This is a genomic window from Xanthomonas floridensis, from assembly GCF_001642575.1.
In the GTDB taxonomy this organism is placed as follows: Bacteria; Pseudomonadota; Gammaproteobacteria; order Xanthomonadales; family Xanthomonadaceae; genus Xanthomonas; species Xanthomonas floridensis.
In genome coordinates, this window is record NZ_LXNG01000019.1 from 1 (window position 1) to 56,672 (window position 56,672).

Consider the following 56,672-nt stretch of genomic DNA (forward strand, 5'->3'; position numbering starts at 1 on the left):
TGCCGTGGGGAAGGTGTGCCTGTAGCAGGGGCAACACCGCGCACATGCGCCGGAAACGGCCAAAAACCGCAGGCCTGAGCGTCATTGGCGCGACCGATGCGGCTTACCTCATCCTCCGATGGCGTTGTTCAGACCTTCCCTAATGCCCTATCGAGTGGGCGCGCCTTGAGTCGGTTCGCTCATCCCGCGTGCCAGTTCTTGCTGTTGGGCAACTGCGCGTTCCTGGGCGATGGTTTGATTGGCGGCCAGCAGCTTCTGGTCCGACTGTTCAACCGGCGTACGGATCGCCTGATCGATGTCCACATGCACCCGCTTGTGTGCAGGGTCATCCAGCCGTCCCTCCACTGCAAACACGTTGCCGGTCTTGCCCATCACCACATGGTCCACGCGGCTCAGCGCGTTGTCTGCCAGCGACCGGTCGCCTGCACCCGGATAGGCATCGCGGTTGTCCTTGCACACCGCCAAGAGACTGCGGCTGACACGCTCGCTCATCGCGTCGTAGGGCTTGCCCACGCTTTCATCGATCTTGCGCACGCCACTGCGGATCTGCTCCAGCATGGTGTGGTCGGGGTGCGCGGGATCGTCAGGGCCACGCAGCGCGGTTGACGCAGGCGCGCTGGGCACCACCGGCACATGGGTATGGTCCTGCGCCGGACTCACGCTGCCATCTTGGGTGTGATCGAAATGGTGCAGGGTGGGCGGCGCGGTGCTGCTGTCGTGGTACGGAAACGGCGTCTTGTTGGCGCCCCGGTCCAGGCCTTCGTTCTCGATTAGGCGCTCCTTCAAGCCCAACGCCGCCATATCGATGGTCACCTTTGGCCGGGAGCCCTGATACAACACGTTCGCCTTGTCTTCGGCCTGCACGATCTGCTCCACAGCCCAAACCCCGTAGTAGTTGGGGTAGTCCGCAGTTGGCTGCAGTTGCCCGGCCTGATTGCGGTGCTCGCCAAGCCCCACCGGGCGTTGACCTGGCTGCGCGTAAAGCGGTGAAGGCCGATCAAAATAATGCTGCCCCATCGCCGCGATGTTTCCCGGCGTCTGTGAAAGGCTGCCGTCTTGGTTGAAGGCAAGATTCGGCTTCGCTATCGCCCCGGCGGGATTTGCAGGGTCCCTTGATATGAAGTCCATCTGCCTTGTGGTTCGGGCGGCCATCATCAAGTCCAAGCCGTTCGCAGCGGGGTTAAGCTGCTTCTCGCGGCTCAGCAAAGCGTTCCAACCCGCAATCTCTGCCTTCGCCTCGTCTTCCCATCCCGCCTGAATATAGGCCGCCAGTTCATCTGTATAGTCATGTACCGGGCCGGCGACCTTGGCTTGACGATCAACATCAGCTAAGAATTGTGCTGTTGCTTGAGTCTTGGCCTTGTGGTTAAAACTGTGCTGTATTTCATGGCCTAAGACGAATGTGAGATCTTGTGGGTTGAAGCGCCCGCCCGGTGTGGAGGGTGATGCCGACTGCAGTCCAATCGTGGGCAGGTTCATGACCTTTTGATTTCCGTCATACGTCCCTCCGGCAGCAACGCTAGGCCCAACGAAACCAAATCCTTCAAGTTGAGCTCTTTGCGGATGGCTCTTATCGGATGTATCGATAGTCGTAGCAGCTTTCTTGATCTCGTCCGCAAGGTAGGGTGACTTGTTGATGCTCGACTGAAGGTTGTCGAGCATGTCTTGCGTGACCGGATGATGGTTCCTGGCTGAGTCCTGATACGTGCTGTGAGCGAACGACACCGACATCTGCTGAACCTGCAATACAGCTTTCAAATCGGCTGTTGCCGCAGTGCTAGATGGCTGCAGGCTTGCTGCAGGTAGCGTAACGACCCCGCTCTGCTTATCGTAGGTTCCTGTCAAATTTGGCTGCGGGTCATTCGCAGCTTGCACAGCGAAACCTCGAAGCTGCCCGGCCTGCGCTTGCTGTTCAAACTGAGCGAGCAACTTGGAATCGGAAGCTAGCGCATTGCGGACCTGTGCTACTTGGTCGCCACTGACGCCTTGCCCAGCAGACAACTGTGAGAGCGCGGCTTCCAGCTGTGGGCTTGGCTTGGCCATGTCTTATTCTCCTGAGTGACCTAGCGCCCGTTCAATGTGCCAATCGACTTGACACAAAGCTGCGTTGGTTCGCGGTCATTCAAATTCTGAGTGATCACCGATATGACGATGTTTCCCCCAGCACCATTGTTAGCGAGCTTTGTATAACGCCAGTCTTCTATCTGACCAATCGGGCCATAGGTGGGGGCAGCATCAAAGCCCATCGCTCGGAGTGCTTTGTCAAAGTGATTGAAATCCAGCGAACATATCGCGAACATGCTCGCCCCATCATCTGCGCTGTTCTGAAATGTCAGGTCGACGCCTTTCAACAAAGAAGGAGACTCTGGCACGTACGTGAAAGCATATCGCCAACCATCAGCCAGATCCGCGCTCCAGTATCCCACCGCCAGTCGTCCTGCTTCTGGCTTTTTCAACGTGATTCCCATTACGTCCCGAATGCGCTCAGGACTTAGGTCATCACGAGACTTCAGCCCCTCGATCAGCTTTAAGAACCGATTGCCGATTTCCTCAACGCTTAGCGTAATTCTGTCGGCCGTGACGGCCTCCGGCAAGGTCATGTCAGCGTGCTCCTTCGCAAGCGGCTTCGAGGGTTGGGACACTGTATGAGCACAAGCGCCCAGTGCAGGAACATTGAGTGCGGTTAGGAAGAGCAGGGCGGCTCGGGAGAAGCGCATCAGCAGATCCTGAGAGATGAGGTGTGAAGCATACAGTGTGTCATTAGACGGTTCGTTCATAGGTCGCCTCAAGCTGCCCTACAACAGTCAGTTGAAGCAAAGCTATTATGTCCGCTACTTTTACCGCGACAAAGCTATTTTTCACACAGCAGGATGCATCCCGGGAGAACCTAAGCATGATGCTTGAAAGAATCAAATTTCCCTTCATTTACATACTTGAGCTGCTGATCTGGTTGCCATTGCTCATCTCTTTTGACGTCGTCACCCAGTTTCTTTCATCCAAGCCCGTCGCCGATCTCGACCTTCAAGGTAAGTCCCTGCCAGCCACTTGGGAAGCTGCGGTTCCCAGCCACGGCAAGTTCTTGCAGGGCTATCTCATCTCCCATCATCCCGTTGCATTCGCATGTGGCGCAGCGGCAATGATCGGCTTGGGGTCCCTGCTATACCGTGTTAATCGGGCACAGGTGGCGCAGCGCGCCGCGGCTGGCACTGATGGGCGCAGGCATCATGCCATTGCGAATGGACTTGTTTTCGCTACGCTGGCGCTTATCGGCTATGTCTTCCTGACACGGTTCTGGGTCGGTACCAGCGCGGTCTAACGATGCCTGACGGGATCGTGTCTGATCTGCGTTCGGCACTTCAACAGGGACTGGCCATCACATCGAGGCCGAAAGACACCGGGTAGTTTCCTTGGCAAATTCACGTCGTTGCGGTGCTCCCAATCACCGGCGCCATCGAATGAGCGTCGATGACAGGGTCTCGTTTTCCGCAGTGGTACTCTTTGCGCCAGCCCAGTCCGGGACTGCGGCAGCAAGCTCTTCCACGCGACAGTCAAGTCAACCTTGCTTCGCACTTGGCCGATCCTCGGAGTCAGGCGCCATGTCAGACATGCTCGTCAACATCGACGTCAATGATCTTGAAGCTGCCGAGCGCTTCTACTGCGCGGCGTTTGCACTTCGCCCCGCACGCCGGTTCGGTGCAGATGCGGTTGAACTCATTGGCGGCTCCTCCACGCTGTATCTTCTGGCCAAGCAGGAAGGAACCCCGGCATTTCCAGGCGCGCAGCTAGCGCGCTCTTATGCGCGACACTGGACGCCGGTCCACTTGGACTTCGTTGTAGACAACCTTGAGCAGGCGGTTGAGCAGTCGATCGCCGCCGGCGCTACGCAAGAGACAGTGATTCGCGACAACGCATGGGGGCGCATTGCGCTGATGGCAGATCCGTTCGGGCATGGCTATTGCCTGCTTGAATTCAGTGCTGCTGGCTATGACGCGATAGCGTCTTGACGGTCGTGTGTCGAATCATCCGCCCAAGTTGGGCCCATCGTGCGGGCGTGGGCCATGTGCAAAGCCGCAGGCGCGCCCCGCCAATCGCTCAAGCCGCACCCGCCTGGCGGGTACGCTCACCTGGTGTTTGACTGCATGGACACAATCGCGCGCTCTTCGGCACCGCATGACCTGGGCGATCGCATCCTCAAGGTGAATCACGCCGGCGAGCATGGCGCCATCAGCATCTATAGCGGGCAGATCTTCATGGCGCGCTTGACCGCACCCGGCCTGGTCGATGAACTCAAGGCGTTCCGTTCGCACGAGCAGCGCCATCGTTCCATCTTTTGGGCGGAGTTGCGCCGTCGTCACCGCCCACGCTGTCGCAGCTATTGGCTTTGCGGCTTCGGTGGCCTGGTCCTTGGCCTCATCACGGGTCTTATGGGATCCGGCGCCATCGCGGCCACGACGGTGGCGGTGGAGAGCGTCGTACTCCGGCACCTGCAACAGCAGCTGGTGGCGTTGCAGCGGAGTGACCACGCCGCTGTCGCTGCGATCTCTTCCATCGTTGCGGAGGAGCAGCAGCACCACGATCACTCCGCCAGCCACGTCCAGGCGGGCACGTTCTGGCCCTGGCTGCTGTCGCCCATCGTGTCCGCCTCCACGGAGGCCGTCATCTGGTTGGGTATGCGGCGATGACCTTGCCGACGAAAAGGGCCGAACCCGCCCGTACGTGCTGTGTCCCTCCGATTGCCTGGTATGCAGGCCGCAGATGAGCGACACCCGCTGCAAGGAACTTTGGTACACCGGTCCAAACGATGAGCAACTCTGTGCGCTCATCAACGATAGGAGGGGCTGGCTGATGTATCTGCGCGACCCCGAGGGTGTAGGCTTTAGTTCTCGCAACCCAGATTATGACGGCCCGGCTGATGCGACCATCGACTACGTTCTTTCCAATGGCCAGGTAGATAGCTATCCGGCGGCGTGGGCCTACCCAACCGAGATCGTCATGAAGGCCGTCGAGCACTTCATCCTGACGGGCCTCGCTGCCCCCTTCGTGCGGTGGCACAACGACGCTGGCGACGGCCAGGATCCGCCCTTGGAGTCCACCAGACAACGTGGTCAAACGCGCTCACCCACCCTGACACCGCTGCCACCCACCCGCGGCAGCCGACACCTGCTCCCATCCATTGCGCAGCCGCTTCATCGCTTGCCCGCCCACGCAGGCGTAACCCAGTTGTTTGGCCTCTGCCGTGCCCAGGCCCGGCAGCGCGATGATGGAGTCCGACGGAGCGGGGCGCCCCTGGCTGCGCGCCTCGTGACGCAGCATCATGTTTTCGATGCCCTGGCAGTAACCCACCATGCCCGGATGCGGGTGCGCGCGGTATTTTTCGCAATTGAACGGCGTGGTGTCGCGCGCCATCGCGTTGTACGGTTGCCGCGTTGGCGGGATGTATTTGCTCGTGGCCTTGCCCGTGGCCGAGCGCATGCTCTGCGCCGGCGCGACCTGTACGCACGCGAGAATGCACAGCGCCGTCAGCGTCAGCGCGACACGGCGCGCAATGGTGATCCTGTCCATGGTGTTCCCCCTTGTCCGCACCGATCCTAGCCCACGCGTTGGCGATGCGGGTGGTTCAGTCCGCTTGGTGCTCAGGGCCGTCTCTGACGTCTGTCGCCGCTACGACACAACGATGTCGCGACGCAAGGTCGCCCAACGCAATCGTGTGCGCGGCAACCACATGCGGACATCGTCCTGCGGCGCAGCAAGTACAGCGATCAGCGCAGCCGATGACGCATATCGACGCGCCGCATGGGGCGAGGCGGGTACCACGGCGTGTTCTCCACGACAAAACGTCTATGCCATCATCGGCACCGGCATCGCCGCCCACAAACACGCACGCAAAGGTCAGTCACGCACCCATGGGAAAGCCGCACACTCCGGACACCGCTGCATGCGATGTCGAAGCGCTGATCAAACTGATCGAAGGACGCTGGAAACTGGTGTTGCTGTTCCACTTGTTCGACGGGCAGGTGCAGCGTTACTCCGATCTGGAACGCCTGGTCCCCGGCATCTCGCAAAAGATGCTGGCCCAGCAACTGCGCCAGCTCGAACGCGACGGCCTGGTGCTACGCACCGTGTATGCGCAAGTGCCGCCGCAGGTGGATTACCGCCTCACCGCATGGGGCCAGGCACTGTGCCCCGCACTGGAGGCCATGCTCACCTGGGGCGAGGCGCGCAACGCGACGGGTTGAGCGTTGGGCCGCTCTACCGGTATGGGCGAGGTGCATCGCATCAGTTGGGTTATGCCCACCGCGCATGGTTTGCCGATTGCGATCATCCCTGCCGGGTAGGGCGCTATGCCACCGCGCATGGCATGCATTTCCCACCTCACATCACGCCGAGGTTGCTGGCCGCTTGCGCCACAACGGCATCAGCGCGACCAACCCAAGCACTGGGCCAGGCAGCAGCACCCACGCGATATGCAGCCCCAATGCGTCCACATACCGCGTGGTCACGCCGATCGCCATCACCGTGATCGCAAAGCCAATCGCGTTCTGCATCGACAACGCGCTGCCCACGATGGCAGGCGGGCATGCACGTGCAGCCAGTGCGGAAAACTGCGGTGAGTCCGCCACCACGCTGGCGCCCCACACCAGCATCAACGCCAGTGCCGCATGGCCCGACTGCGCACCCAGCCACGGAAACGCCAGGCAACACAGTGCCGACATCAGCAACGCCAGTGCTGCCACGCGCGCGCTGCCGATGCGCGCACTCAACTGCCCGCCCAGCACGCAGCCCACCGCCCCTGCGGCAATCACTGCAAACGCCAACGTGGCCGTGCTCACCCCAAGCGCCTGCGCCAATCCGGCGCGCGCGATCAGCAGCGGCGTCAGCGTCCACATCGCATACAACTCCCACATATGGCCGAAGTAACCGAACGTGGCCGCGCGAAAGTCCTTCAACGAAAACGCCTGCAATACCGCGCCGAACGCCAGCGTGCCGCCCACCCGAGCCGGTGCAGCCGCGCCTTGCCCCAGGCGCAGGATCATTACCGCCGCAATCACTGCCAGGAGCGATGCCACCACCATCGGCGTCTGCCACGGCAACGCGCCACCCGCCGCCTTGATGCCTTGCGGCAATGCCGTGCCCAACGTCAGCATGCCGACCAGCCACGCCAGCGCCTTGCCCGCATGCTGCGGCGCCCACTGCACGACCAGCTTCATCCCGATGGGGTAAATGCCGGACAGGCATAGCCCCACCGCAAAACGCCACACCATTCCGGTGGCGACATCGCTGGCAACTAGCGCAAAACCCAGATTGCACGCCGCCCCGGCGACAGCGCAGCTGGCAAAGATGCGGCTGGCCGCAAACCGGTCGGCCAACCCGCTCAGCGCAAAGCTCAACGTGCCCAGGATGAAGCCCACCTGCGTGGCCATGGTCAGCCACCCGATTGCCGCTGCACCCACGCCCCATTGCCGCATCAAGTCGTCGGCCGCGCTATTGGCCGAAAACCATAACGAAGTGCCCAGCAACTGCGCCACGATAATCACCAGCAGCGCAGTGCTGGATCGCATGGGTGCTGGCACTGCGTACGTCATCGAATGGGCCTTATGGGTGCGCATCGCCATCTTGGTCGCGGACGCCGAGCTGAAGGTACGTCATGCCTGGTGTCTACGGCTGCCGGCATGGCGCGGGACCCCATCAGACGCGGTCGTGTCGTGGCGATGAGCTTACTGCAGGTGCCTGCCCGCCGCTCTCGCTCGCGAGCCGATGAGGTGTGCCTGGACCTATGAGGCTGCAGCACCCCGAAAAGATGCCGGCGAAGCTCCCTCGATCGTCAGAGGCGGGAACGAAGGCTCTCCCGGCCCTGCCGCGCCCGCCGCCGGACGGTCCACATGGCGGCAGGCAGTCAGTGCACGCGCATGTCCAATTCCGTACAGTCCGTTCGTCGTTGTTGCAAGGCTGTCTTCCTGCCCACCACGTATCGCTCCTGCCGGGGCGCACAAGGAAACTGCAATGCGCGAGCTGAAATTGATGATGTCGGTATCGTTGGACAGCTTTGTCAGCGGGCCGGATGGCGAGGTGGACTGGATATTCAGCGGCGACCAGGAGGCGATTGCCTGGAAGGTCGCCACTGCGTGGGAGGCCAGCCTGCACATCATGGGCAGCCGTGTGTTCGCAGGAATGGCCTCGTTCTGGCCGACCGCCGACTCGCCGTTTGCGCCGCCGATGAACCAGATCCCCAAGGCGGTATTTTCTGCGCAGGGCGCGGGAGTGCTGGAAGCGGCCGTCTCCGTGCTCGCGGCGGCGCAGGCACAGGCCGCTGCTACCGGCGTGCCATTGCAGGCTGGCGCCCGGAGTTGGTCGCAGGCCTATGTGGCCAGTGGCGATCTTGCCGAGGAGGTGGCCAGGCTCAAGGCACAGGGCGACAAACCGATCATCGCCCATGGCGGTGCGGCGTTTGCGCGCAGTTTGATTGCGCACAATCTTGTGGATGAGTATGTCTTGGGCGTGTACCCGATCGTGCTGGGCAAGGGCTTGCCGATCTTCGATGGCCTGCCCACCCCACGTCCGCTGACGCTGGTCGGTACCAAGACCTTCCCCAGCGGATTCATGGCGCAAACGTATCGGCCGGTGTGAGCAAGTGCGTCAGCGTCAGTGCTGGTACGTCGCGGCTGGCAGCGAGCGCACAGCGGGGACGGCGTCTGCCGCGCGATGAGGGTTGCCGCGATGACAGCCCTGCTTAGAGCGTGTTATGTACTTTGAGGTGAGTGCGAAGCGTCCTGTGGCGCGTCGAGACAAGGCGCGCAACGCGGTATCGGCGCGCCACAGGGCGCTTCCCGGAGGGTTGGCCGTCAGCGGCACGGAGCCGGCGCCGCGCGGCTTGCCTTGGCGCCAGCCAAGCCGGCGCCACGCAGCACCCGCTCCGCACCGCTGACGGCCAACGCATCTCATCTCAAAGTGCATAACACGCTCTAGAGCGGTGCGGCGTCTGATGGAGAAAGCAAGGCGTGCAGCTCGGCGGCGGCAGGCGCATAGGGCGACGATGGTTGGCGTGCGGCGTTTTGCGTGCCGAACGAAGCGGCCAGAAACACCAGGCCCAACGCCGCCGGCAGTGCGCCCTTGGGCTTGCGCACGCCAAGGTGAGCCATGCCGGACAACAGCAGGTGATACAGGATGCCGGCATAGGCCAGGTCACTGAGCGCCAGGTTGAAGCGCGACAGGATGATGAGCGGGCCCAGCAGCTTGATTGCGATAATGAAAGGCACCAGCAGCGGTGCCGAATAGCCCAGCTCTGCCTGTGCCTTGCGCACGAACTCGCCTTTGGCGATGTACAGCCCGGCAGAGGTCAGATAGAGCAACGAAAGCAAGGCGGTACTGATCCAGTAAACAGAAATGGCGGTCATGGGGGTTTTGTGTGCGACAGGCGGTTGCCAAGTGCACGCAGAATGTCGTCTAAGATGACTATTGAAAAGTAGGATGAATATCTGGTGCTTAGTATGAAAAAGCAGACCATTGCCGCGGGCGGAAGCACATGCACGAGGAAATGCGGCGCGCATTTTCGCTGCTGTCGGGCAAGTGGAAACTGGAAATCATGTGGCTGCTCAATCAACGCATGTATCGCTTCGGCGAGCTGCGCAAGGCGATCCCCGGCATCACCCAGCACATGCTGACCGCGCAGTTGCGCGAGCTGGAAGCGGATGGGTTGATCACCCGCACGGTGTTTGCAGAAGTGCCGCCGCGCGTTGAATACGCAATCACGGCCAAGGCACGCGGACTTGGTCCGACGATGGAGGCATTGACCGCGTGGTGGCAGCAGCACGGAGACACCGTCGCGAAACGGCCTGCGTCGCGCGGGCGCAAGCCGGGGGCTTGACTGCGAAGTTGACTCGCCGTTTCGCAAGTACAGACCGGCGTTGGGGCATCAAACAACGTTCGATACCGCTGCCTTCAAAGCGGAAGCCGCCGCACGATGTAGTTCACCACGTTCTCCATCGCACCGGGATCGGTGTTGCTCAAACCCACCACTACGTAGCCCTTGGAGGGCACTACCACGAATGCAGTATTCGCGCCCGGCGCTCCGCCCTCGTGTCCGTACTGTCTTTCTTCCCCTTGTCCGCTGACCATGAAGCCATAGCCGTACCAGTGTTTATGGTTCTGCGGCAAGGTGGCCGCTTCCAGCAATGCAGGCGACAGCAGTTTGCCCGTACGCAGTGCTTCGCCGAATCTGAGCATGTCCGCTACTGTGCTGTAGCCGCCACCGGCCGCCATTCCGCGCCATGGTAGCGATGCGGTTTCCGCCTGCCAGGTGCCGTCTCGCTTGGTATATGCGATCGCCCTGCCCGCCACTGGCGTCGACTCCGGCTCCGACCCTGTCGATGCCATACCTGCCACGCGGTAGATGTGTTGCTCGACGTAGTCGTAGTAGGACTGGCCACTGACCGCCTCGACGATCGCGCCAAGTACGATGTAGCCGAAGTTGGAATAGCCATCCTGACTGCCGGGTATCTGTTCTGGAGGCGTCGCGCCGAATCGCTTGATGTAATCGGTGTGCGTTTTCAGGGTTTGCGAATAGCTGCTGAAATCGTCGCCGAAAATCTCGCCGAGTCCGCTGGTGTGGTTGAGCAGTTGGCGCACCGTGATGGAACCGGCGATGGCCTGGTCGGGGTAAGCAGGCAGGTAGCGGTCGATGGTGCCATCGAGCGATAGCTTGCCGGCATCCACTAATTGCAACACTGCCACGGCGGTGAACATCTTGTTCAACGATGCAAGCCTGAACCGTGTTTCCGGCGAGACCGCCAGTGCGGCCGATCGATTTGCCAATCCGCCCTGCCACTGCAACAGCGGCTTGCCGTCTTTGGTTACCGCCAGCGCGCCGGACAGGCTGTCTGCGACGGCCAGTGCCTCCAATTGCTGGGTTGCCATTTGCGCAAGCGCTGGAATCTGCATGCGTTTGGGACGGTATGCTGCAGGTAATTCCACACCTTCAATCTGGAAAAGACGCACATCGACGGGATCGGTCTGATCCAGCTCGACGGTCACCAACAGGGCACGTTCGCTCGGTTGTACCTGCACGATCACTTCGACTTTGCTGGGGCTGCTGGATTTCACGGTCAGCACGTTGAAATCGCCCATGGATGCATGCAGGTCGGCATCGTGCTGTGCGTTACGGTCGATCTTGTACGTGGTGATGACCGCCTGCAGCTGCTGCGTGCTGCCCTGATTGAAGGCGGTGAGCCAGCGATGGAAGATCTTCTCGGGTGTCGGGGCCGGCGAGACTGGCTTGGACCAGCCAGTGGCAGTCCAGAGCAGAAGGGCGGCAGCAAGCAGCGTGAGACGCGTCATCCGGTTCGCCTACTGTGGCAGCTAGTGGGTTCGCGGATCATCACAGGAACCATAGCTCAGCACAAAGCGGTGGCGCTGATCGTGCTGGCCAGGCAGTTGGCAAAGCAGGCGTTGGTGGTCGGAAGGGCCCTGGTTGTTCCGGTCGCGTGGTCCCGTCTGGCAGAGCTTGCACGCTGCGCGACGCAGTGGATGGCGCAGCTGCTGGCGAGCGCAGGCCGCGCTGGAGACGCCCTCATCGCATTCAGGCCGATGGAGCGAGATGCTCCAGACCCCACAAACGCCGACGCCCCGATCAAGTCGGGGCGCCGGTGCGATCTCTCGTACAAGTCAGCAAATCCATCTGCGTCGCGACGCGTTACCCGTAACAGTTGATTACTGCTGTCGCGGCGCGGCCTCGATGCGGGCCAATACGCCACGCGACACGGAGGTTGCTTTTTACTTGGATGCGTCGCGGACCTTGTCGGCAACCTGGCCGGCCTTGGCCTGGACCTTGCCGATATTCTTTTCGGCGGCGCCTTCCAGCTCGGTGCTCTTGTCGCCGGTGACGCGACCGATGGCTTCCTTGACCGAGCCCTTGACCTGCTTGGCGGTACCTTCGATACGGTTCTTATCCATGGGACGTTTCTCGTAGTTTGGGAACCCGGCCAGTCTGTCTGGGCCGGTGTGAGCATGATGTGCGCTCGCGTTCGGCCGGCCCAGTTGCCAATGCACTAACCGCGTTAGTGCATTCGCTCCAACGTGTGCAGTTACTTCTTGCGCGCTGCCGGTTTGCTGCTACGGCCGGCAAAGCCGCGCTCGCGTGCCCACACGATGGCCTCACCGCGGCTATGCACGTCGATCTTTGAATACAACGCCGCCACGTGATTGCGCACCGTGTTGGGCGAGACGCCCAGTTCCTGCGCGATCTGTTTGTCGGCCAGGCCCTCGGCGATGTGCCCGAGCACGTCGCGTTCGCGGTCGGTAAGCTCGGCGATGCCGCAGCCGTTGGCCTGGCTGGGACGGTTGGCGCGCCGCACGTTGGCCAGTTTCTCCAGCAGGCTCTGACTGAACCACGACGCGTCCTGCATCACCGCTTCGATGGCGGTCACCAGCTCCATCTCGGTGCGTTTGCGGTCGGTGATGTCCATCAGCGACAGCAGATAGCACTGCACGCCGTGGATGCTGACGGTTTCTGCGGAGACCAGGCAGTCCAGCTGCTCGCCGTCCTTGCGCGCAATGGCGTATTCGACATTGAGCATGCTGCCGGTTTCGGCCAGTGCGCGATGAAACTGCTGGTAGGCCTGGCGGCTGGGAAACAGGCCGATTTCCTCGATGGGCTTGCCGACGATGTCTTCAGTGGCGTACTGGGTGATCTGCGACACGGCATCGTTGATTTCCACGATCTGCAAGGTCTCTGCATTGCACATCAAGGTAGGTACCGGGGTGATGCGGAACGCCTTGGCAAAGCGTTCCTCGCTTTGACGCAACGCCACCTCGGCGCGGCGGCGCGGCTCCAGGTCCATGAAGGTGAACAGCATGCAGGCTTCTTCGCCGATCTCGATCGGCTGGCCGGCCACCACCACCAGTTTGGTGGTGCCATCGGGCAGGCTGAGTTCGGCCTGCATCTGCGGGATGGTGGCGCCCTCGTTGAGCCGTTCCAGCCCCAGCTCACGGCGGTCGGCCATCTCCATCACGTCCACTTCGAACACGCTCTTGCCCACCACCGCTTCGCGCGTGTAGCCGGTCATTTCCAGAAAGCCCTGGTTGGCCTTGATATAGCGCTTGTCCTCGAGCCGGCAGATGCAGGCCGGCGCGGGATTGGCATTGAAGGTGCGTTCGAAGCGCTGTTCGGCGCTGGCCCAGTCGCTGGCATCGGCCACGATCAGCACCAGGCAATCCGGCTCGCCTTGCGCGTCGGTGAGCACCAGGCTGCGCACGCGATGCACCCACTGCGCATCGGTGCCTTCGCGGAACACTTCCACCACCACGTCGTTGAACACTTCGCCGGCAATCACGCGGTCGATGGGGTAGTTGCCGGCGTTCAAGCGATGGTTGTTGCGATAGCGCAGCTGGAAGCGAGCGCGGTAGTCGCTGACGGTGGCGCCCAGCTCGGCGAGTTCGCTGGCGCCATGCATGGCCAGCGCGGCCTCGTTGGCCCAGGTAATGGTCTGATCCGGCTCGATCAGGATCACCCCTTCGCTCAAGCCGGTGATGATCTGCTGCAACTGGCGGCGATTGGTGGAACTGGGCGGGCTGCTGGGAAGTGTGGCTTCACTGCCTGACGACATGGGTGACCCTCGGGCAAACAACGGCGGTAGAGAGCAACAGTGGGCGCTCACGGTAGCGGCTGCCTGACGCGAATGCACTAGCTGCACTGGTGCATCCGGCTCAGGCGTCAAGCCGGCGCCGCTTCCACACTGGCCCCACTTTCACTGCAATGAGGCCACTCCATGGCACAGGTTGTCCGTCCTTCCTACGCCCCCAAGATGTCGTGGGGCGCCGTGCTCGCCGGCTGCACCATCGCGCTGGTGACGTATCTGACCCTGAGCGTGCTGGGCACCGCGATCGGCGCGTCCACCATCGACCCGCTGCGCGAGGCCAACCCGGTCAGCGGGCTGGGCACCGGCGCCGGCATCTGGCTGGGGCTCAGCACGCTGGTGTCGGTGGCGCTGGGCGCGTTCGTCGCCGGCCGCCTGGCCACCGCGCGTGGCGGCACCCACGGCTTGCTCAGCTGGGCAGTCACGTCGCTGGTCACCACCTGGTTGGTGGCCGGGCTGGCCAGCAGTGCGGTCGGTACCGTGTCGGGCGTGGTCGGCAAGGGCTTGTCGCTGACCGGCCAGGGCATCGCCGCAGCCGCGCCGAGCCTGGGTAACGGGGTGCAGGATGCGCTCAAACAGCAGGGCATCGACCTGGATTGGGGCGACCTGCGCGGCCAGCTGGACACGCTGCTGCGCCAGACCGGCAAGGCCGAACTTGACCCCGAACGTCTGAAGGCCCAGGCCGAGGATGTGCGCGATGACGGCAAGGCCGCCGCTGGCGATGCGGCGCAGACCCCGCAGCAGGCCTCCGACGCCTTCGCCGCCTGGTTCGACCGGGTACGTGCCCAGGCCAAGCCGGCCATCGATGCCGCCGACCGCGATGCGCTGGTCAACCTGATCATGGCCCGCAGCGGCAAGCCGCGCGCGCAGGCCGAGCAGATTGCCGACAACTACGCGCAGACCTATCAGCAGGCCATGGCGCAGTACGCCGCGCTCAAGCGCAGCGCCGAGCAGAAGGCGCGCCAGGCCGGTGACGTGGCCGCACGCGGTATCTCCCGCGCGGCCTGGACCACGTTGGTGCTGCTGATCCTGGGCGCAGGCATCGCGTTTGGCGCCGGCCGTGCGGGACGCCGTACCGACCCGATCGTCGTGGTGTAGGCCCTGCAGGCTCCGGGCATGCGCTGGCATGCCGCTGCCCGCAGCAAGGCGCCGCGGCGGGAGACGGCGCCACGTTCCAGGGAGTGGACCTGAGCAAGGCACCGGGGTAACCCTTCGCGGCGACGGATGCCGCGGCTCGCTCGACACCGGGCCCTCTAGGGATGGCCCGGTGTTTTTTCATCCACAGCGCGGCCGCCACACCTGCGCCGTCCGCAGCACGGGAGTGGCGCCAACCGCCATGCGGTGCACCACGCCAGCGGCTGGCTGCGGCGTGCCTAAACACGTTGGCCGCAGCGCATGTCGCTCGCCGCTGCAGCCCGCGTCCTGCCCGGCCTGCGTGCCACAATGCCGCCACTTCCTACCAGGCACGGCCGCCACGTGAGTACAGCCCACCCCGTCGTTGCGCCGAGCGGTCTGGAGTTTCTGTCTGGCGGTGGGTTCATGGGCGCGACCATCCGCGCGCACGACTGGGCCGCCACGCCGCTGGGCGACCCGCACACCTGGCCGCAGTCGCTGCGCTCGGCATTGTCGATCATGCTCAATGCGCGGTTGCTGGGCGCGGTGCTGTGGGGGCCACAGCTGCGCATGTTTTACAACGACGTCTACCTGCAGTCGTTGGGCGACCGCCACCCGCATGCGCTGGGCCAGCCGGTGGCCGAGGTGTGGGGCGAAACCTATGCACCGATCGCCGACGATTTCGCACGGGTGATGCGCACCGGCGATGGGTACGCCCAGGCAGCCATCGCCCTGCCGATGCTGCGCAATGGCGTCTACGAAACCACCTACTGGAATACCACCGCATCCCCCATCCGCGGCGAGGACGGCAGCATCGTGGGGCTGCTCAACATCGCCATCGAAACCACCGCCCAAGTCGCGGCCGAGCGGCATCGCGACATCCAGAACGCGATGCTGAGCAACCAGAACACGCATCTGGTGCACGAGGTGGTCAACCGCACCACCGAACGCGATCGGGCGCTGGAAGCGGAAACCGCCGCGCGCCGCAACGCCGAGCGCGTGCAGCTGGCGCTGGCGGCCGGGGCCATCATCGGCACCTGGATCTGGGACCTGCCCAACGATGCGTTTTCGGTGGACGAGGCGTTTGCCGAGAACTTCGGCTTCGACCCATCCAGCAGCCGTACCGGCTTGCCGTTGGAACTGGTGATAGCCAACGTGCATCCCGACGATCGCGACGGCCTGCGCGCAGCGATCAACGAGGTACTGGCACGCGGTGGTGCGTATGCGCACCAGTACCGGGTCAGGCGCCGCGACGGCAAGTACTACTGGCTGGAAGCCAACGGCCGGGTGGAACATGCGCCGGACGGTACGCCGCTGCGGTTTCCCGGCGTGTTGCTGGATATCGATGCGCGCCACGCCTTGTCCGAAGAACGCGACCGCGCCCTGGCCGCGTTGCGCGAACTGAGCGAGACGCTGGAACAGCGTGTCACCGCACGGACCAGCGAGCTGATGGTGGTGGAAGAGGCGCTGCGACAATCGCAGAAGATGGAAGCGGTGGGCCAGCTCACCGGCGGCCTGGCGCACGACTTCAACAACCTGCTGGCCGGTATTTCCGGCGCGCTGGAACTCATGACCTTGCGCATGGAGCAGCAGCGTTTTGCCGAGCTACCGCGTTACCTCGGCATCGCGCAAAGCGCCACTACGCGCGCGGCATCGCTGACGCACCGGCTGCTGGCGTTCGCGCGGCGGCAGACGCTGCTGCCCAAGCCGACCGATGTCAGCCAGCTGATCGTCGACATCCTGGAGCTGGTGCAGCGCACCGTAGGGCCGGGCATCCGGGTGGAGAGCGTGCCCAACCCGGTGCTGTGGCCGGCACTGGTGGATGCCTCGCAGCTGGAAAACGCGCTGCTCAACCTGTGCATCAACGCGCGCGATGCCATGCCCGATGGCGGGCAGCTGCGCATCGACACCAGCAACCACTGGATCGACCACGGCCTGGCGCGGCAACTGGGCATGCGCCAGGGCCCGTACCTGTCGCTGTGCGTCAGCGATACCGGCACCGGCATGCCACCGGATGTGGTGGCGCGCGCGTTCGACCCGTTCTTCACCACCAAGCCGCTGGGCGAGGGCACCGGGCTGGGGCTGTCGATGATCTACGGCTTTGCCAAGCAGTCCGGCGGCCAGGTGCGCATCCAGTCGGAAGTGGGCAAGGGTTCGCGGGTGAGCATCTATCTGCCGCGGCATCTGGGCGCTACGGCGCAAACCGACGCACACGAGCAGCCGTTGCAACTCACCCCCACCGATGCCGGCGAGACGGTGCTGATCGTCGACGACGAACCGTCCATCCGTTTGCTGCTGGGCGAAATACTGCAGGAGCTCGGCTACACCGTGATCGAAGCCGGCGACAGCGTGGCCGGCCTGGGCATCCTGCAGTCGGAGGTGCGCATCGACCTGTTGATCAGCGACGTCGGCCTGCCCGGCGGCATGAACGGCCGCCAGATGGCCGACGCCAGCCGTGCGCATCGCCCCGGTCTCAAAGTGCTGTTCATCACCGGCTTTGCCGAGAACGCGCTACTGGACGACCACCACCTGGAACCGCGCATGGCAGTGCTGACCAAACCCTTCAGCGTGAGCGTGCTGACCGCGCGGGTGAAGGAGCTGATCGCCGCGCAGGCGTGAGTGCACAGGCACACGCACTGACCTGCGCTGCGACATCCTGCACCGCGACCACTGCAGCGTGCGTCCATGGCACGCTGCGTTGGTTGCCGGTTGCAGCGGTCTGCTTCACTTGTCGCGGCGTCGATCGCGCAAGTACGCCTCGACATCCTGCAGCGTGACGCGCCCACTGCCGCTGCGATCGATCTGCTCGAAGTGCGTGGCGACAAACCCGAGCCCGCGCGCTTGAGCCTGCTGCTTGGTGAGTGCATCGCCATGCGCCAATGCACCGTCGACGCCGAGCGTGCTGGCGATGCGCTGTTGCGCCTGATCTTCCAGGGTGTCGCCGGTGCTGTCCGTGCGTACCGTTTCCACGCCGACGTGACCGGTAGGCATGAAGGGGCCGTCGATCCCTCCGTGGCGGGCGGTGGTGGTTGTGATGGACGCGACGCGTTGCGGTGGCAACGCTTGTGCCCCGACGGTGGTTGCCACCACGCCGAGCATGCCAGTGGAGTAACGGACGCAGCGGAGCAGGCGCATCAGAAGTTCCTCACGATGGATGAGCGGAGCGATCATGGCGTTGCCGTCGCAGGAGCGGCATCGACATTGCGATTGTCCGGCCCTGGCGAATCCAGCAAGGCCAGCGGCACCGCATCGGCGATCGGCGCGTTGGCGTAGTAGGCGGTCAGGTCGGCTTGCAGCTTCGGGCGCGAGGTGTCGTCGAGATAGGTCATGTGGCCGCCCGCGTAAGTGGCCACCTGCACATCGGCATCGAGATTGCGGATGGTGCGCAACCGCGCGAGTTGCTTTTCGGTGCTGTAGAACGGCGTTGCAAGATCGTGATAACCGCTGACCGCAAACACCTTGAGCGCCGGATTCAGGCGCAGCGCCCCCAGCAGGTCTGGCAGGGTATCGGGCAGGAGCGCAGGCATCCCACGCCCGCTTCAAACACTGGATTGCAAGCCGATGCCAATGCGATCGCTGCGCAAAGGAAGCTCATGCGCTGCGCCAACGCGTCATATTTGTCTGCTGCATTTCATTTTCGCAGCCCTGTGCAGATGCAGACCTGCGAGCGACGACGCCTCGACGCGATCGACGACAAGGTCTGCGACGGCTGAAAAAGCCGATCGGACTGCGTCAGCGACCAGACACTCTCGCCGCTAGACGCGTTGCGCCTTGAGCTGCTCATCCTGTTGCTGCGTGGCAGCTTGCCGACTTTGCACATCAGGCGTGCGCTGTTCCAGAAGCGCCAGTTCGCTGAACGAAGTTTCGACGGGAGTTGAGGCCGCTTGAGCTGCGGGCATCTGCGCCCGCAAATGAGCGGGGTTGCCGGGATCACCCTGGACGATGAAGACTTGCTGTGCCTGATTGGCGTATTTGCCTTGATCGCTCAACATCACATGGTCAACGCGCTCAAGGCCATTGGCCACGGCGAGATTGGTCAGGCTCGCGGTCATACAAGCGCTCTTCTCGTCGCGCTCGTGTCCTATCTGCTGGCCCAGCGCTGCGACGCCTGCTTGGCACTGTTGATGCAGCGCGTGACGCGGATGGCCGGGCTGGTCCGGTGTCAGCGAAGTGTCTGTCGGGCCAGCAGCGCTGAACAAACCAGACGTACGCGGCGCTGCAGGCACAACCGCTGGTGTGGGGAGAAATGGTTGGATTGCGTCCTCGGGTGACAGGCCATGCTGCCCTACCTTGACCTGGTCACTCCAGGCAAGCTTTCCCTGGTGATCCATAAGGATCAACTTGCCTTCCTTCATGGCCTCGCCTACCAGCTGCGCGAGCTGCTCTTTGGACGCACCGGGATGGGCTGCGGCGATGCCTCTTCCAACTTGGTTGTTGTACAAGTCCATCGCCTCGCGGTTTGCAGGATTGCCCGGCCTTCCCTCGTGCGCGGTGGCGAATGCCTGCGCCCATTCGTTGCCGAATTCCTTGGCAAGCAGCGCATTCCAGTAGGTATGACGAAAGGCATCGCGATGCCCGTCATTGAGTTGCCACTCCTCAGCCTGCTCTTTTGGAATCCCTTCGGGAACTGGCTGGTCCGGGACGTGCCGCTTGCTCTCGCGAAACGCCAGATCATGTGTTTCCTTGAGTTCGAGCAGGCCTTGCAGGCCCCGACTCCAGGTCATCTCGTCCATGAGCTTTCCCTCAGTCCTGGTGACCTCGATCGAGGGCGTAAATGGGATGTTTACCATCCCCGCAAACCGTGGGTGATACTGGATCATCTGATCGTCCTGCACCTGAAACTGGTTACGGATTTGATCCAAATCAGATTTGTCGGACATCCTTGTTTCCCTCATTAACCCTGTACGGTGTGGTGACTGATCACTTTCCCGTCTTTATATTCGATATCGTATTTCTGTGTATCAACTGCATAGGGTGAAACGCCGAGGTAGTACACGTCCCTGGAAGTCGTTTCACCAATTCTTGTGTAATCGGGCGGGCCTAATAGCGAGATGACGTCATCCCTGCGCATTCCCACATGAATAGCCTGTTTCAGCGCTCCCACCATGTAAATTCGCTTGTTTTCTTCAAGGCCGACGCCGCGTTGCGATTTCCATACGGTTGCATCGAAGTCTTGTGTGGTTTGCATGGTACACGCGGCCAATGGAGTGAAAAATAAAAGAACCGCGAGCGCAATGACCTGCGCTGATGGAATATGCGTGTGCAGTGCCGGCATTTTACATCCTAGATGTTTAGCGAATGCCAGCCCGTGAGGGTTGCTAGCCGCACCGTCAGGATCCCATTCGCGCATTCCAATGACTCGCAGGGCGTGCATCGAAGCATAGTATGAAATCTTCCAGCGCGGTTAGTCGACATGGTCATCGGCTGACTGGCGCTGGATGGTGAGTTCAAGCAATCGCCATTGCATTACAGCAACTCACTCCACGCTTGCCGCCACCAGCCGTTGCCACAACGCGGCGTTGGCCGCGTCGTCCGGTTCCAGCGTCGCGAGCACGCCGAGCGCGTGGTCTTGCTGCTCGGCACCATGGCGGGCGAGCATCGCCAGCGCGGCGGCCAGGCGACCGTAACGCAATGCGCGGCCCAGGGTGGTGGCCAGCAGAGTGGTGTCGTGCTCGGGGCGCTGTTCGTCCAGCGCGGTGCCCAGCACCGGCGGCAGGTCCCAGGTGGTGGCGATCGTCTTGGCCACTGCGGCGGTGTGGCGTTCGACCAGCGCGGCGGCTACCTCCAGGCTGTAGGGCAGGCCGGGGCGTTCGGCGTAGGCATCGCGCAGCACCCGCAGGATCACCACCGCGCCCAGACCCTGCAGCAGGCCGGCCAGCTGGGCCGACAAGGTGTCGCCGCCGCGCTCGCGCATGTAGGCCGCCGCCGCCGTGGCGGTGCGCAGGGCGTAGTCCCACACCGCGGCCGGCAGGCGCGAATACAGGCCGCCGTCCAGGCTCAGCACCGGCTGCATCACTGCTGCAGCAACGATCTGGCGCACGCCCTCGGTGCCGATATGCACCACCGCCCGTTCCAGGCTTTCCAGCGGAGCGCCTTGCGGGCGATACAGGGCACTGTTGGCGATGCGCAGCAGGTTGGCGGCCAGCGCCGGGTCCTGCGCAATGATCGCGGCGATGCCGCGCCCGGAGGCGTCCGGGTCGTTGACCGCGCGCATCAGCTGCGGCAACAGGTGCGGGCGGCGCGGCAACAATTGCGGACGCAGGTCGACATGCGCCAGTGCACCGCCCACTGCCTCCAGCACCGCCAGCTGTGCCGGGTCGGTGGGCAGGCTGTCATCGGCCAATGACGGGGTGTCCATCACCACCGCGTACATGCGTCGCAGCAACGGGCGCATCGGCGGTGGCGCGTCCTGCAGGGGGGCGGCCACTGGCTGGGACGACGGTGGTTGCGGTTCGACCTGTTGTGCTTGGACCACGACCGGCTCCGTTGCGGGCGCCGGTACCGAGGCGATGGGGGCCGCGCTGCCGGTCGCCGCCGGCGTGGCAGGGTCCTGCGCGCGCTGGCGCATCCGCATCCAGACGACGGCGCCGACGATCATCGCGACAGCGAGAAGGCCGGCAACAAGCAGCAACACAGTGGCGAGGATCATGGGTAATTGTCTGACTCAGTGCCGCGACTATCGGTGATGGCGGGCGCGGCGGCAATGTGGAGCGCGCGCGCAGGCGCGCCGCCAGGTCGCGAACGCTTGGCCGGTGTCATGCCTGCGCGACCCGGCATACCGCGGGTCCGCGTCGCGCAGGCGAGGCGAGCGGCGAGGCGAGCGGCGAGGCGAGCGGCGAGGCGAGCGGCGAGGCGAGCAGGTGCTGGCGAGAAGCGTTGCGTCCGGTCGCCCCGCAGGGCCAGTCGCCCCCCCACATGCGCGCTGTCACCATTGCCCGGTAGCATGCGCAACGTCCACTGCCAGCCGAGCGAGTGCCTATGTCCACCGTTACGCTACACCGTGTGTTGCGCGCCAGCCCCGAGCTGGTCTACCGCGCTTTCCTGGATGCCGATGCGATGGTCAAGTGGCTGCCGCCGGCCGGCTTCACCGGCAGCATCGAGCACCTGCATGCGCACGTTGGCGGTACCTTCCGCATGGCCTTCACCCATTTCGCCAGCGGGCAGCGCCATGCCTTCGGCGGCACTTACCTGGAGCTGCAGCCTGGCGCCTTGCTGCGCTACAACGATGTGTTCGACGACCCGTCCCTGCCGGGCACCATGCTGACCACCGTGCGGCTGCAGGCGCTGCCATGCGGCACCGATCTGCACGTGGTGCAGGAAGGCATTCCCGAACAGATTCCGCTGCACGCCTGTTATCTCGGTTGGCAGGATTCGCTGACCTTGCTGGCGCATCTGCTGGAAGCGCAGCCGCAAGCCTGACCCGGGCTTGTCCGGGTTAATGTGGTTCGCACCACGTCTGGCAGTCGAGGTACCAGTTTCAGTTCCCGTGCCGCCGCCGTGCCATCGCCGGCGGCGCGAGTGAACAGGCGATTGCTGCGCGCGGCACCGTAGTGATTGGATGCGGCGTGTTTCCCCAGAGGCTGTGGGCACCGTTGCTGGCGACGGCGCGCCCTGTGGCGTATCGACGCAGTGCGGAAAACGAGATCGCAAGTGCGCACCCACGACAAGCTGCAACGCAGCAATGAGCGGGGTGTCGTCAAGCTGACCACTGCGCTGCACGTCACGCTAACGCACCGGCCCTCACTATGCGTTACCAGCTGTGCAGTTCTAGAGCATCTAGGCAGCTTAAAGGGTGCAGGCATCCGCAGTTGGACCACTTTCAACGGACATCACGCCAGGCGTGGTGTCCGTTTTGCCATGCGCGCCGGGAAATGCTGCCACGGTACGCAGGCAGCTTGTTGCGAGGAGGTTGAAGTCACCCAGGGCACGCGGGGCAATGCGCTCACCGTCGATAGGTCCTGACAGTGCGACGCGGTGCATTCGAGTGGGGCAACCTTCGCGTGCGACGGACACGACGCCACGTATGACGCCCGCTTTGTTATAGACGCTAGACCTTGCCTCGGCACGCAGGCAGATCGTGCCGGGCAACTGTCATCGACCAGCACGCGAGGCCAGGCGATCAACGTTGGTGTGGCCTGGTGACGCCACAGGCACGGGGTACTGTAGTGCAGGGACTTCGGCACGGATCAGACACAGCCCAGCGCTCGCGTTGCACGGCCAGTGACAGAAACACCAGTGGCACCAGGCGCCGGGTAGCGCGCTGGAGCATCAACCGAACAACCACGCCGCCAACCGCAGAGACCGACCAGGCAACCGGATATCGCGCGAGTACATCCGCCGCTACAGCGTGCCCTGTTTCCATAGCCGTACGATTTCGGCCGGCGCGTGTTCTTCGGGGATACGCAACGGTTCGCTGGCACCCTCCCAGGCGATGCTGAAGTAGCGGCGGTCGCCACCGCCGGCCTGCGGCGGCGGCAAGGCATGCGCCAGGCACTGGTCCAGCAGGCTGCGCAGTTGCAGGCGCTGCGCATCGTCCAGGTCGTCCATCACCAGCTGGCGTTCGCGGCGCATGGCCGGGAACGCGGCCACACCGCCCTCGCGGGCCAGGCGCAGGGTCACGCCGGCCTCCACGGGCGGCCGCTGCGCGCTCATACGCGCACACCCACGTCGCGCCACGCCTGCTGAACGGCACGTGTCTCGGCGCTGTCCGCACCGTAGTCGGCGCTGGCCACGCTGACGGTGAGCGCTGCAAAGGTGGCGAAGTCTGCCTTGGCGGTCAGCGCGCCGCCGGTGAGGGTGCGATACCAGATGCGGCCGGCCTTCTCCCAGGCTGCGCCGCCGATCGCCACCGCCGCGCGATAGAACGCGTGGTTGGGAATGCCGGAGTTGTAGTGCACCCCGCCATCGTCTTCCTGCGTGTCGACATACCCGGCCATGGTGGCCGGTTGCGGGTCCTTGCCCAGGGCCGGGTCATCGTAGGCGGTGCCGGGTGCGCGCATCGAGCGCAGGCCCGCGCCCTGGATGCCCGGCATCAACAAGCCCGCGCCGATGATCCAGTCCGCTTCCTGCGCGCTCTGGCGCAAGCTGTACTGCTTGATCAAGATGCCGAACACGTCCGACACCGACTCGTTCAACGCGCCGGACTGCCCCTGGTAGATCAGATTGGCGGTGCGTTCGGTAACGCCATGTGTGAGTTCGTGGCCGATCACATCCAGCGCAATGGTGAAACGGTTGAAGACCTCGCCGTCGCCATCGCCGAACACCATCTGCTCGCCATTCCAGAATGCGTTGTCGTAACCGCGTTCGTAATGCACGGTACCGATCAGCGGCATGTCGGCATCGTCGATGGAATTGCGCCCGTAGACCGTCTGGTAGAAGTCATGGGTGGCGCCCAGATATTCATAGGCTTCAGTGACGGCGACATCGTCGGTGGCGGCGGCACCCTCGTCGCGCACCAGCGTGCCGGGCAGGGTGGTGCCTTGCCTGGCGTCGTAGATCCTGCGCTGTACCGCGTGCGCGGCCTGTGCGGCTGGCGCTGACGCGTCATCGGCTTGCGCCAGCAGGCCCAGCGCACGCTGCTGGCGCAACTGCGCGGTGACCTGGCGCGACAACAGCGCGCAGCGACGGGCATGTTCGGGTGCTGCCTGGGCAACATGGTCCAGCAGGTAGGGCGGCAGGATCCCGGCACGGCGCGGCGAAACGAACGCAGACATCAGCGACCTCCACAAGAGCGGCACGGGCGACTATGCCGATGCCGGCTTTAGGAAATCGTTAGACCGCAGCGCCACTGCGCACCGGATACCGCCTGCCGTTCAGTCCAGCTGCGCGAGTGCCTGCTGGATCGGGGTCTGACCATCGATGAAGCCAATGGTCTTGCCGATGCTGGCCGGCGTCGCCAGCGTGGCGGCAATCACCTGGGCCACGTTGGCGCGCGAGACGCTGCCTTCGGTGTCGCTGCCGGGGTCGCGGGTGATGCGGCCGGTGGGCGCATCCAGGGTCAGGCGGCCGGGGCCGAGCACGGTCCAGTCCAGCGCGGTGCCGCGCAGATGCGCGTCGGCCGCGGCCTTGGCCTGGGCATAGGCAAAGAAGGGATCGTCCGGCCCGATGCCGTGCTCCAGCCCGGCGCCGAGATAGGACACCATCACGTAGCGGCGCACGCGCGCCTGTTCGGCGGCCTGCATCGAACGGATCGCCGCGTCGCGGTCCACCGCATAGGTGCGTGCGGCATCGCCGCCGCCGGCACCGGCCAACCACACCACCGCATCGTGGCCTGCCAGCTGCGCGGCAATGGCATCGGTATCGGCGTGCTCGATGTCGAACGCCAACGGCGTGGCGCCATCGGCAATCACATCGCCTTCGTGCTCGGGATTGCGGAACAGCGCGGTGACGTGATGACCGCCGTTCAACAGGAGTGGAGTGAGCAACCGCGCCACTTTGCCGTGGCCGCCGATGACGAGGATACGAGACATGCACAACTCCAACCGATGCGCGCCGACACAGCGCCGAGGATGATCATCCTCGCCAATGCGACGCTAAGACGATGTCAGCGCACGCGCGTGCAAGTGGTGGGCTGGCCAGCGCGTTCTTCGATGAAGCGAGCGGGCAACGCGTGCTGGCGCGAAGCACCCTGTCAGCGACCGGAGGCAGGGTGCAGCGTGCACCATTGCGAAGACACGACATCCTCTATCTGCGCTGAGGGCCGCCCGCCCTGTGCTGTTACCGCTCAGTGAGGGCGTGGCGGACGATGCATGCGCTACCGCACCGGGATAGCGCCAGGCACGGCCTATCCAGCGCTGTTGTGATCCCAAAGCTGCAGCACCTGTGCGATCGCTGCATCCATGAGCTTGAAGCCCACGCCATCCCTGGCGAGCGTGGACAGCCCAAGCAGGAAGCTGTCGAAGACGCAGGCCAAGGCGGCTGCATCCAGGCCGGAGACCAACTCTCCGCTGGCAATGGCGCGCTCCACGCAGGTGCGGATGCCCGCACGTGTCCGCGCGCGCGATCGCGTCAGCGGGGTCGAGATCGCAGCCAGTTCCGGAGAGGGCGCGCTCATGACCCCCAAGGCAACCATGCAACCCTTTGGGTGTCCGCGTTCGCATTGCATCTTGGCCGAGCGCCGCAACGCAAGCTCCAGCGCCTGTCTAGGCGCAAGCGACGTATCCCACAAGCACTGGGTGACCTGCGCGTAGGTCGCCAGATAGCGCTCCATGCACTCGGTATAGAGCGCTTCCTTGGAGCCGAACGCTGCATAAAAGCTGGGCGCGGTGATCCCGCCGCCGATTGCCGCCTTGAGCTGGCTCAGCGAAGTCGACTCGTAACCCTGCTCCCAGAACAGGTGCAGTGCCTGTTCGACCGCCACATCCCGGTCGAAGGTTCGTGGTCTACCCATCTGTGCCATAACGCGCTCCGCCGCCTAGATCGATACTATTCGATACATATGTCATTGACAACCGGATGCTGCCGGCCTAGATTTATATCTATCGGTATATATCTCGCGGCACTGCGAGAAGGAAATGGCGACAAACCCGCGCAGCGGGTTATTTTTTTCTCCAGATATGTACCGTTCGATACATAAAAGTAAAGACCTAATTGCTCATGACCAAGGACATCTTGTGACCGCTTCCAAGGCCTCGCCGGTACCCGCGCCTGCTGCTCCATTACCCATTGCCGCCCTGCTGGCATTGGCCATGACCGGCTTCATCTGCATCGTGACCGAAACGCTGCCGGCCGGCCTGCTGCCGCAGATCTCCGAAGGCTTGGGGGTGAGCCCCGCGCTTGCAGGGCAGACCGTGACCGCCTATGCAGTGGGCTCGCTGCTGGCGGCGATCCCGTTGACCATCGCCACCCAGCACTGGCGTCGTCGTCGCGTCCTGTTGCTCACCATCGTCGGCTTCCTGGTGTTCAACTCCGTCACCGCCCTGTCCACCCACTATGGTCTGACCCTGGTGGCGCGATTCTTCGCTGGCGCAGCGGCGGGCCTGGCGTGGAGCCTGCTTGCCGGGTATGCGCGGCGCATGGTGCAACCCGAACAGCAGGGCAAGGCCATGGCGATTGCGATGGTAGGCACGCCGATCGCGCTGTCGCTCGGCGTGCCGCTGGGAACCTGGATGGGTGGGCTGATCGGTTGGCGCACCGCGTTCGCGGCGATGTCGGCACTGACGGTCGCACTGATCGCCTGGGTGTTGCTCAAGGTGCCGGACTATCCCGGCCAGGCGGCAACGCAGCGGGTGCCGTTGCGCAAGGTGCTTGGCACGCCCGGCGTACGCCCGGTGCTCGCCACGGTGATGGCCTGGATGCTGGCGCACAACATCCTCTACACCTACGTGGCACCGTTCGCCGCGCGCGCAGGGCTGGGCCAGCGTGTGGACGTGTTGCTGCTCACCTTCGGCACGGCAGCACTGGTGGGCATCGGTGTCGCCGGCAAGCTGGTGGAACAGCATTTGCGCAGCACCGTGCTGGTTTCGTTGGCGACGTTCTTCGGGGTATCGGTGGTCCTGGCGCTGCTGCAGGGCGTGCAGCCGGTCGTGTATGCGTGCGTCGCGATCTGGGGGCTGACCTTCGGCGGTGCAGCGACGCTGTTGCAAACCGCCCTTGCCGATAGCGCAGGCGATGGCGCCGATGTGGCGCTGTCGCTCAATGTCGTGGCCTGGAACAGCGTCATCGCCGGCGGTGGCGTGTTGGGCGGGGTGCTGCTGGAGCATTGGGGAGCGCAGAGCTTCCCGACCGCCATGGCCGTGTTGCTGGCCATCGGGTGGGCGATTGCGTGGTCTGCCCGAACCCACGGATTTGCGGCCGGCGCGCGTGCAGCGGTTCCTGGCCATTAGCGCGTGCGAGGGCCGTAGCGCGCGGTGCCAGGACGTGGTGGCGGTTCGCCTCAAGGCAGGTGCCGACACCCCGGCATGGCGCCAGTGAGCTGCACCCGGATGAGGTCAGGGGGGCAGAGACGCCATCCACGCCGGAACAGTGCCAGCCCGCGCGTGGCCGAGTTGCTCCTAGGGCCACATCTGTGACAATTGCCAGCCCGTTCACGAGACAGCTCATGCCTACTTCCGATCTGCGCGCGCGCGTTGGCTGCGGCGCCTTCATCCAACGGGCCGATGGCCACCTGTTGCTGGTGTTGCGCGGACGTGCGCCCGAGCAGGGGCATTGGGGCCTGCCCGGTGGCAAGGTGGACTGGATGGAAACGGTGGAAGCCACCGTGGTACGCGAAGTGCTGGAAGAAACCGGCCTGCAGGTGCATCCGCAACGGGTGCTGTGCGTGGTCAGTCATTTCGAACCGGACATGGACCCGCCGCAGCACTGGGTGGCGCCGGTGTATCTGGCCCGCATCGAAGGCAGCGAACAGGCGCAGCTGCGCGAGCCGCACGTCTTGCACGACATCGGCTGGTTCGCACTGGACGCCTTGCCCACGCCGCTGACCCGCTCGGCGTTGCAGGCGGTGCAACAGCTGCAGGCCGAGCGCGGCACGGCCGGCTGACAGGCCGGCGGTGGCGCCAGGCGGTGATCACCGCATCGGGTCGGTGCCCGGCGTACCTTGCGCGCCCGACTCCGACCCGCCACGACGTGCGCCGCCGCTACCGGTCGCCGGTGATCGCGCCCTGCGGCAGCACATGGCTTTTGCCGCGCCGCTCGGCTAACGTCGCACTGCCGCGGCCAGGGGAGCTGGCCTGCGGATGTCGAACCACACGTGTCGAATCACTCGGCCGGGACGCCGATGACGGCTGAGCGCCCGGTCACTCATCAAGGAACGAAGAATGGAATCGCTCTATCCGCAAGGGCCGGCGGTGGTGCCGGAACGGCTGACCGCGCCCAGCAGCAGGTATCGCCGGCATGCGTGGCTGGCCATGCTGGGGCTGGGCGGTTTCATCGCGGTGTATCTGGGACTGCTGGGCTGGTTCGGCTGGACCGCCTACCGGCTGGTGTCCGGGCTGGTGCAGGGCTCGGGCGGCGAGCAGGCGGTATGGCTCTGGCTGGTGGCGATCGGCGCGGCGTTCCTGGCGGTGTTCATGACCAAGGCGCTGATCTTCAACAAGCGCGCCGAACGCGATACGCGCGCGCTGGAGCTCAGCCCCGCCGAGCAACCGGAGTTGTTCGCCTTCCTGCATCGGCTGGCCGACGAGGCCGGCGCGCCGCGTCCGCACAAGGTCTACCTGTCGGCGCAGGTCAACGCCGGGGTGTTCTACGACCTGTCGCTGCTCAATCTGTTGCTGCCGTCGCGCAAGAACCTGGATATCGGCCTGGGCCTGGTCAATGTGCTCAACCTGGGCGAATTGAAGGCCGTGCTGGCGCACGAGTTCGGCCATTTCGCCCAACGCACCATGGCGGTCGGCCGCTGGGTCTACATCGCCCAGCAGATCGCCGCGCATATCGTCGGCAAGCGCGATGCGCTGGACAAGCTGCTGGCCACGCTGTCGCGGATCGACCTGCGCGTGGCGTGGATCGGCTGGGGGCTGTCGTTGATCGTGTGGTCGATCCGCTCGCTGGTGGAAATCGCCTTCCGCGGCGTGGTGCTGGCGCAGCGTGCGCTCTCGCGCGAGATGGAATACCAGGCCGACCTGGTGGCCGCCTCGCTCACCGGCAGCGATGCGCTGGTGCATGCGCTGCACAAGCTGGAAGCGGCCGACGACGGCTGGCAGCGCGCATTGCGCTTTGCCGGGCGCGAATTTGCGCAGGAGCGCCCGGTCAAGGACCTGTTCGCGATCCAGTCGCGCATCATTGAACACATGCGCGTGGTGTTGAACGACCCCGCCCATGGCGCCACGCCTACCGTGCCGGCGCAGGCCGCCCAGGCGCATCGCCTGTTCCAGAACGACATCGCACAAGCCTCGCAGATGTGGGCCACCCATCCGCCCAGCGCCGCACGCGAAGAGAATCTCAAGCGCCGCTACATCGCCTGCCCGATCGATGCGCGCCCGGCGATGGAGCTGTTGCGCAACGCGCAGGCGCTGCGCGAGCAGGTCTCGCGCCGGCTGCTGACCGGCGAGGTGAGCGGCTTCGTCGACACCGCCGTCTCGCTGGCAGCACTGGAGCGCGAATTTGCGGCGCTTCCGTTGTCGCGCCGCTACCAGGGCTTGTACCTGGGCCGCTCCTGCACGCGCAATGCCCGCACCCTGGCCGAGCTGTACGCCGACCCGTTGCCCGATGGCGATCTGCTGCAGGCGCTCGATGGCCTGTACCTGCCCGCCGATGGCCAGGCCATCGAGCAGCTGCGCGAGCGCGAACGCCAGCGCGCCACCTTGCAGGGCCTGATGGACGGCGGCCTGCGCGCCACCGGCGGGGTGTTGACCTGGAAAGGCACCAACCTGTCGCGTGCGCAGCTGCCGGCGGTGATCGCCGAGCTCGATGGCGAATTGCAGGTGCTGCGCGCCCGCGTCAGCGGCCACGACCGCCGCTGCCGCAGCGTGCATCTGGCCGCCGCCAACCGCCTGGGCGGCGACTGGCCGGCCCTGTTGCGTGGCTATCTGGCGGTGTTGCACTACACCGACCACACCATCGCCGACCTGGACGATGCGTATCTGCTGCAGCTGCAGACCTTCCACGCGGTGATTGCCGATGGCCGCGTGTCTGCCAAGGAACTGCGCCAGCTGGTGGCGGCCTGCAACCAGGTGCAACGCGCCCTGCGCCACGTGTACGAACAGGCGCCCAGGCTGCGTTTGAATGCACCGCTGTCGGCAGCCCTGGGCCAGGAGTGCTGGGAGCAGTGCCTGCCGGAGTTCCGTCTGGCCGAGGCCGACGAGCACAACATCGATTCCTGGATGAAGGTCGCCAAGGGCTGGGTGCAGGTCACCATGGAGGCCCTGGAGGCGCTTCGCGATGCCAGCCTGGAGCAGCTGCTGCAGGCCGAAGATGCGGTGGCGCAACGCCTGCGCAGTGGCGAGCACACGCCCACCACCGACACCCCGGCCGTGGCGCCCGGCGATTACCCGGTACGCCTGCCGGGCGATGTGCGGCAGCGCAATCTCAAGCAGAACCTGTGGCAGCGGTTTCTGGCGGCAGACGGGCTGTTTCCGTCCGTCGCGCGCGTGGCGGTCGCAGCCTCGATCGTGGCCGGCGTGCTGTGGGCCGGCGGCAGCGTCGGTCTGGCCGAAGTGGTGGCCTACAACGGCCTGCAGCAGACGGTGACGGTCAGCATCGACGATCAGACCGCCTCGCTGCCGGCCAACGGGCGCCATGTGTTCCAGCTGCCCGAACAGGCCAGCCACCACATCAGCACGCGCACGCTCGATGGCGCCGTGATCGAACGCTTCGATGCGCCCAGCGGCGGGCATGGCGGCCAGTTTGCCTACAACGTGGCCGGTGCGGCGCTGCTGGTGAACTGGCGCGCCAGCTACGGCTCGGCCGCCGAGGACCGCACGCGCCGGCTGGCCAACGCGCGCTGGGAGCGCACCACCGCCGATGCGGTCTTCGAAGAGCCGCCCGCGCAGGTCAGCGACAAGGGCAGCCAGTACCGCGAGGTGCTCACCGCCGTCGCCGAGCGGCCGCCATACCAGCTGCTGGGCGAACTCACTCCGGCGCAGGACCTGGCGCTGATGCAGGCGCATGCACGCTGGGATGACGCGCAATCGGTCTATCTGGAGCAATGGATGCAGCAGTTGCACAGCGCCGCGCCGCAGGCGCTGCCGGCCATCGTGGCCGAGCGGCTGCAGCGCAATCCGCAGGATGTGGTGGCACTGCGTGCGCAGCAGGACGTCGCCGCGCCCGAGCAGCGCGCGCAGGTGTGTGCGCAGCAGACCGCGCTGGCCGCCGCGCATCCGGCTGTCTCCGGCCTGCAGTACGCGGCCATCCGCTGCACACCCAATACGGCCGCGCGCGACCAGGCGTTTCTCAGCGCCCAGCAGCGCTGGCCGAAGGATCCCTGGTTGCAGCGCGCCGCGGCGACCGTGCACGCCGAACAGCACAACTTGCCTGAGGCACAGGCGCTGTACGAGCAGGCCGCACAGTCTCCGGCGATGGCTGACGAGGTGGTGTCGATGCTGGCGCGTCTACAGCGCTACCGTGGCCAGGCACCCGATCTTTCGGCGCTGGCGCAACGCTCGCCGTCGCTGGCATCTGCGTTGGCGCTGGAAACCGGCAAGGGCACCGAAGGCACGCCGTACCAGAGCTACCACGCGCTGGCCGGCGGGCAGCTGGATGCTGCAGTCACCGAGGCGGCACCCAACCCGGACGTCCAGGCACGCATCGTGCGGCTGGCGGCCGCCTCGCAGGGCGCCAGCGCGGCGCTGCTGCAACAGGCGCGCGCGCTCGATGCCAAGGCCGGGCTGGACATGTTCACTGCGCCCACTGCCTGGGCGCTGGCGGCCCGCCAGGGCTGGCCGGTGGAGCCGTTGCGCGACGCCACCGTGCGCGCCACCGGCGAGGACGCCGCCGGCATCATGCGTTTCTTCACTGCCGTGCAGGCCGGTGCCGACCAGCAGCGCGCCGATGCGGCCCTGACCGGCGTCAGCCTGGTCGGGCGTGGGCTGGCGTATGCGATGGCAGCGGTATGGCTGGGCGAGCGTTGCCCGCAGGCATGGCGCGAGGGCGCCAAGCAGTTGCTGTTCAGTAGCGAACGGCCGTATCTGGGCTGAGGCGCGTGCTGTCGGACCAGCGGCGCCGGCCTCACGGCCGGCCCTGCGCAGGCGCGGGCACATGGCCTTCTCGTCGTCCTCGCTAGGCTGTCGGCCGTTTTTGGTGTGAGCCGCACATGCCCTCTTCCGAGCTTCGTGCCTTTGTCGTCCGTGTGATCGTGGTGCTGGCCCTGGTGGGCTGCGCATGGCTGCTGTGGACCCTCTCGGACCTGCTGCTGATGGTGTTCGGCGCGATCGTGGTAGCGGTCCTGCTGCGTGCGCTGACCAGTTGGGTGACACGCCATACACGCCTGTCCGACGGGTGGGCGCTGGCGGTGGTGGTCATCGTGCTCGCACTGGGATTCACCGCATTGTTATGGCTGTTCGGCTCGCAACTGGCCTCGGAAGTGGGCGCGTTGCAGCGCACCTTGCCGCAGGCATGGACGCGGCTGCACGACTGGATCGCGGCCGGGCCGCTGGGACCGACGCTGGAGGAGTTGACCCGGCAGGCGCCGGCACGCGTGTCCAACCTGGCGCCACGCGCCGGTGCGTTTGCGCTGGGTCTCACCGGTAGCGTGGCCAACCTGTTCCTGGTGCTGGCCGGCGCGGTGTATCTGGCCGCGCAGCCGCAGCTGTACCGGCGCGGGGTGCTGCTGTTGCTGCCGGCGCATGTGCGGGCAACCACCGACGACGCCTTGCAGGCCAGCGGCACCGCCCTGCGGCTGTGGTTGCGCGGCCAGCTGCTGGCCATGGCGGTGGTGGGCGTGCTCACCGGCCTGGGCCTGTGGGCATTGGGGATCCCCGGGGCGCTGGCACTCGGCATCATCGCCGGGTTGCTGGACTTCGTGCCGATCGTCGGCCCGATCGTGGCAGCGATTCCCGCGATCCTGCTGGGCTTCACCGTGAGTCCGCAGATGGCGTTGGCCACGGCGGCCCTGTTCGTGGTGGTGCAACAGATCGAAGGCAATGTGCTGATCCCGCTGATCCAGCAACGCACCGTGGACCTGCCGCCGGTACTGATGCTGTTCTCGCTGTTCGGCATCGGCATCCTGCTCGGCCCGGCCGGCGTACTGTTGGCTGCGCCGCTGACGGTGGTGGGATTTGTGCTGATCAAACGCCTGTACGTGCAGGAGGCGCTGGGCACGCCCACCTCGATCCCGGGGCAAAAACAGCCGTAGTGGCTGCGCGCGCGGGTGCAGCGTACGCGCCGCGGATCGGCCCGCAAGCATTGCAGCGCCCGAAAGCCGGAAAGCATCGCGCGCAATCACGTTTTTTGCCTGCATCTGGGGCCGCCTTTGCCTGCCTTGAGCCACCACGCGCTAACGCCACGCTGACGCCGGCTAGGCGCAACGCTTACATCTTCTCGCCTAGCTTGGAAGTCGACGCGGTGCAGCACGTGCCGTGCCGACAGAGATCAGGAGAACATCGGATGAGTCTGCAAATCCCTCAGGGTGCCTTGGTAGTGGTCGCCGACGGCGGCGAAGCGCGCTGGTTTACCAACACCGGCAACGAAGCCAAGCTGGTCCTGCGCCAGCACGCGCGTACCGACGTGCAAAACGTCGACGACGAAGGCCCGGCAGGCAAGGCGCCGCGCGATCTCACCGAGACAGACCTGGACGAGATGACCTTTGCCAAGCAACTGTCGCAGGCCCTGAACGATGGTGCCCTGAAGCAGGAATACGCACATCTGGTACTGGTCGCCGACCCGACCACTCTGGGCCGTGTGCGCCCGTTGCTGCACAAGGAAACCCAGCAGCGCTTGGTCGGCGACCTGGCCAAGGACCTGACCAACCTGCCGTTGGAAGATATCCAGCGCGCGTTGTCCTAAGGGCAACGGTCTTTTAGGTTGCTAGGTTGCATGTAAGGCGGGCGCGGTTGAAGCTTGGACGGGGCAACGTTGGATCACTTTCTGTTGCTCCGCTGCTTACCGCGCCTGCCTGATGACCGCGGCTCGCGCGAAGTGGGCGTCGGTATGCAGAGATGCGTGGCGTATTGAACCAAGAAAAAAAGTGTCAGATGCCTTACGAATGCCAGCCGCCGTTGAACTGCGCTTCGAAGGTGTTGAGGATCAGTGTCTGAGCGCATGCCAGGCACGCAAAGGTGGCAGGCTGTCTGCATCAATCACGCTCAGTCACGGAGACAGCGCCGATGGGGTTTGTTCGCGAGTACGCCACGCAGGCACCGGAGCGCAGCGCCGTCGACGCGCAATCCGGCTTGCAGGTCCTGGAATTTGGCACCGATTGGTGCGGGCACTGCATTGCCGCGCAGCCGCTGCTGCAGAAATTGCTGGGCGGTTACGACGCAGTGGATTACCGCAAGATCGAAGACGGAAAAGGGCGGCCGTTGGGACGGTCTTTTCACGTCAAGCTGTGGCCAACCGTGATCCTGGTGCGCGATGGAGAAGAAGTAGCGCGTGCCGTGCGCCCACAGACGCGCGAGGATCTACAGGACCTGCTCTCGGCGCTGGATGCGCAGTGACATCGCATTGCGCGTAAGCCTGCCCAACACGGGTAATGGTCTCGGCGTGGGTAACTAACCTTGACGTCTCGTTTGGCGTGCAGTCCGCGGTGCACCCGGTCAAACGCGACGCATTGCAGCTGACAGCCAACTGCAATGCCGCGAGGCGGATGGAGTCGGTGTTTGGCGCGACAGCACTCCGCATACAGTGCGGCGCTGAACGTGTCGTCCACGTTGATCTGCCGACTGCTCGCTATGTTGCGTCCGGCGCCCTATGCGACCGTGAGACCCACCCCCGCCGACCGCCGTAATCCCCGGAAATTGGGCAGTTTGCGCGACACTCGGCATCGACAGCACCACGGCCATACTGTGGCTGTGAGCGCATCGTCTACATTCATCTGACGACTGCTCGCTACGGTCTGCCAGCCGCTCCACGCAGAGGTGAGCGCACTCTCCACTACCGAAATCCCTGCAAATTGAGCACTTTGCGCGGTCGTGCCTGCAGCGATCGGCACGCTGGTGTAACATGGCGCGCTGATCAAGCCCTTGGGTCTACGCCCATCCCTTTGGTCATCTGTCCCGCAGCGCCGCTGAGTTGACGCGGCCGTCCGGGAATGCCTCCGGCTGTTGCAATGCATGTGCTGATGCCGTGCGTGTGATGTGCCGTGTCCTGTGCGTTGCCAGGACGAGCAGGTAGCGGTGGCCGTTTCTGGAGATTGCACATGCACGACACGCGCGCGATTCGATCGCACTTTGGCTGGTTCAAACGGCGTCGCCAGCTGCAACTGGACGAGGTCACCGTGGTGGACCGCGGCATGCTGCGCAAGGCCGTTGGCGCGGCAGCGCTGGGCAATGCGATGGAGTGGTTCGATTTCGGCGTGTACGGCTATCTGGCGGTGACGCTGGGCCAGGTGTTCTTTCCGGCCAGCAACCCCACCGCGCAGCTGATCGCCACCTTCGCCACCTTCACCGTGGCGTTCCTGGTGCGGCCCATCGGCGGCATGGTGTTCGGCCCGCTGGGCGACCGCTACGGGCGTCAGAAGGTGTTGGCGGCCACGATGATCCTGATGGCCTTGGGCACCTTCAGTATCGGCCTGATTCCCTCCTACGAACGCATCGGCCTGTGGGCACCGGCCTTGCTGTTGCTCGCGCGCTTGTTGCAAGGCTTTTCCACCGGCGGCGAATACGGCGGCGCGGCCACCTTCATCGCCGAATACGCCACCGACCGCAATCGCGGCCTGATGGGCAGCTGGCTGGAATTCGGTACGCTGGGCGGCTACATCGCCGGCGCCGCCACGGTGACCGCGTTGCACATGAGCGTGACTCCGGCGCAGATGCTGGACTGGGGCTGGCGGGTGCCGTTCCTGATCGCCGGCCCGCTTGGCCTGCTGGGCCTGTACATGCGCATGAAGCTGGAAGAAACCCCGGCATTTCGCGCCTACACCGAGCAGTCGGAGCAGCGCGAACGTGAAACCGCCGGCCAGGGCCTGATGACGCTGCTGCGCCTGCACTGGCCCCAGCTGCTCAAGTGCGTGGGCCTGGTGCTGGTGTTCAACGTTACCGACTACATGCTGCTGACCTACATGCCCAGCTACCTCAGCGTCACCATGGGCTATGCCGAGAGCAAGGGCTTGCTGCTGATCATCCTGGTGATGCTGGTGATGATGCCGCTCAACATCGTCGGCGGCCTGTTCAGCGACAGGCTGGGCCGCCGCCCAATGATCATCGGTGCCTGCATTGCGCTGTTTGTGCTGGCGATTCCGTGCCTGTTGCTGATCGGCAGCGGCTCGGATGCGCTGATCTTCCTTGGCTTGATGCTGCTGGGCCTGGCGCTGGTGTGCTTTACCAGTTCGATGCCGTCCACGTTGCCGGCGCTGTTCTATACGCCGGTGCGCTACAGCGCCCTGTCGATCGCCTTCAATGTGTCGGTGTCGTTGTTCGGCGGCACCACGCCGCTGGTGACCGCCTGGCTGGTGGAGCGCACCGGCGACCCGTTGGTGCCGGCGTATTACCTGATGGGCGCGGCGGCGATCGGGCTGGTGACGATGCTGTTCGTGCGCGAAACCGCCGGCCTGCCGCTGCGCGGCTCGCCGCCGGCGGTGGCCAGCGATGCGGAAGCGCGTGCGTTGTTGCAGACCGATAGCCCGGTCACGGTGGATGCGCAGCTGCCGCTGGCCAACCCGCCGTCGGTGGGCCAGCCGCGTACCGCTTGAGAGCGGCTGGCCCACCGACGGCGCTCACCACCAGGCGGGCGCGGTCGGCGCTTGGTGTGGCATGGACCACGCGCCCACTCCGGTTCCTGGGCGCCGACCTGACGACCCGCTCGCTACGTTGTGGTAGCCGCTGTTGGCCTGGCGCTGGCGCTCAGCGCAGCGCCGGATCACGGGTATCGGGCATGTCCGGATACGGCATGCCCTGCCCGGTTTCGACGTGGCGCTTGAGGCTGCTGCCCAGGAAGAACTGCCAGCCCTGGCGGCAGAGCTCCAGGCACGGCGACTCGCGGTAGCCGGACTGCACGAAGTCCACGCGCGTGCCTTCGCCGGTGGAGACCAGATCGAAGCGCATCACCGTGCCCTCCCAGGCGCTGGTGTCGAGCATGTTGGAGCGCTCGCAGCGCCAGCACACCAGCCGATGGTCGGCGCCGGCATCGATGCGCAGCTCCACGCGCCAGCCGTGGCCGCTCCAGTCCAGGCAGACGCGGCCGTCGACCTGACTCACCTCGCGCGTCCACCAACGTGCCAGTTGCGCCGGCTCGGACAGTGCGGCGGAGACCACCTCCGGTGCGGCGGCAATCACCACGCTATGGCGGATCTCGTGTTTCATGTCGAGGGCATTGGCTGCGTAGATGCCGATGATGGCGCATTTTGCCCGCCAATTGCAGCCTTGCACGGTGTGCGGGTACGGCGCTCGTCCAACGCTCACATGGCGCTGGGTACCATCGGCACGGTCCTTCGATGAGCAGAGCAGGCATGACGACGCTTCCGATACCGGTGATGGACGCTGCCGCGCAGCGCGACCTGACTACCGCCCATGCGTTACTGGAAAACCCCGGTGTGGCGGCCCAACTGGCCAATGCGCTGGGCGCGCCGATCGAGAGCCTGATCAGCAAGCGGCTGCCCAAGCTGGTGACCCGCAGCATCGATGCCGCCACCCGCCGCGCCTTGCAGGTGGCGATGAAATCGGCGCTGCTGAGCCTGCGCGGCAAGACCGACGCGCCACAGCCGGCATCCACCGCCCGCCACACCCTGGCGGTGGCGGTGGCCGGCGGCGCAGGCGGCTTTTTCGGCCTGCCCGGGTTGATGGTGGAGCTGCCGCTGACCACCACGGTGATGCTGCGCTCGATCGCCGATATCGCCCGTGCCGAAGGCGAATCGCTGCAGGACCCGGACACCGCGCTGGCCTGCCTGGAAGTGCTGGCGCACGGCGGCCGCAGCGCGGTCGACGATGGCGCCGAATCGGGCTACTTCGCGGTGCGCACGGCCATGGCACAACAGCTCAGTGCGGCCGCCCGTCATGTCGCCGCGCACGGCTTTGCCAGCAAGGGCGCACCGGCGCTGGTCTCGTTGGTCTCACGCATCGCCGCCAAGTTCTCGGTCAACGTGGGCGAGAAGCTCGCCGTGCAGGCGGTGCCGCTGGTGGGCGCAGTGAGCGGTGCCACGCTCAACACGGTCTTCATTCGCCACTTCCAGGCGATGGCACGCGGCCACTTCATCGTGCGCCGGCTGGAGCGACAGTTCGGCACCGACGCGGTGCGGCGTGCGTATGAGGCGCTGCCATCGCCGCGCTGAGAGGTAACGCATCGGGTCGATCAGCCGTACCTTGACTGATCGGCCCGATCCCTAACGTATGCAAGCTGTCGTCAGGCCTCCGTCAAATCGGTTGCGCCGTACACAGCGCGCGTGCGGTGGCCGATCCAATGAACTGGTTATTGGCGTCACTCACCATCACCGTGGCGTTGATGAAGGTATCGCCCCGCAGACAATAGAAAGAACAGTCGGAACTATTTGTGCAGTTTCTAGGGAAAATGGCACCGGCCGTGTTACTGAAACTCCATGCATATTTGAATGGCTGCGGAGACCCGGGACTATCTACCCCTGCCCAGCAATAATCACTGCCTGTGCAATCAAGCAGCACGGTTGATGCCTGTGCGTTAGCGCTCGGCGCGTAGGTCAGGCTGGCAGCCGCCAACAAGATACTTGTGGTGCAAAAAGCAACGGCCTTGTTCATGCACATGTCCTCGTGAGTAAGTCCCCCCGGCGAGATAGTGCATCGTTGGCACATCAAGAGATGGGATGTAGATCCATCTTTCATCTGCTTATTACCAGAGACGTCCTGATCGGCAATCTGGTCACTTGACCTCGCATGGCGCGTCACCAGGCATAATCGGGAACTCAAAAAGCATTCCAGTACGATGACCAAGCCCTTCTCACCCGCCTCCGCACGCAACCGCGATCCAATCCTTGCGGTGCTGCAGCGGCACTTCGCCGATCGCCACCACGTGCTGGAAATCGGCGCGGGCACCGGCCAGCACGCCGTACACTTCGCTGCCGCGATGCCGTGGCTGCAGTGGCAGGCCAGCGACCACGCCGATCATCTGCCCGGCATGCAGCAGTGGCTGGACGAGGCGGCGCTGCCCAACACACCGGCGCCGGTCGCCATGCAGGCCGTGCTGACGCCCACGCCTGGGCTGGCACCATTGCCGAGCTTGCCCGTGCTGCCCGATGGCCAGCGGGGTTTCGATGCGATCTACAGCGCCAATACCTTGCACATCATGGGCTGGCCGCAGGTACAGGCCTTGTTCGCCGGCCTGCCTGCGGTGATGGCGCCGCAGGCGGTGCTGGCGATCTATGGGCCCTTCAACCGCGATGGCCGGTTCACCAGCGACAGCAATCGCGACTTCGATGCGATGTTGCGCGCGCGCGATGCGGCATCGGGGATTCGCGATGCGGCCGACGTGGACGCGCTGGCCGCGCAGGTGGGCTTGCAGCTGCTGGAAGACGTGGAAATGCCAGCCAACAACCGCTGCCGGGTATGGCGTCGGAGTTAGAGCAGCTAACAAAACTACTGCGCAGCCGCCAGGCGGGCGCGGCCGGTGCTCGGAATCGGCATGTACCACCCGTACACTCCGGTTCCTCCGCGCCGTTCACACCCGCCTGACGACTGCTCGCTACGTTTTGTTAGCCACTCTTAGAGCCTATTGACGCTTGCCGCGCGCCAGGCGGTGCCGTTGCTGACGCTGCATCGCATCCGCGCCAGCGGCTGCGGTCCCCGCATTGCCGAGTACGCAACGCTGCGTTATCGCTTGCGGTGTCGTCGTCGTGGCCACGACGCACTGCGCGCCGGATCGCACGCGGCGGGGCACGTATGTCATTGCTGCGGTGGATCGCGGCGCACCGCCTGCGGTGTCTTGCCGGTCCAGACCCGGAACGCGCGAACGAACGCGTTGGGATCTTCAAACCCGAGCAGCAAGGCGATCTCTGTGCAGGACATCAGGGTGTTGCGCAGATAAGAGCGGCGAACACATCGGCCGCAGCACGCGTAGCGACGGCCTCGCCGGTAGTCAGGCGCGCCTGCGCTCCAGCCACCATGTGGTGGTTGCCGCCACCAGCCACAGCAGCAGCCATGGCCAGCGTGGTCCGGGCTGCGGGGCGGGGCGCGTCGTTGCAGACGTGGATGCGTGCGCTGCGGCCAATGCCAGCGTGCGCGCGCGCAGTTGCTGCCGGTACAGCGCCGGCGCCTCGTCGGGCGCGCGCACATAGATCCAGCGTGGGCCGGGTCCGGCGTGCAGCTGATGCCAGCCGGTGGCTGCCGGCCAGTAGCCGGCGCAGCGCGCTGCGTTGCCGGTGCGTTCGACCAACAGAGGCTGGCGGCTGCCATCGGGCGCGCTCACGGCCGCGTCGGCCGCCAGATCGCACAGGCGCATGCGTTGTCCCGACCAGCCCTCCTGCACCGCCGATGCTGGCGCACCTGCCGGCCGCGCCACCGCGCCGAGCAATTGTGCCCAGAGCTGCGCATGCAGCGCGCGCTGGCCGGCCAGCACCAGGGTGTAACTGTCCTGGACCACGCTGACCCCGATGCGCCCGCGCCCGACACTGCGCCACCAACCCAGGGCCGTGCCGTCGCTGGCGCGTGCGGCGATCACCGCATCGCTGGCCTGCGGCTGCAGGTTGCGGCGTTGCAGCGGCGGCGGGGCGGTCTGTGCGCCGGCATCGCCAGGCGTGCCTGCCGGTGCCAGGGCAACGGCGCTGCTGGCGTCGCCGCCGGTCACCGCCAGCCCGAGCGCGGCCAAGGCGGTGCGGGTGGCGGCGTCGGCCGGATCGGCCGCCTGCACCAGCACGCCCAGGCCGCGCGCGATCGCTGCGCTCACCGCCTGCCGTTGCGGTGTGGGCATGGCCAGCAGGCGACGGGTGTCGAGCACCAGCACATCCATCCGGTCCAGGCTGGCGGCGTCCAGGCTGACCGCATCGCCCAGCTGCAGACCCGCGCTGACGCTGACCTGGCTGCGCGCCACCAGCCCCGCATCGCTGGCCCAGCGGCGCAGGTACTTGAACTCCGGCTGCGGCGCACCGGCCAGCAGCACCACCCGGGCCGGCGGCACGGCGGCGATCTGCACCGGGACAGCGAGGCGGCCCAGCTTGCCGCCGGCGGCATCGCGCAGCTGCAGCGCGAACAGCACCTGCCCTGGCGCATTCGCCAGGCCGCGCAGGCGTACCTGGCCATGCGCATCCGGGCGGGCGCGATCGACGCGTTGGCCGGACGGGTCGAGCAGCTCGACCTGGGCAGTGGCCACGCCCTGCAGCTGCGCGGTGATGGTGACCACCTGGCCCGGCGCGACGGTGGCCGGTGCCCAGGCCGCGACCAGCCCGCGTACCGGCGGGCCCAGCGCGGCCTGCACCGCCACGCCTGCCAGGCCATCGCGGTCGCGTGCGGGCAGGCCGTCGCCATGCACCACCACGCTGGCGGTGCCGGGATTGCGACGCAGCGCAGTCGCCAGGTCGGGCACACGCGGCACTCCGGGCAGGCGGGGGGCTTCCGGCAACGCCACCCACTGCGCGCCCGGGCGGAGTTGCGCCGGGTCGGTGCCTGCGGTGGCCACCTGCAGCACGCCGGCAGTACCGGTACGCGGTGGCGGCAGCAGCACCGGATAGAGCAGGGTCGCCAGCACCGGCTGGGCAGCCAGCAACCACCACAGCCGGCCGCGCGCACGCGGCCGGGCTGCCTGCGCGCGCAGCAGCCGGATCCAGCCGACGACCACCAGCAGCGCCAGCACGGCAGCCACCAGCCAGGGCAGTGCGGTGGTCATGGCGGTGGCTCCTCACGCAAGGCATCCAGGTAGCGCTGGCCGCGCGCGTCGGCGGCCGGGCGGCGGCCCACCGGCGCCGGTGGCGCGCTGAGCGTGGGCCACACCAGCGCGCGCAGCTGCGCGCGGCAGCGCAGGCAGGCAGGCTCGCTGCGCAGGGTTTCCACCGCGGCCGCCACGCTGAGCGGGTCCGGCACCAGGTCCTGGGCGCCCTCCAGCCAGCGGGTGTAGCGATCGAGGATGGCCTCCGGTACCGCGCCGTCTTCGCCCAGCGCGGTCCACAGCGCCAGCGCCGAGGGGTCCGGTGGCGGGCGGGTGTCCAGGGCGGCGGGGCGGTCGCCCAGTCCGTCGCGCTTGCCGCTCATGCGCCGGCTCGGATCGATCGGCGGCAATTGCGTGCCGACGCGTGCGAGATAGATGCGCTCGGCCTGCTGCACCTGCTTGATGAAGCCCAGCGCCTTGTTGGCGAACGGCAGCGCGCGCTCGGGGTGGCCCTGGCGTAATTCGCCCTCGGATTGCCACATCTGGTCGAGCGCGGCGCGCAGCAGGGCACGGGTCTGCGGGTCCAGCAAGGTGGCCGCTTCGGCGTGGTCGTGGGTGTGGCCGAACTCGGTCAGCACGTCCTGCGCCTGTCCGAAGCCGCTGCGCGCGTGGCCCCCATCGGCGTGATCGTGGTCGTGGTCGTCCAGGGCTGCCGCGCCGCTGGCGGGTGCAGCGGCATGATCGTGATCGTGATCGGCGTGTGGCTGGGCGGCGTCGTGGACGTGCTCTGCCGGCGCATCGGCGGTGGGCATGTCGGCCGTGGGCAGGTCATCGGCCGGGTCGTCGCTGGTGGGCGGTGCGTCGGCGGTCGGCGGGCCCTTGGGCGCGCCTTCGCTCTCTTCGCCCAGGAACTGGCCGTAGCGCAGCCGCAACAGGCGCTGGTCCACGCCGATGGCGTCGGAGCGTTTGAGATAGGTGGCATCGTCCAGGCGCGGTTTTTCCTTCAGCAGCGCCTGCGCGTCGATGATGATCTGGCGCTGGCTGCGGAAATAGGCCGGCAAGGTCTGCTTGACGCTGGCCTCCAGGCCGGCGGCCATGGTCTGTTCCGCTGGCGGCCAGCGCAGGATCACGCTGGCGCTGCGGCCTTCCTGCGGGTCGGGCTGGCGGGTGTCGTGCACGATGAGCTGCGCGATCAGGTCATCGCCGGCGGCCATGCCCAGCGCCTGCGGCTGCAGCGTGGTGGCGAAGCTGCGGCGGGTGGCTGGCCCGCTGCCGGTGAGCGTGCGGCGCTGGGTGGTGAAGGTGATGTTTTCGCCACTGCCCTGGGCCAGGGTCAGGCGCAGCTCGGCGCCGGCGGCCACGGCGTAATCGTCGCTGGCTTCGAAGCGCAGGGTCCAGGGGCCATTGGCCGGCGTCCACAGCACCAGGCTCTGCTCGGGCGCGAGCACGCGCACCTGCGGCGCTCGGTCGGGCAACACGTCCAGCCGGTGCAGTTGGCGGTCGGCGGGCGTGCCGTCGATGAGGATGCGGTACAGGCTGGCGTACGTGGCGGTCCATTGACCCTGCCACTGATCGCTGCCGCCCTGCCGAGCCAGCGGGATGAGGCGGCCGTCAGTCAGGCGCAGTGCCACCTTGCGCGGGGCCGGGCTGACCTGCAGCTGCCAGTCCAGCCGGGTGCCGGCGGGCACGCGCGCATCCAGGCCGGGTAGCCGCGCGGCCGGAAGGCCGGTGTAGGCCGGCGGTGTGCTGCGTAGCTGGGCCCGGCGCAGCTGCGCAGCGCCGCTGCTGGCACGCGCGGCAGCCACGCGGTCGGTAGGGGCGGCCGGCGGCAGCGCACGCGGCGGCCACAGTAGTAACGCGCCGCAGGCAACCAGGCCGAGCAGGCTCCAGGGCCACGCGCGCCGCCACGGCCAGGCCGGGCGCAGATCGCGCGGCGTGCTGCGCAGGCGCTGTTCCAGCCGCTGCCGTTGCAGGGCCTGCAGCGGGCCCAGTTGCGCGGCCGGCACGAACAACAGGTCGCTGCTGTCGTCCAGGTCCGGGTCGCGATCCAGCCGGCGGATCAGCCAGGTCTGGTCCAGCTGCCGCGCTGCGTGCAGCGCGATGATGGCCAATATCACGACGCCGGCCAGCAACAGCGGCACCACCGCTGCGTGGGCGCCCATCCGCCAGGCCAGCGCACCCGGCAGCAATGCCAGCGGCCAGCCGAACACCAGCACGCCGGCAGCGCGCCGTCGGCGTGCGGCTTGCCACGCGTGCTGCAGTGCAGGTGTGCTCATGCCGCGCTGCTCCGGCGCGGCGCGGTGGCCAGCCAGCGCTCGAGCGCAAACAGCAGCAACACCGCACCGATCAGCCATGGTGCCAGCGGCCATGGCGGCGTGGTCAGCCGGATCGCGCCGCCACGCAGTGGCTGCTGGGTCTGCGCCAGGGCGCGTTGCGGAATGGCAGGCGGCTGCAGTGCAGCGTGCAGGCGGGTGGGGAACTCGGCGTCCAACAGCGCCGGCAGCTGCTGCGGCTGCAGCGGCGCGACCCAGCGCAGCAGGCGCCCGCGCCCGACCACAGCGGCGTCGAGGACGGGCTGCGCCTGGAGTTCAAGTGCAGGTTGCAGCGCGGCAGCGAGTGCGGGCGGCACCGGGGTGCGCGCATCCAGCAGCAGCTGGCCACCCGCCGCAACCCAGTCCAGCACTGCCGCGGGCGGGGCGGTGGGCGACAGCCATGCCACCACCGTGCCCGGTGCCCAACGCGCCGGCACGGCATCGGCAGGTGTGCCCACCGGCAAGCTGCCCGGCAGCACCCAGGCGGCATGCACCGCGCGCAGATAGCGCAGGGCAGGTGCGGCGCGGTCGTCGGCAATTGCCTGCAAGCGCAGCGGCACGGTGGCAGGCGTGGCGGCCACGGGCGACGCACCGGGCAGCACCTGCCACTGCACTGCACGCGAGAGCAGCACCCGTTGCGCATCCACCACGCCCCACTGCGTGGGCACGATCACGCTGAGCGGCGCGTCTGCCGGCAGGCTGGCATCGAGTTCGCGCAGCAGGCTGCTGACCGGCTGCGGACCGCCAGCCTGCGCACCCTTGCTGTTGGCGCCACCAGCCTTGGCATCGATCGGCGGGAAGCCAGGCGCCAGCCAGACCCATAGCGCCTCCTCGGGCTGCGGCAGCGCGCGTGCCGCGGCCAGATCCACGCCCGGGCTGACCGCAATGCGCGGGCGTGCATCCTGCTGCGCGCGCAACGCCGGCTCGGCCAACAGCAGCGCCAACGCTGCCACCAGCAGCAGGCGGACCAGCAGCAACGGCAGCTCGTCCAGGCGCACGCGGTGGCGCGGGCGTGGCACCGCCCGCAACCAACGCAGCGCGGCAAACTCGGTGGGCCGGTGTTCGCTGCGCCGCGCCAGATGGATCAACAGCGGCAGCAGCAGTGCGGCCAATGCCGCAAGCCCGGCGGGGAACAGCAACAGCAGGTTCATGCCGATGCTCCCGCGCCGACGCCGTGCACGCGTGCGTGCATCGCGTTGCCAGGGTGGGGGCTTGCAAAGGCATGCCGGGTTTGCTGCCGCATCTGCAGCTGCGGTTGTAGCCGCAACGGCAATCGCAACAGCAGTTGCATCCAGCGCTGCGTGGCGAGCGCACGCGCGACATTAGCGGGCGTCGCACCGATGCGAAGACCTCGCCCATCCGACTGTAGCCGCAACTGCGTTTGTAAATGCAGCATCAGTTGCACGCACAGTTGCATGGCAAGCGCGCGCACCAAGAGAGGCAGCGGTGCACCCACGCAAATACCTCGCACGGGCAACGGCGACTGCAATCGCAACAGCGGTGGCATGCAGAGCTGCACGGCGTGCGCGCATTCGACGTCGGCAAGCGCTGCACTCATGCGCGTGCGTCGCCGGGGCAAGGCAGATGCATCGCGTACGGCGCTGCATGCCGCGCTGGCACCGGCATGCAGCACGCAATGCACGCCGGTACGCGCGGCGGCCACTGCGGGCTGTGCCTGCTGGCAACAACACGCCATTGCCGATGCGATGGCTGCAACGCCATGATCGATAGCGAAACGAAAAACGCAATCACCGCGCCACACAGGCACGCGCTCATCGGGACGCGCCCTGACCGAACAACTGGCGCAGGGCGGCATCGGCCGGCGCATCCAGGTAATGCACCGCATGCGCGATGCCGGCCGCAGCCCAGCGCGCCTGCCGCGCGCGCTGGGCTGCGGCGAAGCGTTGCAGATAGTCGGCGCGCATGGCCGCACCATCGCCCAGCAGTTCTTCGCCGGTTTCCGGGTCGCGGAAGCGGTGCCCGCCGCTGAATCGAAAATCGCGTTCGTCGCAGGTGAGCACCTGCAGCTGCAGCACCTCACGGCGCGCGGCGGCGAATTTTTCCAGTGCGCCCGCCAGCTCTTCATCGAACCCATCGCCGATGGACAGCAGCAGATCGTGCGCGGCGATGCGTTCCCACAACGGCCGCAACGCCTCCAGCCCGGGCCAGCGGCCGCCGGCGCGCAAGCCATGCAGGGCCAGCCAGAGACGGTCGCGCTGACGGCTGCCGACGCCGGCAGGCACCGCGACCAGCCCGCCACCATGCAGCGCATACAAGCCGACGCGATCGCCTTGCTGCAGCGCCACTTCGGCTGCGCAGGCGGCCAGTGTCGCCATCGGATGCAGGCGGGTATGTTCCGGCCGCGCGCTGTCGGCCTGCCCGGCCGATGCGGTGGCATCGAGCAGCAACCACAGCGTGAGCGGGCTTTCGCGCTCGGCTTCGCGGACGAAGAAGCGGTCCGAGCGTGCGTAGAGCTTCCAGTCGATCTGGCGCAGCGCATCGCCCGGCTCGTAGGCGCGGTACTGCGCAAATTCCAGCCCGGCGCCGCGGCTGCGGCTGGCGTGCTGGCCAATCCCGTGCCCGCCCTGCGCCTGACGCGCGCGCAGCTGCAGGCCGCGCAAACGGCTGCGCACATCGGCGGGAATCAGGGGCGGCAGCGGTGGGTGCATGCTGCTGCGCTCAGCCCGGGAACGGCACCGCGCGCAGCAGCGCGGCGACCACGGCATCGGCACTGCGTTGTTCGGCTTCGGCAGCGAAAGACAGCAACAACCGATGCCGCATCACCGGCGCCGCAAGCGCCATCACGTCTTCCCGGGTGGCCGCCAGCCGGCCGTGCAGCAAAGCGCGCGCCTTGGACGCCAGCACCAACGACTGCCCCGCACGCGGGCCGGCGCCCCATTTGATCCATTGCCGCACCTCATCGCTGGCCTGCGGCCCGGGCCGGCTGGCGCGCACCAGGCGATTGATCCAGGTCAGCAGATCCGCGCCCACATGCACCTGCCGCACCTGCCGCTGCAGCGCCTGCACGCTGGCCGCATCCATCACCCTGGGCACTTGCGCGCTCGCGCTGCCGGTGGTCTGGCTGAGGATGTCGCGCTCTTCCTGCTCGCTGGGGTACTCCACGCGCACATGCAGTAAAAAACGGTCCAGCTGCGCTTCCGGCAGCGGGTAGGTGCCAGCCTGTTCGATGGGGTTTTGCGTGGCCAGCACGAAGAACGGATCCGGCAATGCATAGGTGGTGCCGGCATAGCTGACGGTGCGCTCGCTCATCGCTTCCAGCAGCGCGGCCTGGGTCTTGGGCGGGGTGCGATTGAGTTCGTCGGCCAATAGCAAATTGGTGAAGATCGGCCCTTGTTGAAAGCGGAAATGCCGGTGCCCGGTGCCGTGGTCTTCTTCCAGCAACTCGGTGCCCAGGATGTCGCTGGGCATCAGATCAGGGGTGAACTGCACGCGGCGGAATTGCAGCTCCAGCGCCTGCCCCAGCGAGCGCACCAGCAGCGTCTTGCCCAGCCCCGGTGCACCTTCCAGCAGGCAGTGGCCACCGGCGAGCAGGCCGATCAACAACTGCTCCACCACCGCAGCCTGGCCCACCACCGCCTGGGCCAACGCGGCGCGCAGCGCATCAAGTTGCGAGAGCTGGGCAGTGAGCGTGTCTTCGTTGGGTGAGGTCATGCGAACGTCTCTGGTTATGTGGCAGCTTGCGTAGGAGCGCGTTGACGTGCGCTGCCTTATCGATAAATCCCTATCGCGCGCCAACGCGCCTGCTGCTGAGCGTGCAGGGCTCGCGTGTGCAACGGCAGGCGGTTGGCGATGGATGGCGTGGAAGTGTTTGCAAGGATCTCATGCGATGTGGCGTAGCAGCGCGCTTGCGCGCGATACGGCGTTACCGGCAAGGCATCGCGCGCAAGCGCGCGCCTACGGAGCGATCTCAGTTGGTCAGCGCATACATCACGATGTTGACGCCGAACCGGGTGTTGTCTTCTGCCAGAAAGCGTTTGTTGCGCCAGTCATAATCCCATTCGCAGCCGTAATCCTTGTTGCTGTAGAGCACTCCCAGGCGTCCGTCGATGCTGATGCCCTTGAGATAGTCGTGCACCAGATCGTCGCCCCAGCCATTGAGCTCGAAGCTGGTCGCCGGCGGGCCGTCCGGGAACTTGAAGAATGCGCTGTAGAGCCGGTGACTTTTGGGGAGCTTCTGCAGCGCAGTCTTGCCGAAGATCGAGGTCATCTGCGCTTCGAACGATGTAGCGAACAATCCATCGATATCGTGGTTGCAATCGTCCACGAACACGAAGCCGCCATTGCGCACGTACCGTTCGAAATGGCGCCGCTCGGCCGCATTGAATTCCACCAGCTTGTGCCCGGACAGATAGCAGAACGGCGCCTGCAACATGCGCGGGTCGGCCAGATCGATGACGTGCTCTTGCGGGTCCACCCTCAGCTGCGTGTAGTCGATCAACGAGGTGATCAGATTGGACGGCATACGCGCATCCACATCCCAGTCGCCCGAATCGTAGCGCAGCCGCGTGAACCAGAAGTCGTAGTTGCCGGCGGCAAGTGCCGGCCATGGCAGCGTCAAACTGGTCGCGCTGCCAAGCAATAGCTGCAGGAAATGGCGGCGCGTTGCAGGCGCCGGGAGGACACCGGGAACCGGAAGCACTCGTGAACACTCAGGTTGAGAGAAGCCGCTCTTGCTCTCCCATTCCCGATTCCCGACTCCCGATTCCCGATTCCTACTCACACCGCATCCGACAACGAGGTAAACGTGAAATCGCGCAGACGCATCGGCGGAATCATCATCACGTAGCTGGATTCATCGCCGGCCACGCGCACCGGCTTGCCCAGCTCGTCGATGTTGTTGAGCATGATGATGGGCGATTCGTTGAAGCGGAAATTCTTCACCGGGTACTTGATCTGCCCGTTCTCGATGTAGAACGTGCCATCGCGGGTGAGCCCGGTCAGCAGCACGGTCTGCGGGTCGACCATGCGGATGTACCAGGTGCGCGTGACCAGGATGCCCTTCTCGGTGCCGCGCACCAGTTCGGCGATGTTCTTGTCGCCACCGGCCATCAGCAGGTTGCCCGGCTCGCCGATCGCACGCTTGCCGTTCTTCTGCGCCCAATAGCGCGAATACTGCAGGTTGGCGACCTTGCCGTTCTCGACGATGGACATCTTCTCGCGCGGCAGGCCTTCCTCGTCCCACGGCAGCACGGCGGCACGCGCATCCCACGGGTCGGCGGTGATGTTCACGCGTGGGTCGTAGACCTGCTCGCCCAGCTTGTTGCCGCCGCCCTTCTTGGACAGGAAGCTGCGGCCCTCGTCGGCCATGCGCGCATCGAAGTAGCGCATCATGAACGAGATCAGCCCGGCCGCTGCCGCCGGCTCCAGGATCACGGTGTATTTGCCCGGTTCCAACGCCTTGGCTTCGGCCGAATCGCTGGCCTTGCGCATGGCGATGCGGATGTCCTGCTCGGCCTTGAAGTCGGCCGCGTCTTTCAGGTTACGGCCCACCCAGCCCGAGCCGCGGCCATCTTCAGTACGCACGGTGCAGGTGTAGTCGAAGCGTGCGCCGCGCTGATAGCCGAAGTTGCCCTTGCTGTTGGCAAACGCGGTAAAGCTCTGGCCATCTTCCAGGAAGCCGGCGGCGATCAGTCCCTTGCCCTTGCAGGGGGCGATCGAATCGGCGGCGACCTGCGCGCGGAACGCAGGGTCCACTGCGGCGGTGGAGTCGCTGAAGGTGGGGCTAGGCCGATAGGTCTGCTTGTCGACCGCCGGCATGAACTCCGGATTTTCCGGCGCCAGCTTTGCCAGATCTTCGGCGCGGCGTACCACGCGCTCCAGCGAGGCATCGTCGAACTCGTTGATGGTGGCGATGCCCACGCGCTTGCCGAACGCCACCTGCACCTGCAGGTCGGTGTTGTCGACGATGCCGCTGGTGGACACGTTGTTGAGTGCGAAACGGATATTGCCGTCGATCGAGCCGCTGAGCGTGGCGGTGCACTCGTCGGCCTTGGACAACTTGATGACCTTGTCCAGGATGGCCTTGGCCTGCGCTTCGGTAAGGATGCTCATGTGGGTTTCTCCTGTCAGCCGAGCGAGCGGGCGGTGTTGATGACGTTGATGCCGTCGAAACGGGCGGTGGACGAACCGTGCGAGACCGCCGAGGACTGGCTGGGCTGGCCCTTGCCGTCGAAGAACGAACCGCCCAGGCGGTAGTCGCGCTGGTCGGCCACGGCGCTGCAGGCGTTCCAGAATTCCGGTGTGCGGATCTGGTAGGCCACGTCCTCGAGCATGCGGGTGATGGCGCCGTTCTTGATCTCGTAGAACAGCTGGCCACCGAACTGCGCGTTGTAGCGCTGCTGGTCGATGGAGAACGAGCCGTCGCCGATGATGTAGATGCCGTTTTCCACGTTCTTGATCAGATCGCTCACGCTCAGCGGCGTCTTGCCGGCGGACAGCGACACATTGGCCATGCGCTGGAACTGCACGCTGGACCACGAATCCGCATAGCAGCATCCATCGGAGGCGGTCTTGCCGAGGATATGCGCCTGGTCGCGGATGGCCTGGTAGTCCACCAGCTTGCCGTCGCGGATCAGGTCCCACTGCTTGGTCTTGACGCCTTCATCGTCGTAGCCCACCGCACCCAGGCTGCCGGGCTGGGTCTTGTCGGCCAGGATATGCACCTTGTCGCTGCCGTACTGGAAACCGGCCTTGAGCTTGTCCAGCGTGGCGAAGCTGGTCCCGGCGAAGTTGGCTTCGTAGCCGAGCACGCGATCGAGCTCCAGCGGGTGCCCCACCGACTCGTGGATGGTGAGCCAGGTGTGCGAGGGGTCCAGCACCAGATCGTACTTGCCCGGCTTCACCGACGGCGCCTTGAGCTTTTCCTGCGCCTGCTTGGCCGCGGCGATGGCGTCTTCCTTCATGTCGTAGGACAGACCGTAATTGACCACGCCGTTGGGCGAGACGAACTTGCCCGACGCTGCGCCATCGAGATATTCGTAGCCCAGGCCCATCGGCGCGGACAGCCCGTCGCGGGTGCGGAACTTGCCGCTGGCTTTGTCGATGGCGGTGACGCTCATCGGCGCCCAGATGCGGTGCACGTCCTGGTCGATGTAGGAGCCGTCGGTGCTGGCGAAATACTTCTGCTCGTTGACCACGAACAGCATCGAGTTGACGAAGTTGGCGCCGGCAGCGGTGGCGGCAGCGTTGACGCCCAGCAGCAGGTCCACCTTGTCCTTGATCGGCACTTCCATCGCGTTCTTCTTGATCGGCGTCTTCCAGCTGACCTCGCCCACGCCAGGCGTGGGCGCCAGCTGTACCGGTGTGCCCTGCACCTTGGCGTTGGCCTTGGCGATGGCCGCAGCCTGCGCGGCGGCCTTGGCCACGCCCTGCTCGGTCAGCTCGTTGGTGGCAGCGAACCCCCATGCCCCGCCCACGATCACGCGGATGCCGGCACCGATGGATTCGGTGTTGACCACGTTCTGCACCTTGTCTTCGCGGGTGATGACGAACTGGCGCAGATAGCGGCCGATGCGCACATCGCAATAGCTCGCGCCGGCCTGCCGCGCGGCAGTGAGCCCGGCATCGGCCAGGCGCTTCTTGCGGCCGACATCGAAGGGCGTCAACAGCTGCTCGGCGGCAATCGCCTTGCCGAAGGTGGCCGGCACGATCAGCCCGCCCATGGTCAGCCCGGTCAGGGCCAGGAAATCACGTCGCTGCACGGCAACTCCCCAATAGTCCCGCGCGGCGCGCAGGTGATCTGGTGACGCACAGATGGGTATCTGCACGGTATCGCCGATTCTTGCCGGGCAGCGAATGCGGCGTCAAATGACTTTCGGCAGGGGTACGGGGTAAACGCTGTGCTGGTATGAATCGAGTGGCAGAAGATGCCTGCGTGCAAGTGTGGCGAGCGGGGCTGGTTGCGTGTACTTGCTGCGCGATCGTGTCATACGCGATGCGATCGATGCTGCACGTTTCTGTCTCATTAGCGTTCGTGTCATGCGCGACGCGTATGCCATCGGGCGGAGCAGCTGCTTCACATGGCTCAGAGCGGTTAAAGAATGAAGCGGTGGTCTGCGGGGTCACTGCAGGGCCCTTGCCCGCCCACCGTCGCGGGACACGCTGCAAGTACGTCCATGTAAGCTCTTACGCGGCATCCATGCCGCGTAAGGTCCCGCGACGGTGAGCGGGCAAGGACCAGTGGAGATGGTCGGTGTGCATGGTCTTCAGCAAAGCAGCCGACCAACTCTTTGGTGCGGTGTCCTCGCCGCTTGCGGGACCGTGTGGCGGCATGGATGCCGCCACCGAGCCCCCAGGGACGGGTTTACGGCGTGTCCCGCGAGCGGCGAGGGCACCGCGCGCTCGACTGACCAAGCTTTTGGCTTCATCCAAGCGACGCCACGACGCAAGATTTCGGTTGTCCCGACGTGATTTAGACGGGTTTACGGCGTGTCCCGCGAGCGGCGAGGGCACCGCGCCATCGACCAACCAAGCGTTTGATCGCCTCTATAACGACGACTACGAGTCATTGAGATTGAAGGTGTGCCAACTTGCAAGCAGGACAGTTCTATCAAAGAACCTACCAACCGCCTGTTGGCAGCTATCACCCCAACGAGCGCGCGGTATTGATCACGTTGATGCCATCGAAGCGCGCGGTGGCCGCGCCATGCGACACCGCCGACACCTGGCTGGGTTGGCCCTTGCCATCGAAGAACGAGCCGCCCAGACGGAAGTCGCGCGCGTCGCAGACGGCGCTGCAGGCGTTCCAGAATTCCGGGGTACGGATCTGATACGCGCCGTCTTCCACCAGCCGTGTGACCTGGCCGTTTTCGATCTCGTAGAACAGCTGCCCACCGAACTGCGCGTTGTAGCGCTGCTGATCGATCGAGTACGAGCCGCGCCCGTGGATGTACAGCCCGCGCTCGACGTTCTTGATCATGTCCGCCACCGCCAGCGGCGTCTTGCCCGCAGCCAGCGACACATTGGGCATGCGCTGGAACTGCACGCTGGACCACGAATCGGCGTAACTGCAGCCATCGGAGGCGGTCTTGCCGAGTAGGTGCGCCTGATCGCGCGTGCATTGGTAATCGACCAGGATGCCGTCCTTGACCAGGTCCCACTGCTTGGTCTTGACGCCTTCATCGTCGTAGCCCACTGCGCCCAGGCTGCCTGGCTGCGTCTTGTCGGCGACAAAGGTCACCGCCTCGCTCCCCCAGCGGAACTTCGCATCGCGCTTGTCCAGCGTGGCGAAACTGGTGCCGGCGTAGTTGGCCTCGTACCCGAGCACGCGATCGAGCTCGAGCGGGTGGCCGACCGACTCGTGGATGGTGAGAAACAGATTGCTCGGGTCGATCACCAGATCGTACTTGCCGGCCTTCACCGAGGGCGCGGTGAGCTTGGCGCGGGCCTGCTTTGCGGCGGCAATGGCGTCTTCGCGCGCATCGTAGCTCTTTCCATACCCGACAAGCCCGCCGGGCAGCGCGTGCTTCTCGCGCGCATCGCCGTCCAGATACTCGTACCCCATGCCCATCGGCGAAGACAGCCCGTCGCGGGTGCGGAACTTGCCGCTGGCCTTGTCCACCGCAGTGACGGTGAAGGGCAGCCACAGCCGGTGCACATCCTGATCGATATAGGAGCCATCGCTGCTGGCGAAGTATTTTTGCTCGTTGATCGCAAACAGGCGCGAGGCCACGAAGGTGGCGCCGGCGTTGAGCGCGGCTGCATTGACGTCCATCAGCAGCGCCACCTTGTCCTGCAGCGGCACTTCCATCGCATTTTTCTTGATCGGCGTGCGCCAGCGCACCTGCCCGGCCGCCGTCACCGGCGCCAGCTGCACCGGCGTGCCACCCAGCCGCGCATTGGCCTTGGCGATCGCCACCGCCTGCCGCGTGGCGGTGGCCACGCCGTCGCTGGTCAGCGTGTTGGTGGCCGCAAACCCCCAGGCGCCATCGGCCAGCACGCGCACGCCGACCCCACTGGATTCGGCGTTGACCACGTTCTCCACCTGCGCCTCGCGGGTGATCACGAACTGGCGCAGATACCGGCCCACGCGCACATCGCAATAGCTCGCACCCGCCGCCTTGGCGGTGCTCAGCGCGGTATCGGACAAGCGCCGGCTGCGCGCGGCATCGTTGGGTGTGAGCAACTGCTCGGCGGCGATCAGGCGCGTATTCGGCAACAGCAAGCCGGCAGCACCGATGCCAGACAGGGTGAGGAAGGTACGACGGTCCACGGCGGTTCTCCGTTGAAGGCGAGCGACACGACCCCCGCCGTGCCAGCCCCCGAGACTGGCCGGTGTGGGCGTTGGTGGTCAAGGGGCAGCGCCGGCGGGCCGGTGTCCGCGTCCAGAGCGCATGGCGGGCGGCGAGGCGATGCCGGACACGGGGCGGCCGTAGAGCCTCGCGCCGCCGTGCGGGTAGAGGCAGCGTCCGCATCGATCCAGATACCCACGTCCGGTTTGCCCACTTCTGCGTTGCGGCACATCGAAACGCCAACCGCCGTAGCAGAACCGAGCACGACCACTGGCGAGCGCAAACCGGCTGCCGCAGGCTGCGCGACTCGCGGCATGCGCCACGCCCCGGTCAAAGGCGGCACGCAGCCACTTTCATGCAGTCCACCAGGGACATCCGATGAACCTTTCTCTTGGCACCATCGTGGCGATCGCCGTTGCCGCCTGCGTGCCGCCGTGCACGGCCGTGGCCGCCGACTGGTACGTCGCGCCCACCGGCAACGACGGCAATCCCGGCACCCGCGCCGCCCCCTTTGCCAGCGTGATGGCTGCGCAGGCCGCCGCGTCCAGTGGCGATACCGTCTACCTGCGCGGCGGCACCTATCGCCTGACCAGCGCCAATATCAGCGTGGTCCGGCAGCCCTACGCCGTGGTCAACGAGATCACCAAGCCCGGCCTCGCCTACGTCAACGTCGCCAACGAGCGACCGGTGTTCGACTTCTCCGCAGTGACGCCCACCGGCCTGCGCGTGGCCGCATTCCGGGTGGCCAGCAACAACTGCGTCTTTCGCGGATTCGAGGTGGTGGGTGTGCGGATCACCATTGCAGACCGCCTGACCCAGTCCGAAGCATTCCGCGTTGACCGCGGCAACGGCAACCTGTTCGAGAATCTGGCGATTCACGACGGCCAGGCGATCGGCTGGTACCTGGTTTCCGGCAGCAACAACCGGGTCCGCAACGTCGATGCCTATAACAACCGCGGACTCAATGCCTTCTCCGATGGAAATATCGACGGTTTCGGCGTGCACCCGACGCTTGCGGGAAGCACCGGAAACCTCATCGAAGGCAGCCGCGCATGGTTCAACAGCGACGATGGCTTCGACCTGATCAATGCCGCTGCTGCAGTCACCCTGCAACGCAACTGGTCGTTCTATAACGGCTACGACAGCGCATTCACCCCGCTGGGCAATGGCGCAGGCTTCAAGGCCGGCGGCTACGGCCGCAACGGAAGCGATTATCCCAAGCCGGTGCCGCGCCATAGCGTGCGGTTCAATCTGGCAGTGGGCAATCGCTCCAACGGCCTCTACGCCAATCACCACATCGGTGGGCAGGAGTGGATCAGTAACACATCGATCAAGAACGGCCGCGCCAGCTACGACATGCAGTCCACCTTGAGCGACAACCTCACCGACGTGCCGGGATACGATCACGATCTGGCCAATAACCTGGGATTCGGCACGCGCATCGAAATGATCAACCTGGGGTCCACGAGCGAGAACGATATCGGCCGCAATTCGTTCAATCTTCCCCTTGTCGTCAGTGCGGGCGATTTCGTCAGCCTGGACGAGCGCCAGCTCATGCGTCCGCGCCAGGCCAACGGCGACCTCCCCATCATCACCTTCGCCAACCTGGCACCGGGCAGCGCGTTGATCGACGCCGGCGCCGATACCGGTGAGGCCTTCAACGGGCGTGCACCGGACCTGGGGGCATTCGAGGCGCGTTGATCCGGACGATGGCGCTGACCGCCAGCCGCCTGGCCGGCGGTCAGCGCCATGGTGCCCGGCAGGGTGTGGTCGTTCTGTCGCTCAAAGCGTGGGAGCGCTCATGCCGGCCATCGCACGCGGCAGCAACCGCCGCAGCTGGCAGGATGTATGCGTTGAGCGCATCAGCGTGCTGCCGTGCGGCGCAGCCGCCGATCCAGCACGTAGCCCAGTGCTCCGCCCACCGCAATGGGCAGCAGTGCATAGATCGGAATGAAGATCAGCGCCAGTGCCGACTGCGCGTCGGCACGCAGGTCCAGCGTGGCGTGCGCCCAGGCCAGTGCACCGAAGCCGAACGCGCAGGGGACAAGTAGCGAGATCGCACGCCGGTACAGGAAGCTGATGCC

General features: G+C 65.8%; 49 protein-coding genes, 2 other RNA genes and 2 pseudogenes (1 of these 53 running past the window's edge). 22 read left to right on the forward strand and 31 right to left on the reverse strand.

The genetic code is table 11. The features are described from left to right. Positions 1-147: 147 nt before the first annotated feature. Together A7D17_RS23660 and A7D17_RS11910 are read right to left on the reverse strand one after the other, a co-directional pair. Positions 148-2,043: an XVIPCD domain-containing protein gene (locus A7D17_RS23660; protein ID WP_064509277.1), complete on the reverse strand. Its 1,896-nt coding sequence runs from the start codon at positions 2,041-2,043 to the stop codon at positions 148-150. 20 nt (positions 2,044-2,063) lie between these two features. Then, positions 2,064-2,717: a hypothetical protein gene (locus tag A7D17_RS11910; protein WP_064509354.1), complete on the reverse strand. Its 654-nt coding sequence runs from the start codon at positions 2,715-2,717 to the stop codon at positions 2,064-2,066. Between the two features lie 107 nt (positions 2,718-2,824). On the opposite strand from A7D17_RS11910, the gene A7D17_RS11915 reads away from it, so the two are divergent. The 4 genes and pseudogenes from A7D17_RS11915 to A7D17_RS25240 all read left to right on the forward strand — a co-directional run. After that, on the forward strand, positions 2,825-3,316 hold the full coding sequence (locus A7D17_RS11915) for a hypothetical protein (RefSeq protein WP_239692172.1): 492 nt from the start codon (positions 2,825-2,827) through the stop codon (positions 3,314-3,316). A 280-nt stretch (positions 3,317-3,596) separates the two neighbouring features. Further along, entirely contained in the window at positions 3,597-4,004 is a 408-nt protein-coding gene (locus A7D17_RS11920; protein WP_064509278.1) for a VOC family protein, read from the forward strand. 135 nt (positions 4,005-4,139) lie between these two features. Beyond that, the gene (locus A7D17_RS11925) at positions 4,140-4,682 is read left to right on the forward strand and encodes a demethoxyubiquinone hydroxylase family protein (protein WP_064509356.1); all 543 of its coding nucleotides are present in this window, start codon (positions 4,140-4,142) and stop codon (positions 4,680-4,682) included. 73 nt (positions 4,683-4,755) lie between these two features. Next, positions 4,756-5,040: pseudogene (locus A7D17_RS25240) on the forward strand (Imm1 family immunity protein); the annotation flags it as partial. 75 nt (positions 5,041-5,115) lie between these two features. On the opposite strand, the gene A7D17_RS11930 reads toward A7D17_RS25240, so the two are convergent. Next, positions 5,116-5,562: a hypothetical protein gene (locus A7D17_RS11930; RefSeq protein ID WP_064509279.1), complete on the reverse strand. Its 447-nt coding sequence runs from the start codon at positions 5,560-5,562 to the stop codon at positions 5,116-5,118. A 341-nt stretch (positions 5,563-5,903) separates the two neighbouring features. On the opposite strand from A7D17_RS11930, the gene A7D17_RS11935 reads away from it, so the two are divergent. Beyond that, positions 5,904-6,236, forward strand: a complete 333-nt coding sequence (locus A7D17_RS11935; protein WP_064509280.1) for a winged helix-turn-helix transcriptional regulator — start codon at positions 5,904-5,906, stop codon at positions 6,234-6,236. A gap of 141 nt (positions 6,237-6,377) precedes the next feature. Here the strand turns inward: A7D17_RS11935 and A7D17_RS11940 are convergent, their stop codons facing one another. Continuing rightward, entirely contained in the window at positions 6,378-7,559 is a 1,182-nt protein-coding gene (locus tag A7D17_RS11940) for an MFS transporter (protein ID WP_064509281.1), read from the reverse strand. Between the two features lie 442 nt (positions 7,560-8,001). Between A7D17_RS11940 and A7D17_RS11945 the strand changes: the two genes are divergently transcribed. Next, positions 8,002-8,625 carry a dihydrofolate reductase family protein gene (locus tag A7D17_RS11945; protein WP_064509282.1) on the forward strand — a complete coding sequence of 208 codons (624 nt, stop codon included), beginning with the start codon at positions 8,002-8,004 and terminating at the stop codon, positions 8,623-8,625. Between the two features lie 335 nt (positions 8,626-8,960). Here A7D17_RS11945 and A7D17_RS11955 read toward each other — a convergent pair whose 3' ends face one another. Beyond that, entirely contained in the window at positions 8,961-9,392 is a 432-nt protein-coding gene (locus tag A7D17_RS11955) for a DoxX family protein (RefSeq protein ID WP_064509284.1), read from the reverse strand. 128 nt (positions 9,393-9,520) lie between these two features. Here A7D17_RS11955 and A7D17_RS11960 point away from each other — a divergent pair, with 128 nt between their 5' ends. Continuing rightward, positions 9,521-9,862 carry a winged helix-turn-helix transcriptional regulator gene (locus A7D17_RS11960; RefSeq protein ID WP_064509285.1) on the forward strand — a complete coding sequence of 114 codons (342 nt, stop codon included), beginning with the start codon at positions 9,521-9,523 and terminating at the stop codon, positions 9,860-9,862. A gap of 74 nt (positions 9,863-9,936) precedes the next feature. Here the strand turns inward: A7D17_RS11960 and A7D17_RS11965 are convergent, their stop codons facing one another. The 3 genes from A7D17_RS11965 to A7D17_RS11975 all read right to left on the reverse strand — a co-directional run bounded on the left by A7D17_RS11965 (position 9,937) and on the right by A7D17_RS11975 (position 13,598). Beyond that, complete coding sequence (locus tag A7D17_RS11965) at positions 9,937-11,331, reverse strand: serine hydrolase domain-containing protein (RefSeq protein WP_064509286.1); 1,395 nt, start codon at positions 11,329-11,331, stop codon at positions 9,937-9,939. Between the two features lie 435 nt (positions 11,332-11,766). Next, complete coding sequence (locus tag A7D17_RS11970) at positions 11,767-11,946, reverse strand: CsbD family protein (protein ID WP_064509287.1); 180 nt, start codon at positions 11,944-11,946, stop codon at positions 11,767-11,769. A 131-nt stretch (positions 11,947-12,077) separates the two neighbouring features. Beyond that, complete coding sequence (locus A7D17_RS11975) at positions 12,078-13,598, reverse strand: helix-turn-helix transcriptional regulator (RefSeq protein ID WP_064509288.1); 1,521 nt, start codon at positions 13,596-13,598, stop codon at positions 12,078-12,080. A gap of 162 nt (positions 13,599-13,760) precedes the next feature. Between A7D17_RS11975 and A7D17_RS11980 the strand changes: the two genes are divergently transcribed. Both A7D17_RS11980 and A7D17_RS11985 read left to right on the forward strand, forming a co-directional pair. Continuing rightward, positions 13,761-14,726 (forward strand): hypothetical protein, encoded by a 966-nt coding sequence (locus A7D17_RS11980; RefSeq protein ID WP_064509289.1) that lies wholly within the window; start codon positions 13,761-13,763, stop codon positions 14,724-14,726. A gap of 441 nt (positions 14,727-15,167) precedes the next feature. Further along, positions 15,168-17,360 carry an ATP-binding protein gene (locus tag A7D17_RS11985; protein ID WP_323210186.1) on the forward strand — a complete coding sequence of 731 codons (2,193 nt, stop codon included), beginning with the start codon at positions 15,168-15,170 and terminating at the stop codon, positions 17,358-17,360. 105 nt (positions 17,361-17,465) lie between these two features. On the opposite strand, the gene A7D17_RS11990 is transcribed toward A7D17_RS11985, so the two are convergent. From A7D17_RS11990 to A7D17_RS12010, 5 genes are all read right to left on the reverse strand, one after another. After that, positions 17,466-17,840, reverse strand: coding sequence for a hypothetical protein (locus A7D17_RS11990; RefSeq protein WP_082861930.1), 375 nt, complete (start codon positions 17,838-17,840; stop codon positions 17,466-17,468). Between the two features lie 68 nt (positions 17,841-17,908). Next, entirely contained in the window at positions 17,909-18,268 is a 360-nt protein-coding gene (locus tag A7D17_RS11995; protein WP_064509290.1) for a hypothetical protein, read from the reverse strand. 228 nt (positions 18,269-18,496) lie between these two features. Continuing rightward, positions 18,497-19,621, reverse strand: a complete 1,125-nt coding sequence (locus A7D17_RS12000) for an XVIPCD domain-containing protein (RefSeq protein ID WP_153041936.1) — start codon at positions 19,619-19,621, stop codon at positions 18,497-18,499. A gap of 14 nt (positions 19,622-19,635) precedes the next feature. Then, positions 19,636-20,016, reverse strand: a complete 381-nt coding sequence (locus A7D17_RS12005; protein WP_064509292.1) for a hypothetical protein — start codon at positions 20,014-20,016, stop codon at positions 19,636-19,638. A 201-nt stretch (positions 20,017-20,217) separates the two neighbouring features. Then, positions 20,218-21,390: an HDOD domain-containing protein gene (locus tag A7D17_RS12010; protein ID WP_064509293.1), complete on the reverse strand. Its 1,173-nt coding sequence runs from the start codon at positions 21,388-21,390 to the stop codon at positions 20,218-20,220. Between the two features lie 329 nt (positions 21,391-21,719). On the opposite strand from A7D17_RS12010, the gene A7D17_RS12015 reads away from it, so the two are divergent. Further along, positions 21,720-22,160: an SRPBCC family protein gene (locus A7D17_RS12015; RefSeq protein ID WP_064509294.1), complete on the forward strand. Its 441-nt coding sequence runs from the start codon at positions 21,720-21,722 to the stop codon at positions 22,158-22,160. Positions 22,161-23,081: 921 nt separating this feature from the next. On the opposite strand, the gene A7D17_RS12020 is transcribed toward A7D17_RS12015, so the two are convergent. From A7D17_RS12020 to A7D17_RS12035, 4 genes are all read right to left on the reverse strand, one after another. Continuing rightward, a complete protein-coding gene (locus tag A7D17_RS12020) occupies positions 23,082-23,393 on the reverse strand; it encodes a protealysin inhibitor emfourin (protein WP_064509295.1) in 312 nt (103 codons plus the stop codon). Next, positions 23,390-24,454 carry a M4 family metallopeptidase gene (locus tag A7D17_RS12025; RefSeq protein WP_064509296.1) on the reverse strand — a complete coding sequence of 355 codons (1,065 nt, stop codon included), beginning with the start codon at positions 24,452-24,454 and terminating at the stop codon, positions 23,390-23,392. The genes A7D17_RS12020 and A7D17_RS12025 overlap by 4 nt, the downstream gene beginning before the upstream one ends. Positions 24,455-24,553: 99 nt before the next feature. Then, on the reverse strand, positions 24,554-25,210 hold the full coding sequence (locus A7D17_RS12030; RefSeq protein ID WP_064509297.1) for an SDR family oxidoreductase: 657 nt from the start codon (positions 25,208-25,210) through the stop codon (positions 24,554-24,556). A 314-nt stretch (positions 25,211-25,524) separates the two neighbouring features. Next, complete coding sequence (locus tag A7D17_RS12035; protein ID WP_064509298.1) at positions 25,525-26,139, reverse strand: TetR/AcrR family transcriptional regulator; 615 nt, start codon at positions 26,137-26,139, stop codon at positions 25,525-25,527. Positions 26,140-26,296: 157 nt separating this feature from the next. Here A7D17_RS12035 and A7D17_RS12040 point away from each other — a divergent pair, with 157 nt between their 5' ends. The 8 genes from A7D17_RS12040 to A7D17_RS12075 all read left to right on the forward strand — a co-directional run bounded on the left by A7D17_RS12040 (position 26,297) and on the right by A7D17_RS12075 (position 37,086). After that, positions 26,297-27,565: an MFS transporter gene (locus tag A7D17_RS12040; protein WP_425479593.1), complete on the forward strand. Its 1,269-nt coding sequence runs from the start codon at positions 26,297-26,299 to the stop codon at positions 27,563-27,565. A gap of 215 nt (positions 27,566-27,780) precedes the next feature. Then, positions 27,781-28,218 carry an NUDIX domain-containing protein gene (locus tag A7D17_RS12045; protein WP_064509300.1) on the forward strand — a complete coding sequence of 146 codons (438 nt, stop codon included), beginning with the start codon at positions 27,781-27,783 and terminating at the stop codon, positions 28,216-28,218. 367 nt (positions 28,219-28,585) lie between these two features. Beyond that, positions 28,586-32,308, forward strand: a complete 3,723-nt coding sequence (locus tag A7D17_RS12050) for a M48 family metallopeptidase (RefSeq protein WP_064509359.1) — start codon at positions 28,586-28,588, stop codon at positions 32,306-32,308. A gap of 116 nt (positions 32,309-32,424) precedes the next feature. Further along, positions 32,425-33,465 (forward strand): AI-2E family transporter, encoded by a 1,041-nt coding sequence (locus A7D17_RS12055; protein ID WP_064509301.1) that lies wholly within the window; start codon positions 32,425-32,427, stop codon positions 33,463-33,465. 251 nt (positions 33,466-33,716) lie between these two features. Next, positions 33,717-34,115, forward strand: coding sequence for a host attachment family protein (locus tag A7D17_RS12060; RefSeq protein ID WP_064509302.1), 399 nt, complete (start codon positions 33,717-33,719; stop codon positions 34,113-34,115). A 320-nt stretch (positions 34,116-34,435) separates the two neighbouring features. Then, entirely contained in the window at positions 34,436-34,765 is a 330-nt protein-coding gene (locus tag A7D17_RS12065; protein ID WP_064509303.1) for a thioredoxin family protein, read from the forward strand. A gap of 701 nt (positions 34,766-35,466) precedes the next feature. After that, positions 35,467-36,957, forward strand: coding sequence for a glycine betaine/L-proline transporter ProP (gene proP, locus A7D17_RS12070; protein ID WP_064509304.1), 1,491 nt, complete (start codon positions 35,467-35,469; stop codon positions 36,955-36,957). Positions 36,958-37,018: 61 nt separating this feature from the next. After that, a non-coding RNA gene (locus A7D17_RS12075) (sX9 sRNA) lies at positions 37,019-37,086 on the forward strand. Between the two features lie 22 nt (positions 37,087-37,108). On the opposite strand, the gene A7D17_RS12080 is transcribed toward A7D17_RS12075, so the two are convergent. Continuing rightward, complete coding sequence (locus A7D17_RS12080; protein ID WP_064509360.1) at positions 37,109-37,567, reverse strand: SRPBCC family protein; 459 nt, start codon at positions 37,565-37,567, stop codon at positions 37,109-37,111. A gap of 170 nt (positions 37,568-37,737) precedes the next feature. On the opposite strand from A7D17_RS12080, the gene A7D17_RS12085 reads away from it, so the two are divergent. Beyond that, entirely contained in the window at positions 37,738-38,532 is a 795-nt protein-coding gene (locus tag A7D17_RS12085; RefSeq protein WP_064509305.1) for an EcsC family protein, read from the forward strand. 82 nt (positions 38,533-38,614) lie between these two features. Here A7D17_RS12085 and A7D17_RS24080 read toward each other — a convergent pair whose 3' ends face one another. After that, positions 38,615-38,971: a hypothetical protein gene (locus tag A7D17_RS24080; protein WP_153041937.1), complete on the reverse strand. Its 357-nt coding sequence runs from the start codon at positions 38,969-38,971 to the stop codon at positions 38,615-38,617. Positions 38,972-39,155: 184 nt separating this feature from the next. Between A7D17_RS24080 and A7D17_RS12090 the strand changes: the two genes are divergently transcribed. Next, positions 39,156-39,791, forward strand: a complete 636-nt coding sequence (locus A7D17_RS12090) for a DUF938 domain-containing protein (protein WP_064509306.1) — start codon at positions 39,156-39,158, stop codon at positions 39,789-39,791. Between the two features lie 60 nt (positions 39,792-39,851). Beyond that, a non-coding RNA gene (locus A7D17_RS12095) (sX9 sRNA) lies at positions 39,852-39,927 on the forward strand. Between the two features lie 184 nt (positions 39,928-40,111). Here A7D17_RS12095 and A7D17_RS25035 read toward each other — a convergent pair. The 11 genes from A7D17_RS25035 to A7D17_RS12145 all read right to left on the reverse strand — a co-directional run bounded on the left by A7D17_RS25035 (position 40,112) and on the right by A7D17_RS12145 (position 54,569). Continuing rightward, positions 40,112-40,411 (reverse strand): helix-turn-helix domain-containing protein, encoded by a 300-nt coding sequence (locus A7D17_RS25035; protein WP_275655081.1) that lies wholly within the window; start codon positions 40,409-40,411, stop codon positions 40,112-40,114. Further along, complete coding sequence (locus tag A7D17_RS23670) at positions 40,305-42,047, reverse strand: hypothetical protein (RefSeq protein ID WP_064509307.1); 1,743 nt, start codon at positions 42,045-42,047, stop codon at positions 40,305-40,307. The genes A7D17_RS25035 and A7D17_RS23670 overlap by 107 nt, the downstream gene beginning before the upstream one ends. After that, entirely contained in the window at positions 42,044-44,302 is a 2,259-nt protein-coding gene (locus tag A7D17_RS12105; protein WP_064509308.1) for a hypothetical protein, read from the reverse strand. The genes A7D17_RS23670 and A7D17_RS12105 overlap by 4 nt, the downstream gene beginning before the upstream one ends. Further along, complete coding sequence (locus tag A7D17_RS12110) at positions 44,299-45,489, reverse strand: BatA domain-containing protein (RefSeq protein ID WP_064509309.1); 1,191 nt, start codon at positions 45,487-45,489, stop codon at positions 44,299-44,301. Before A7D17_RS12110 ends, A7D17_RS12105 begins: the two co-directional genes overlap by 4 nt. Continuing rightward, the gene (locus A7D17_RS12115) at positions 45,486-45,896 is read right to left on the reverse strand and encodes a hypothetical protein (RefSeq protein WP_064509310.1); all 411 of its coding nucleotides are present in this window, start codon (positions 45,894-45,896) and stop codon (positions 45,486-45,488) included. The genes A7D17_RS12110 and A7D17_RS12115 overlap by 4 nt, the downstream gene beginning before the upstream one ends. Before the next feature lie 214 nt (positions 45,897-46,110). Then, positions 46,111-47,007 (reverse strand): DUF58 domain-containing protein, encoded by an 897-nt coding sequence (locus A7D17_RS12120; RefSeq protein WP_064509311.1) that lies wholly within the window; start codon positions 47,005-47,007, stop codon positions 46,111-46,113. Positions 47,008-47,017: 10 nt separating this feature from the next. Beyond that, on the reverse strand, positions 47,018-48,010 hold the full coding sequence (locus tag A7D17_RS12125) for an AAA family ATPase (RefSeq protein ID WP_064509312.1): 993 nt from the start codon (positions 48,008-48,010) through the stop codon (positions 47,018-47,020). Between the two features lie 256 nt (positions 48,011-48,266). Then, a complete protein-coding gene (locus A7D17_RS12130; protein WP_425479595.1) occupies positions 48,267-48,917 on the reverse strand; it encodes a DUF4159 domain-containing protein in 651 nt (216 codons plus the stop codon). A 158-nt stretch (positions 48,918-49,075) separates the two neighbouring features. Then, entirely contained in the window at positions 49,076-50,410 is a 1,335-nt protein-coding gene (locus A7D17_RS12135) for a TldD/PmbA family protein (RefSeq protein WP_064509314.1), read from the reverse strand. A 14-nt stretch (positions 50,411-50,424) separates the two neighbouring features. Further along, positions 50,425-52,059: a TldD/PmbA family protein gene (locus A7D17_RS12140; RefSeq protein ID WP_064509315.1), complete on the reverse strand. Its 1,635-nt coding sequence runs from the start codon at positions 52,057-52,059 to the stop codon at positions 50,425-50,427. A gap of 881 nt (positions 52,060-52,940) precedes the next feature. Further along, positions 52,941-54,569, reverse strand: a complete 1,629-nt coding sequence (locus A7D17_RS12145; protein WP_064509316.1) for a TldD/PmbA family protein — start codon at positions 54,567-54,569, stop codon at positions 52,941-52,943. 397 nt (positions 54,570-54,966) lie between these two features. On the opposite strand from A7D17_RS12145, the gene A7D17_RS12150 reads away from it, so the two are divergent. Then, positions 54,967-56,289, forward strand: coding sequence for a right-handed parallel beta-helix repeat-containing protein (locus tag A7D17_RS12150; protein WP_064509317.1), 1,323 nt, complete (start codon positions 54,967-54,969; stop codon positions 56,287-56,289). Between the two features lie 161 nt (positions 56,290-56,450). Here the strand turns inward: A7D17_RS12150 and A7D17_RS12155 are convergent. Then, positions 56,451-56,672 (reverse strand): annotated as a pseudogene (locus A7D17_RS12155) (hypothetical protein); it runs 168 nt beyond the window's last position.

What these genes read in the sequence shown, in the direction of transcription:
- A7D17_RS11920 (WP_064509278.1), top strand. Translation starts at nt 3,597, where the DNA reads ATGTCAGACATGCTCGTCAACATCGACGTCAATGATCTTGAAGCTGCC.
- proP (WP_064509304.1), top strand. Translation starts at nt 35,467, where the DNA reads ATGCACGACACGCGCGCGATTCGATCGCACTTTGGCTGGTTCAAACGG.
- A7D17_RS24080 (WP_153041937.1), bottom strand. Translation starts at nt 38,971, where the DNA reads ATGAACAAGGCCGTTGCTTTTTGCACCACAAGTATCTTGTTGGCGGCT.
- A7D17_RS12085 (WP_064509305.1), top strand. Translation starts at nt 37,738, where the DNA reads ATGGACGCTGCCGCGCAGCGCGACCTGACTACCGCCCATGCGTTACTG.
- A7D17_RS11980 (WP_064509289.1), top strand. Translation starts at nt 13,761, where the DNA reads ATGGCACAGGTTGTCCGTCCTTCCTACGCCCCCAAGATGTCGTGGGGC.
- A7D17_RS11965 (WP_064509286.1), bottom strand. Translation starts at nt 11,331, where the DNA reads ATGACGCGTCTCACGCTGCTTGCTGCCGCCCTTCTGCTCTGGACTGCC.
- A7D17_RS11925 (WP_064509356.1), top strand. Translation starts at nt 4,140, where the DNA reads ATGGACACAATCGCGCGCTCTTCGGCACCGCATGACCTGGGCGATCGC.
- A7D17_RS11960 (WP_064509285.1), top strand. Translation starts at nt 9,521, where the DNA reads ATGCACGAGGAAATGCGGCGCGCATTTTCGCTGCTGTCGGGCAAGTGG.
- A7D17_RS12090 (WP_064509306.1), top strand. Translation starts at nt 39,156, where the DNA reads ATGACCAAGCCCTTCTCACCCGCCTCCGCACGCAACCGCGATCCAATC.
- A7D17_RS23670 (WP_064509307.1), bottom strand. Translation starts at nt 42,047, where the DNA reads ATGACCACCGCACTGCCCTGGCTGGTGGCTGCCGTGCTGGCGCTGCTG.
- A7D17_RS12115 (WP_064509310.1), bottom strand. Translation starts at nt 45,896, where the DNA reads ATGAGTGCAGCGCTTGCCGACGTCGAATGCGCGCACGCCGTGCAGCTC.
- A7D17_RS11910 (WP_064509354.1), bottom strand. Translation starts at nt 2,717, where the DNA reads ATGCGCTTCTCCCGAGCCGCCCTGCTCTTCCTAACCGCACTCAATGTT.
- A7D17_RS11915 (WP_239692172.1), top strand. Translation starts at nt 2,825, where the DNA reads ATGTCCGCTACTTTTACCGCGACAAAGCTATTTTTCACACAGCAGGAT.
- A7D17_RS11975 (WP_064509288.1), bottom strand. Translation starts at nt 13,598, where the DNA reads ATGTCGTCAGGCAGTGAAGCCACACTTCCCAGCAGCCCGCCCAGTTCC.
- A7D17_RS11955 (WP_064509284.1), bottom strand. Translation starts at nt 9,392, where the DNA reads ATGACCGCCATTTCTGTTTACTGGATCAGTACCGCCTTGCTTTCGTTG.
- A7D17_RS11985 (WP_323210186.1), top strand. Translation starts at nt 15,168, where the DNA reads ATGGGCGCGACCATCCGCGCGCACGACTGGGCCGCCACGCCGCTGGGC.
- A7D17_RS12080 (WP_064509360.1), bottom strand. Translation starts at nt 37,567, where the DNA reads ATGAAACACGAGATCCGCCATAGCGTGGTGATTGCCGCCGCACCGGAG.
- A7D17_RS12120 (WP_064509311.1), bottom strand. Translation starts at nt 47,007, where the DNA reads ATGCACCCACCGCTGCCGCCCCTGATTCCCGCCGATGTGCGCAGCCGT.
- A7D17_RS12015 (WP_064509294.1), top strand. Translation starts at nt 21,720, where the DNA reads ATGTCCACCGTTACGCTACACCGTGTGTTGCGCGCCAGCCCCGAGCTG.
- A7D17_RS12030 (WP_064509297.1), bottom strand. Translation starts at nt 25,210, where the DNA reads ATGTCTCGTATCCTCGTCATCGGCGGCCACGGCAAAGTGGCGCGGTTG.
- A7D17_RS11990 (WP_082861930.1), bottom strand. Translation starts at nt 17,840, where the DNA reads ATGCTCGGCGTGGTGGCAACCACCGTCGGGGCACAAGCGTTGCCACCG.
- A7D17_RS11995 (WP_064509290.1), bottom strand. Translation starts at nt 18,268, where the DNA reads ATGCCTGCGCTCCTGCCCGATACCCTGCCAGACCTGCTGGGGGCGCTG.
- A7D17_RS23660 (WP_064509277.1), bottom strand. Translation starts at nt 2,043, where the DNA reads ATGGCCAAGCCAAGCCCACAGCTGGAAGCCGCGCTCTCACAGTTGTCT.
- A7D17_RS12125 (WP_064509312.1), bottom strand. Translation starts at nt 48,010, where the DNA reads ATGACCTCACCCAACGAAGACACGCTCACTGCCCAGCTCTCGCAACTT.
- A7D17_RS12050 (WP_064509359.1), top strand. Translation starts at nt 28,586, where the DNA reads ATGCTGGGGCTGGGCGGTTTCATCGCGGTGTATCTGGGACTGCTGGGC.
- A7D17_RS11930 (WP_064509279.1), bottom strand. Translation starts at nt 5,562, where the DNA reads ATGGACAGGATCACCATTGCGCGCCGTGTCGCGCTGACGCTGACGGCG.
- A7D17_RS12000 (WP_153041936.1), bottom strand. Translation starts at nt 19,621, where the DNA reads ATGTCCGACAAATCTGATTTGGATCAAATCCGTAACCAGTTTCAGGTG.
- A7D17_RS12035 (WP_064509298.1), bottom strand. Translation starts at nt 26,139, where the DNA reads ATGGCACAGATGGGTAGACCACGAACCTTCGACCGGGATGTGGCGGTC.
- A7D17_RS11945 (WP_064509282.1), top strand. Translation starts at nt 8,002, where the DNA reads ATGCGCGAGCTGAAATTGATGATGTCGGTATCGTTGGACAGCTTTGTC.
- A7D17_RS12150 (WP_064509317.1), top strand. Translation starts at nt 54,967, where the DNA reads ATGAACCTTTCTCTTGGCACCATCGTGGCGATCGCCGTTGCCGCCTGC.
- A7D17_RS12135 (WP_064509314.1), bottom strand. Translation starts at nt 50,410, where the DNA reads ATGAGCATCCTTACCGAAGCGCAGGCCAAGGCCATCCTGGACAAGGTC.
- A7D17_RS12020 (WP_064509295.1), bottom strand. Translation starts at nt 23,393, where the DNA reads ATGAGCGCGCAGCGGCCGCCCGTGGAGGCCGGCGTGACCCTGCGCCTG.
- A7D17_RS12065 (WP_064509303.1), top strand. Translation starts at nt 34,436, where the DNA reads ATGGGGTTTGTTCGCGAGTACGCCACGCAGGCACCGGAGCGCAGCGCC.
- A7D17_RS12005 (WP_064509292.1), bottom strand. Translation starts at nt 20,016, where the DNA reads ATGCCGGCACTGCACACGCATATTCCATCAGCGCAGGTCATTGCGCTC.
- A7D17_RS12040 (WP_425479593.1), top strand. Translation starts at nt 26,297, where the DNA reads ATGTACCGTTCGATACATAAAAGTAAAGACCTAATTGCTCATGACCAA.
- A7D17_RS12110 (WP_064509309.1), bottom strand. Translation starts at nt 45,489, where the DNA reads ATGAACCTGCTGTTGCTGTTCCCCGCCGGGCTTGCGGCATTGGCCGCA.
- A7D17_RS12025 (WP_064509296.1), bottom strand. Translation starts at nt 24,454, where the DNA reads ATGTCTGCGTTCGTTTCGCCGCGCCGTGCCGGGATCCTGCCGCCCTAC.
- A7D17_RS11935 (WP_064509280.1), top strand. Translation starts at nt 5,904, where the DNA reads ATGGGAAAGCCGCACACTCCGGACACCGCTGCATGCGATGTCGAAGCG.
- A7D17_RS11970 (WP_064509287.1), bottom strand. Translation starts at nt 11,946, where the DNA reads ATGGATAAGAACCGTATCGAAGGTACCGCCAAGCAGGTCAAGGGCTCG.
- A7D17_RS12055 (WP_064509301.1), top strand. Translation starts at nt 32,425, where the DNA reads ATGCCCTCTTCCGAGCTTCGTGCCTTTGTCGTCCGTGTGATCGTGGTG.
- A7D17_RS12105 (WP_064509308.1), bottom strand. Translation starts at nt 44,302, where the DNA reads ATGAGCACACCTGCACTGCAGCACGCGTGGCAAGCCGCACGCCGACGG.
- A7D17_RS12010 (WP_064509293.1), bottom strand. Translation starts at nt 21,390, where the DNA reads ATGATCCTCGCCACTGTGTTGCTGCTTGTTGCCGGCCTTCTCGCTGTC.
- A7D17_RS12060 (WP_064509302.1), top strand. Translation starts at nt 33,717, where the DNA reads ATGAGTCTGCAAATCCCTCAGGGTGCCTTGGTAGTGGTCGCCGACGGC.
- A7D17_RS11940 (WP_064509281.1), bottom strand. Translation starts at nt 7,559, where the DNA reads ATGCGATCCAGCACTGCGCTGCTGGTGATTATCGTGGCGCAGTTGCTG.
- A7D17_RS12045 (WP_064509300.1), top strand. Translation starts at nt 27,781, where the DNA reads ATGCCTACTTCCGATCTGCGCGCGCGCGTTGGCTGCGGCGCCTTCATC.